The organism is Bradyrhizobium sp. IAR9 (assembly GCF_013408065.1).
Classification (GTDB): Bacteria; Pseudomonadota; Alphaproteobacteria; order Rhizobiales; family Xanthobacteraceae; genus Bradyrhizobium.
On the sequence record NZ_JACBZW010000003.1, the window covers coordinates 337,130 to 393,885 of the forward strand.

Annotated in this window: 50 protein-coding genes and 1 tRNA gene (2 of these 51 running past the window's edge); 21 read left to right on the plus strand and 30 right to left on the minus strand. The window is 65.0% G+C overall.

Annotated elements, in window-relative coordinates:
• Positions 1-247, minus strand: partial view of an organic hydroperoxide resistance protein gene (locus tag GGD67_RS10630; RefSeq protein ID WP_018323436.1) — the 5' portion only. The gene continues 179 nt to the left of window position 1, outside the view; the window shows 247 of its 426 coding nt (coding positions 1-247); the start codon lies at positions 245-247; its stop codon lies beyond the left edge, outside the window.
• A gap of 155 nt (positions 248-402) precedes the next feature.
• Between GGD67_RS10630 and GGD67_RS10635 the strand changes: the two genes are divergently transcribed.
• Complete coding sequence (locus GGD67_RS10635; protein ID WP_179732572.1) at positions 403-861, plus strand: MarR family winged helix-turn-helix transcriptional regulator; 459 nt, start codon at positions 403-405, stop codon at positions 859-861.
• Between the two features lie 12 nt (positions 862-873).
• On the opposite strand, the gene GGD67_RS10640 is transcribed toward GGD67_RS10635, so the two are convergent.
• The 3 genes from GGD67_RS10640 to GGD67_RS10650 form a co-directional block, all read right to left on the minus strand.
• Positions 874-1,110, minus strand: a complete 237-nt coding sequence (locus GGD67_RS10640; RefSeq protein WP_018323434.1) for a GIY-YIG nuclease family protein — start codon at positions 1,108-1,110, stop codon at positions 874-876.
• Positions 1,111-1,297: 187 nt separating this feature from the next.
• Positions 1,298-1,373, minus strand: a tRNA-Ala gene (locus GGD67_RS10645).
• A gap of 91 nt (positions 1,374-1,464) precedes the next feature.
• Positions 1,465-1,872 (minus strand): TIGR02300 family protein, encoded by a 408-nt coding sequence (locus tag GGD67_RS10650; RefSeq protein ID WP_018323433.1) that lies wholly within the window; start codon positions 1,870-1,872, stop codon positions 1,465-1,467.
• Between the two features lie 160 nt (positions 1,873-2,032).
• Here GGD67_RS10650 and aroA point away from each other — a divergent pair, with 160 nt between their 5' ends.
• From aroA to GGD67_RS10710, 12 genes are all read left to right on the plus strand, one after another.
• Positions 2,033-3,370, plus strand: a complete 1,338-nt coding sequence (gene aroA, locus GGD67_RS10655) for a 3-phosphoshikimate 1-carboxyvinyltransferase (RefSeq protein ID WP_179732574.1) — start codon at positions 2,033-2,035, stop codon at positions 3,368-3,370.
• Positions 3,367-4,005: a (d)CMP kinase gene (gene cmk, locus GGD67_RS10660; protein WP_018323431.1), complete on the plus strand. Its 639-nt coding sequence runs from the start codon at positions 3,367-3,369 to the stop codon at positions 4,003-4,005. Before aroA ends, cmk begins: the two co-directional genes overlap by 4 nt.
• 267 nt (positions 4,006-4,272) lie before the next feature.
• On the plus strand, positions 4,273-5,979 hold the full coding sequence (gene rpsA / locus GGD67_RS10665; RefSeq protein ID WP_028139473.1) for a 30S ribosomal protein S1: 1,707 nt from the start codon (positions 4,273-4,275) through the stop codon (positions 5,977-5,979).
• Between the two features lie 341 nt (positions 5,980-6,320).
• The gene (gene sppA, locus GGD67_RS10670) at positions 6,321-7,301 is read left to right on the plus strand and encodes a signal peptide peptidase SppA (RefSeq protein ID WP_179732576.1); all 981 of its coding nucleotides are present in this window, start codon (positions 6,321-6,323) and stop codon (positions 7,299-7,301) included.
• A gap of 171 nt (positions 7,302-7,472) precedes the next feature.
• On the plus strand, positions 7,473-7,778 hold the full coding sequence (locus GGD67_RS10675; RefSeq protein ID WP_007598410.1) for an integration host factor subunit beta: 306 nt from the start codon (positions 7,473-7,475) through the stop codon (positions 7,776-7,778).
• 74 nt (positions 7,779-7,852) lie between these two features.
• Entirely contained in the window at positions 7,853-8,245 is a 393-nt protein-coding gene (locus GGD67_RS10680; RefSeq protein WP_179732578.1) for a DUF1049 domain-containing protein, read from the plus strand.
• A gap of 65 nt (positions 8,246-8,310) precedes the next feature.
• Complete coding sequence (locus tag GGD67_RS10685) at positions 8,311-8,994, plus strand: phosphoribosylanthranilate isomerase (RefSeq protein WP_179732579.1); 684 nt, start codon at positions 8,311-8,313, stop codon at positions 8,992-8,994.
• Positions 8,991-10,205, plus strand: coding sequence for a tryptophan synthase subunit beta (trpB, locus tag GGD67_RS10690; RefSeq protein WP_179732581.1), 1,215 nt, complete (start codon positions 8,991-8,993; stop codon positions 10,203-10,205). Before GGD67_RS10685 ends, trpB begins: the two co-directional genes overlap by 4 nt.
• The gene (gene trpA / locus GGD67_RS10695) at positions 10,202-11,038 is read left to right on the plus strand and encodes a tryptophan synthase subunit alpha (RefSeq protein ID WP_179732583.1); all 837 of its coding nucleotides are present in this window, start codon (positions 10,202-10,204) and stop codon (positions 11,036-11,038) included. The genes trpB and trpA overlap by 4 nt, the downstream gene beginning before the upstream one ends.
• Before the next feature lie 174 nt (positions 11,039-11,212).
• Positions 11,213-12,154 (plus strand): acetyl-CoA carboxylase, carboxyltransferase subunit beta, encoded by a 942-nt coding sequence (accD, locus tag GGD67_RS10700; RefSeq protein ID WP_018323424.1) that lies wholly within the window; start codon positions 11,213-11,215, stop codon positions 12,152-12,154.
• Complete coding sequence (locus GGD67_RS10705) at positions 12,151-13,494, plus strand: folylpolyglutamate synthase/dihydrofolate synthase family protein (protein WP_179732585.1); 1,344 nt, start codon at positions 12,151-12,153, stop codon at positions 13,492-13,494. The genes accD and GGD67_RS10705 overlap by 4 nt, the downstream gene beginning before the upstream one ends.
• A gap of 7 nt (positions 13,495-13,501) precedes the next feature.
• Complete coding sequence (locus tag GGD67_RS10710) at positions 13,502-14,242, plus strand: metallophosphoesterase (RefSeq protein ID WP_179732587.1); 741 nt, start codon at positions 13,502-13,504, stop codon at positions 14,240-14,242.
• A 17-nt stretch (positions 14,243-14,259) separates the two neighbouring features.
• Here the strand turns inward: GGD67_RS10710 and GGD67_RS10715 are convergent, their stop codons facing one another.
• The 12 genes from GGD67_RS10715 to ubiE form a co-directional block, all read right to left on the minus strand.
• Positions 14,260-15,267: an ATP-dependent DNA ligase gene (locus GGD67_RS10715; protein ID WP_179733044.1), complete on the minus strand. Its 1,008-nt coding sequence runs from the start codon at positions 15,265-15,267 to the stop codon at positions 14,260-14,262.
• 145 nt (positions 15,268-15,412) lie between these two features.
• Positions 15,413-15,733 carry a thioredoxin gene (gene trxA / locus GGD67_RS10720; protein ID WP_008540017.1) on the minus strand — a complete coding sequence of 107 codons (321 nt, stop codon included), beginning with the start codon at positions 15,731-15,733 and terminating at the stop codon, positions 15,413-15,415.
• A gap of 67 nt (positions 15,734-15,800) precedes the next feature.
• A complete protein-coding gene (addA, locus tag GGD67_RS10725) occupies positions 15,801-19,310 on the minus strand; it encodes a double-strand break repair helicase AddA (protein ID WP_179732589.1) in 3,510 nt (1,169 codons plus the stop codon).
• A complete protein-coding gene (addB, locus tag GGD67_RS10730; protein ID WP_179732591.1) occupies positions 19,304-22,450 on the minus strand; it encodes a double-strand break repair protein AddB in 3,147 nt (1,048 codons plus the stop codon). Before addB ends, addA begins: the two co-directional genes overlap by 7 nt.
• A gap of 257 nt (positions 22,451-22,707) precedes the next feature.
• On the minus strand, positions 22,708-23,430 hold the full coding sequence (locus GGD67_RS10735; RefSeq protein WP_092251437.1) for a nucleotidyltransferase family protein: 723 nt from the start codon (positions 23,428-23,430) through the stop codon (positions 22,708-22,710).
• Positions 23,431-23,548: 118 nt separating this feature from the next.
• Complete coding sequence (locus GGD67_RS10740) at positions 23,549-23,866, minus strand: PilZ domain-containing protein (protein ID WP_018323417.1); 318 nt, start codon at positions 23,864-23,866, stop codon at positions 23,549-23,551.
• An 85-nt stretch (positions 23,867-23,951) separates the two neighbouring features.
• A complete protein-coding gene (tsaE, locus tag GGD67_RS10745; protein ID WP_179732600.1) occupies positions 23,952-25,484 on the minus strand; it encodes a tRNA (adenosine(37)-N6)-threonylcarbamoyltransferase complex ATPase subunit type 1 TsaE in 1,533 nt (510 codons plus the stop codon).
• Positions 25,481-27,985: a PAS domain-containing sensor histidine kinase gene (locus GGD67_RS10750; protein WP_018323415.1), complete on the minus strand. Its 2,505-nt coding sequence runs from the start codon at positions 27,983-27,985 to the stop codon at positions 25,481-25,483. The genes tsaE and GGD67_RS10750 overlap by 4 nt, the downstream gene beginning before the upstream one ends.
• Positions 27,986-28,347: 362 nt before the next feature.
• Positions 28,348-28,806, minus strand: coding sequence for a dUTP diphosphatase (dut, locus tag GGD67_RS10755; RefSeq protein WP_179732601.1), 459 nt, complete (start codon positions 28,804-28,806; stop codon positions 28,348-28,350).
• Positions 28,803-30,254, minus strand: coding sequence for a bifunctional phosphopantothenoylcysteine decarboxylase/phosphopantothenate--cysteine ligase CoaBC (coaBC, locus tag GGD67_RS10760; RefSeq protein ID WP_179732603.1), 1,452 nt, complete (start codon positions 30,252-30,254; stop codon positions 28,803-28,805). Before coaBC ends, dut begins: the two co-directional genes overlap by 4 nt.
• Positions 30,255-30,326: 72 nt before the next feature.
• On the minus strand, positions 30,327-31,901 hold the full coding sequence (ubiB, locus tag GGD67_RS10765; RefSeq protein ID WP_018323412.1) for a 2-polyprenylphenol 6-hydroxylase: 1,575 nt from the start codon (positions 31,899-31,901) through the stop codon (positions 30,327-30,329).
• The gene (gene ubiE / locus GGD67_RS10770; RefSeq protein ID WP_179732606.1) at positions 31,898-32,659 is read right to left on the minus strand and encodes a bifunctional demethylmenaquinone methyltransferase/2-methoxy-6-polyprenyl-1,4-benzoquinol methylase UbiE; all 762 of its coding nucleotides are present in this window, start codon (positions 32,657-32,659) and stop codon (positions 31,898-31,900) included. The genes ubiB and ubiE overlap by 4 nt, the downstream gene beginning before the upstream one ends.
• An 81-nt stretch (positions 32,660-32,740) precedes the next feature.
• On the opposite strand from ubiE, the gene mutM reads away from it, so the two are divergent.
• Entirely contained in the window at positions 32,741-33,640 is a 900-nt protein-coding gene (gene mutM, locus GGD67_RS10775; protein ID WP_179732607.1) for a bifunctional DNA-formamidopyrimidine glycosylase/DNA-(apurinic or apyrimidinic site) lyase, read from the plus strand.
• A 227-nt stretch (positions 33,641-33,867) separates the two neighbouring features.
• Here mutM and GGD67_RS10780 read toward each other — a convergent pair whose 3' ends face one another.
• Together GGD67_RS10780 and GGD67_RS10785 are read right to left on the minus strand one after the other, a co-directional pair.
• On the minus strand, positions 33,868-34,611 hold the full coding sequence (locus GGD67_RS10780; RefSeq protein ID WP_179732609.1) for a ParA family protein: 744 nt from the start codon (positions 34,609-34,611) through the stop codon (positions 33,868-33,870).
• 280 nt (positions 34,612-34,891) lie between these two features.
• Positions 34,892-36,250, minus strand: a complete 1,359-nt coding sequence (locus GGD67_RS10785) for a peptidoglycan-binding protein (protein ID WP_179732611.1) — start codon at positions 36,248-36,250, stop codon at positions 34,892-34,894.
• Positions 36,251-36,498: 248 nt separating this feature from the next.
• Here GGD67_RS10785 and GGD67_RS10790 point away from each other — a divergent pair, with 248 nt between their 5' ends.
• Positions 36,499-37,302 carry a molybdopterin-synthase adenylyltransferase MoeB gene (locus GGD67_RS10790; protein ID WP_179732613.1) on the plus strand — a complete coding sequence of 268 codons (804 nt, stop codon included), beginning with the start codon at positions 36,499-36,501 and terminating at the stop codon, positions 37,300-37,302.
• Between the two features lie 9 nt (positions 37,303-37,311).
• Here the strand turns inward: GGD67_RS10790 and GGD67_RS10795 are convergent, their stop codons facing one another.
• Complete coding sequence (locus GGD67_RS10795) at positions 37,312-38,319, minus strand: aldo/keto reductase (protein WP_179732615.1); 1,008 nt, start codon at positions 38,317-38,319, stop codon at positions 37,312-37,314.
• A gap of 117 nt (positions 38,320-38,436) precedes the next feature.
• Between GGD67_RS10795 and GGD67_RS10800 the strand changes: the two genes are divergently transcribed.
• Positions 38,437-39,348: a LysR family transcriptional regulator gene (locus tag GGD67_RS10800; RefSeq protein ID WP_179732617.1), complete on the plus strand. Its 912-nt coding sequence runs from the start codon at positions 38,437-38,439 to the stop codon at positions 39,346-39,348.
• A 3-nt stretch (positions 39,349-39,351) separates the two neighbouring features.
• Here GGD67_RS10800 and GGD67_RS10805 read toward each other — a convergent pair whose 3' ends face one another.
• Positions 39,352-40,353, minus strand: a complete 1,002-nt coding sequence (locus tag GGD67_RS10805) for a D-glycerate dehydrogenase (RefSeq protein ID WP_018323404.1) — start codon at positions 40,351-40,353, stop codon at positions 39,352-39,354.
• 341 nt (positions 40,354-40,694) lie between these two features.
• Between GGD67_RS10805 and GGD67_RS10810 the strand changes: the two genes are divergently transcribed.
• On the plus strand, positions 40,695-41,225 hold the full coding sequence (locus tag GGD67_RS10810; protein ID WP_018323403.1) for an SH3 domain-containing protein: 531 nt from the start codon (positions 40,695-40,697) through the stop codon (positions 41,223-41,225).
• Positions 41,226-41,365: 140 nt separating this feature from the next.
• On the opposite strand, the gene irrA is transcribed toward GGD67_RS10810, so the two are convergent.
• Positions 41,366-41,857, minus strand: a complete 492-nt coding sequence (irrA, locus tag GGD67_RS10815) for an iron response transcriptional regulator IrrA (RefSeq protein WP_014490952.1) — start codon at positions 41,855-41,857, stop codon at positions 41,366-41,368.
• 347 nt (positions 41,858-42,204) lie between these two features.
• On the opposite strand from irrA, the gene fabA reads away from it, so the two are divergent.
• From fabA to fabI, 3 genes are all read left to right on the plus strand, one after another.
• The gene (gene fabA / locus GGD67_RS10820) at positions 42,205-42,726 is read left to right on the plus strand and encodes a bifunctional 3-hydroxydecanoyl-ACP dehydratase/trans-2-decenoyl-ACP isomerase (RefSeq protein ID WP_018323402.1); all 522 of its coding nucleotides are present in this window, start codon (positions 42,205-42,207) and stop codon (positions 42,724-42,726) included.
• 39 nt (positions 42,727-42,765) lie between these two features.
• The gene (gene fabB, locus GGD67_RS10825) at positions 42,766-43,989 is read left to right on the plus strand and encodes a beta-ketoacyl-ACP synthase I (RefSeq protein ID WP_018323401.1); all 1,224 of its coding nucleotides are present in this window, start codon (positions 42,766-42,768) and stop codon (positions 43,987-43,989) included.
• A 150-nt stretch (positions 43,990-44,139) separates the two neighbouring features.
• Positions 44,140-44,937: an enoyl-ACP reductase FabI gene (fabI, locus tag GGD67_RS10830; protein ID WP_018323400.1), complete on the plus strand. Its 798-nt coding sequence runs from the start codon at positions 44,140-44,142 to the stop codon at positions 44,935-44,937.
• Positions 44,938-45,054: 117 nt separating this feature from the next.
• On the opposite strand, the gene GGD67_RS10835 is transcribed toward fabI, so the two are convergent.
• The 4 genes from GGD67_RS10835 to GGD67_RS10850 form a co-directional block, all read right to left on the minus strand.
• On the minus strand, positions 45,055-45,651 hold the full coding sequence (locus GGD67_RS10835) for a glutathione S-transferase family protein (RefSeq protein ID WP_179732618.1): 597 nt from the start codon (positions 45,649-45,651) through the stop codon (positions 45,055-45,057).
• A gap of 134 nt (positions 45,652-45,785) precedes the next feature.
• Positions 45,786-46,625: a hypothetical protein gene (locus GGD67_RS10840; protein ID WP_026202925.1), complete on the minus strand. Its 840-nt coding sequence runs from the start codon at positions 46,623-46,625 to the stop codon at positions 45,786-45,788.
• A gap of 71 nt (positions 46,626-46,696) precedes the next feature.
• Positions 46,697-47,152, minus strand: coding sequence for a GNAT family N-acetyltransferase (locus GGD67_RS10845; protein WP_179732620.1), 456 nt, complete (start codon positions 47,150-47,152; stop codon positions 46,697-46,699).
• Positions 47,153-47,159: 7 nt separating this feature from the next.
• On the minus strand, positions 47,160-48,086 hold the full coding sequence (locus GGD67_RS10850) for a hydrogen peroxide-inducible genes activator (RefSeq protein ID WP_179732622.1): 927 nt from the start codon (positions 48,084-48,086) through the stop codon (positions 47,160-47,162).
• A 114-nt stretch (positions 48,087-48,200) separates the two neighbouring features.
• On the opposite strand from GGD67_RS10850, the gene katG reads away from it, so the two are divergent.
• Entirely contained in the window at positions 48,201-50,366 is a 2,166-nt protein-coding gene (gene katG, locus GGD67_RS10855; RefSeq protein WP_179732625.1) for a catalase/peroxidase HPI, read from the plus strand.
• A 227-nt stretch (positions 50,367-50,593) separates the two neighbouring features.
• Here the strand turns inward: katG and pnp are convergent, their stop codons facing one another.
• The 5 genes from pnp to infB form a co-directional block, all read right to left on the minus strand.
• Complete coding sequence (gene pnp, locus GGD67_RS10860; RefSeq protein ID WP_018319413.1) at positions 50,594-52,756, minus strand: polyribonucleotide nucleotidyltransferase; 2,163 nt, start codon at positions 52,754-52,756, stop codon at positions 50,594-50,596.
• Positions 52,757-53,131: 375 nt separating this feature from the next.
• Entirely contained in the window at positions 53,132-53,401 is a 270-nt protein-coding gene (gene rpsO, locus GGD67_RS10865) for a 30S ribosomal protein S15 (RefSeq protein ID WP_008131787.1), read from the minus strand.
• Between the two features lie 2 nt (positions 53,402-53,403).
• Positions 53,404-54,540 carry a tRNA pseudouridine(55) synthase TruB gene (gene truB, locus GGD67_RS10870; RefSeq protein WP_179732627.1) on the minus strand — a complete coding sequence of 379 codons (1,137 nt, stop codon included), beginning with the start codon at positions 54,538-54,540 and terminating at the stop codon, positions 53,404-53,406.
• The gene (gene rbfA, locus GGD67_RS10875; protein WP_018319415.1) at positions 54,537-54,983 is read right to left on the minus strand and encodes a 30S ribosome-binding factor RbfA; all 447 of its coding nucleotides are present in this window, start codon (positions 54,981-54,983) and stop codon (positions 54,537-54,539) included. The genes truB and rbfA overlap by 4 nt, the downstream gene beginning before the upstream one ends.
• Positions 54,984-55,138: 155 nt before the next feature.
• Positions 55,139-56,756, minus strand: partial view of a translation initiation factor IF-2 gene (gene infB / locus GGD67_RS10880; RefSeq protein WP_018319416.1) — the 3' portion only. Its footprint extends 1,091 nt past the window's final position; the window shows 1,618 of its 2,709 coding nt (coding positions 1,092-2,709); its start codon lies beyond the right edge, outside the window — the gene reads right to left on this strand; its stop codon occupies positions 55,139-55,141.

Consider the following 56,756-nt stretch of genomic DNA (forward strand, 5'->3'; position numbering starts at 1 on the left):
AGGTGACGGAGGCATCGGCCGGAACCTTCGGCCCGCCCTGCGACGACACGAACTTCATCGCGCCGATGAAGCAGGCGGCATAGCCGGCCGCAAACAGCTGCTCGGGATTGTTGCCGGCGCCGCCGCCGCCGCCGAGCTCCTTCGGCGTGGTGAGCTTGACGTCGAGCGCGCCGTCGAGGGTAGCAGCATGGCCATCACGACCGCCGGTGGCCTTGGCGCTGGTCTTGTAAAGGACGTTCACGGACATTGTCGTCTCCTCGGGTCTTCCGTTGGGGTGCGCTCTGTATCGCAAACAATTTGATTGTGCGCAATTGAAATTAGCATGGCTCACATTTAATTGTTCGCAATTGAATGTGTCGCCCGCCGGCCCCAGAATGGAAGGAAATCCCGTGAGATTTCTCCATGCCCCGGAAGCTATCGACCCTCGATCCGCAACGCCTCGACAACCAGATCTGCTTTGCGGTCTATTCGGCCGCGCACGCCTTCAACCGCGTCTACAAGCCGCTGCTGGATCGGCTCGGCCTGACCTATCCGCAATATCTGGTGATGCTGGTGCTGTGGGAGCGCGACGACGTGCCGGTCAAGGACATCGGCGAGCGGCTGTTCCTGGATTCGGGCACGCTGACGCCGCTGCTCAAGCGGCTCGAGGCCGCCCATCTCGTCAAGCGCACCCGCTCGAGCGAAGACGAGCGTCAGGTCCTGATCGCGCTGACGGCGCAGGGCCATGCGCTGAAGGAAAAAGCCCGCAGCGTGCCGCAGTCGATCCTGGCGGCGTCGGACTGCTCGGTGTCGGAACTGGTGTCGATGAAGGACGAGATCGTCGCGCTACGGGACCGGCTGAATGCGGTGATCGGGGAGTAGGGGGTTCGGCGATCAGAAATGCTTCTTTGCGAAAGCGCGTCCTGAGCCAGATTTCAGATATCGCTCGAACGCAACAGCGCGTGCAGCGTCGTCGAAGGCGAAATAGGTCCTAATTCGCCAAGGCCCAAATTTGGAGGTGTGCGGTACTTCGCCTGCGTTGTGCTTCGCCAAGCGTGCCCGCAAATCATCCGTGATGCCGACATAGAAGTGCTCGGAATCGAGACTTTCGAGGATATAGACGTATTTCATTCTGCTTCCTCCCCGAAGGGTAGGATAGCAGCTTCAAGGCACGTTTAGCGTGTTGCTTCGATGCAGCGTGGATATCAGCTTGAGCCCGCCGACGCCCTTCGGGCTATGGCGGGGCAGCCTTCGCTCACTTCGCTACGAGAGACTTCCCCAGGCTTGCCTAGCCGAAGCTCGCGAAGCGAGCGAAGGCTGGTGGAGCCAGGCGGGATCGAACCGCCGACCTCTTGCATGCCATGCAAGCGCTCTCCCAGCTGAGCTATGGCCCCTTAGTCCTTGCGGGGATCCTGGTGGATCACCCGCACCGGCGAGTCCTGGTGACTCGCGCGGTGCACCCTTTTTCACAGATCAGGGCTGATCTCAAGTCTCTTCATCACCTCCGACATCACCAATGATGTCGGTCACGTCCTCATCGCCCTCTTCTTCGTCGGCAATGAAGGTCGAATCATCGTCATCGTCGTCATCGAGGGTCTCATCGACCTCGATATCGTCCTCGGATTCGGGCACGGCGGCCTTGACCTTGCCGGTGTTCTCCTCGGCGTCGGCCTCCTCGAGCGAGACCTCCTCGACTTCTGCCGGCTCCGGCGTGGCGTCCGCCGTCGCTGCGTGCCGGGCTTCGGCGCCGCGGGGCATGCGCGCGGGCGCGACCGGGGCGATCGGCACGACTTCGCCGGTATAGGGCGAGATCACCGGATTCTTGTTGAGGTCATAGAACTTCTTGCCCGTGGTCGGGCAAATACGTTTGGTTCCGAGTTCGGACTTGGCCACGGCAGGAATCCTGGGAATGTCTGAAAAGCGGTGTTTCACTTGGCTAGTTGGCGGCCCGCTGTCAATAGCGCATTACGGGAGAACGACATGCCCGTGACGGGGCGCTGACCATGTGGTACCTGCGCCCAGCCCCCTTGAGGGCGCATCCAAGGACACAATCGTGACCCATTCCGACCAAACGAGGCCGCTCCAGGCACGCGCCAGCGGGCCCCTGACCGGGAAAGTACGGGTGCCCGGGGACAAATCGATCTCCCACCGTGCCCTCATCCTCGGCGCGCTCGCGGTCGGCGAGACCAGGATTTCGGGCCTGCTGGAGGGCGAGGACGTCCTCAACACCGCCAAATCGATGCAGGCGCTGGGCGCCACCGTGGAGCGGACCGGCGATTTTGCCTGGAAAGTGCAGGGCGTCGGCGTCGCGGGCTTCGCCCAGCCCAAGGAAGCGCTGGATTTCGGGAACTCAGGCACCGGCTGCCGGCTGGTGATGGGCGCCGTCGCCGGCTGCCCGATCTCGGCGGTTTTCGACGGCGACGCCTCGCTGCGCAGCCGCCCGATGCGCCGGATCCTCGATCCCCTGGAAAAGATGGGCGCCAAGGTCATCTCCGGCAGTGAAGGCGGCCGTCTGCCCCTGACCCTCCAGGGCGCGCGCGATCCACTGCCGATCACCTACAAGACCCCCGTCGCCTCGGCCCAGATCAAATCGGCGGTGCTGCTGGCGGGCCTCGCCGCCCCTGGCATCACGACGGTTATCGAGACCGAGGCCAGCCGCGACCACACCGAATTGATGCTGAAGCATTTTGGTGCCGACATCACCTCGGCACAGGAGGGCGTGCACGGCCGCCATATCACGCTCAAAGGCCAGCCCGAGCTGCACGGCGCCAATGTGGTGGTGCCGGCCGATCCCTCCTCGGCGGCCTTCCCGGTGGTCGCAGCGCTGATCGTCGAGGGCTCCGATGTCACCCTGTCGGATGTCATGACCAATCCGCTGCGCACCGGCCTGTTCACCACACTGCGCGAAATGGGCGCCTCGATCGAGGAGAGCGAAGTTCGCGGGGACGCCGGCGAGCCAATGGCGAAGCTGCGCGTGCGCGCCTCGAAGCTGCGCGGCGTCGTGGTGCCGCCGGAGCGCGCGCCCTCGATGATCGATGAATATCTCGTGCTGGCGGTGGCAGCCGCCTTCGCCGAGGGCACGACGATCATGCGCGGCCTGCAGGAGCTGCGCGTCAAGGAATCGGATCGCCTTGAGGCCACGGCCGCCATGCTCCGCGTCAACGGCGTGAAGGTCGAGGTCTCCGGCGACGATCTGATCGTCGAAGGCCGCGGTCACGTTCCCGGTGGCGGCACTGTCGCGACCCACATGGACCATCGCATCGCGATGTCCGCATTGGTGATGGGCTGCGCCTCCGATCAGCCGGTGACTGTCGACGACACCGCCTTCATCGCTACCAGTTTCCCGGACTTCATTCCGATGATGCGTTCGCTAGGGGCCGAGTTTTCATGATCATCGCCATCGACGGACCCGCGGCCTCGGGCAAGGGGACGCTCGGCAAGCGTCTCGCCCACCATTACGGCTACCGTCATCTCGATACCGGCGTGATCTATCGCGCGGTGGCCTATGCCCTGATGCAGTCCGGTCACGATCTCCGGGACGAGGCGGCTGCGGTCGCCGCGGCGCTGGAACTCGATCCCGAGAAGTTCGGCAATCCGGCCCTGAAGACCCAGAAGGCTGGCGAGGGCGCCTCCATCGTCTCGGCGATCCCGAGGGTTCGCGAGGTCCTGGTCAATTTTCAGCGGCAATTCGCCGCCGATCCACCTGGAGCGGTGCTGGACGGCCGGGACATTGGAACCGTGATCTGCCCGCATGCCGACGTGAAGATTTTCGTCGTCGCCGACCCAAAAGTCCGCGCGCGCCGGCGGACCATGGAGGCCAAGGCGAGGGGCGAGGAGGCCGACGAGGCCGCCGTGCTGGCCGACATCATCCAGCGCGACGAACGCGACAAGAACCGGCCGATTGCCCCCCTGAAACCGGCCGCCGATGCTTACTTGCTAGATAACTCCCAACTGGATATAGAAGGCGGCGTCCGGGCCGCCATCGACATTATCGAGGCCGTCCGAGCGGGCCGGTCGCGGGGTTAAGCCGCCGCCGTCATTGGAGGAAGTGCCCGCTCCCGCTCTTTGAGGTCGATACCTCGGTCCCCTGTTTGGGGCCGACGCGATCCAGGCTCCGGACACAAGATTTCCACGTATCGAACGCGCGGGCCTCAGCCGGCCCGCTCCCGCTGTTCCGCCTCTCAGGCCGGAGCAGCGAGCGGTCGCTCGAAGGTCTTGCGGACCTTCCGACACTGCGCGTGCGATGCGCCCATGAACCCAACGGCCGGCACGACATCCGCAACTGGAGAACAAATGGCTTCGACTTCTGCTGATACCTATAGCCCGTCGCGCGACGATTTCGCCGCGATGCTCGACGAGTCCTTCGCAGGTGGCAACCTGCAGGAGAGCTCCGTCGTCAAGGGCAAGGTTGTTGCAATTGAAAAGGACATGGCCGTCATCGACGTCGGCCTGAAGACCGAGGGCCGCGTCGCCCTGCGCGAATTTTCCGGCCCCGGCCGTGACAGCGAACTGAAGGTCGGCGACGAGGTTGAAGTGTTCCTCGATCGCATCGAGAACGCGCTCGGCGAAGCCGTGCTGTCGCGCGACAAGGCCCGCCGCGAAGAGAGCTGGGGCAAGCTCGAGAAGGCGTTCCAGAACAACGAGAAGGTCAACGGCGTCATCTTCAACCAGGTCAAGGGTGGCTTCACCGTCGATCTCGACGGTGCCGTGGCCTTCCTGCCGCGCTCGCAGGTCGACATCCGTCCGATCCGCGACGTTGCGCCGCTGATGAACAACTCGCAGCCGTTCCAGATCCTCAAGATGGATCGCCGCCGCGGCAACATCGTCGTGTCTCGCCGCACGGTTCTCGAAGAGACCCGCGCCGAGCAGCGTCAGGAGCTGGTGCAGAACCTCGAAGAGGGTCAGGTCATCGACGGCGTGGTCAAGAACATCACCGATTACGGTGCGTTCGTTGATCTCGGCGGCATCGACGGCCTGCTGCACGTCACCGACATCGCGTGGCGCCGCGTCAACCACCCGACCGAGGTGCTCTCGATCGGCCAGACCGTGAAGGTCAAGATCATCAAGATCAACCACGAGACGCACCGCATCTCGCTGGGCATGAAGCAGCTGCTGGATGATCCGTGGCAGGGCATCGAAGCCAAGTACCCGCTGGGTGCCCGCTTCACCGGCCGCGTCACCAACATCACCGACTACGGTGCGTTTGTCGAGCTCGAGCCGGGCATCGAAGGCCTGATCCACGTCTCCGAGATGTCGTGGACCAAGAAGAACATGCACCCCGGCAAGATCGTTTCGACCTCGCAGGAAGTCGAAGTGCAGGTGCTGGAAGTCGATTCCGTCAAGCGCCGCATCTCGCTCGGCCTCAAGCAGACCATGCGCAACCCCTGGGAGGTCTTCGTCGAAGGTCACCCGACCGGTTCGACCGTCGAGGGCGAGGTCAAGAACAAGACCGAGTTCGGTCTGTTCCTGGGTCTCGAGGGCGACGTCGACGGCATGGTCCATCTCTCCGACCTCGACTGGAAGCTTCCGGGCGAGCAGGTGATCGACAACTACAAGAAGGGCGACATGGTGAAGGCCGTGGTGCTCGATGTGGACGTCGAGAAGGAGCGCATCTCGCTCGGCATCAAGCAGCTCGAAGGCGACCCCTTCGCCGAGCCGGGTGATGTCAAGAAGGGCGCGGTCGTGACCTGCGAAGTGCTCGAAGTGAAGGAAAGCGGCATCGAGGTGAAGATCACCGGTACCGACTTCTCGACCTTCATCAAGCGCTCCGAGCTCGCCCGTGACCGCAACGACCAGCGCGCCGAACGCTTTGCCGTCGGTGAGAAGGTCGATGCCCGCGTGATCCAGTTCGACAAGAAGGCCCGCAAGGTCCAGGTGTCGATCAAGGCGCTCGAAGTCGCCGAAGAAAAGGAAGCCATCGCGCAGTACGGCTCCTCCGATTCGGGAGCAACGCTCGGCGACATCCTCGGCACCGCGCTCAAGAACCGCGACAGCAAGTAAGCGAGACGTTCGTTTCGCTGCATCAAAGCCCCGGCGTGAGCCGGGGCTTTTTTGTTTGCTGTCTCCACAAGCTCCGCTGTCGTCCCGGACAAGTCTCAGCGCAGACCACCGGATTGAGTTTGGCGAAGACCCGGAGTGCGAGCTTAGCACGACAACTTCTCCCTGTGGTTATGGGTCCCTGCGTTCGCAGGGACGACAGCGAGGGTGTGGCGGGGTACCGGGCCCCACCGCGCTCACAGCCTTGTTTTCTTCAAATTGCGCCGCAATTGATGTATCCAGATAGGGCGTTGGTCACGCTGTGAGGGCACAACGCGTTCGGCCTTTCATTTGGAGATATCTAGATGTCGCTCGATTCGGACATCATCGTCGATCGCCGCAGGATCCGCCGCAAGCTAACGTTCTGGCGCGTGGTGGCTGCGCTGATCGCGATTGCGGCGATTGCGGGCTTTGCGCTGGTCGTGACACCGGGTACGCGGGGCACGTTCGCATCCGCCGGCTCGATCGCGCGGGTCCAGATCGAGGGCCTGATCCGTAGCGATTCCGATCGTACGCAGGCGCTGGAGCGGCTGGAGAATTCGCAGGCCGCCGCCGTCATCATTCACATCAACTCGCCGGGTGGCACCACGGCCGGGTCCGAGCAGCTTTACGATTCGCTTGTCCGGCTGAAGGCGAAAAAGCCGCTCGTCGTGGTGGTCGAGGGCCTGGCTGCCTCCGGGGGCTACATCACGGCGATTGCGAGCGACCACATCATCGCGCAGCAGAGCTCGCTGGTCGGGTCGATCGGTGTGCTGTTCCAATATCCCAACGTCAGCGAGCTCCTGAAGACCATCGGCGTCAAGGTCGAGGAGGTGAAGTCGTCGCCGCTGAAGGCCGCGCCCAACGGTTTTGAGCCGACCAGCCCGGAAGCACGGGCCGCCCTCGATGCGCTGGTGAGGGATTCCTATGCCTGGTTCAGGGGATTGGTGAAGGAACGGCGTGGCATGGATGACACGCAGCTCGAGAAAGTGGCTGATGGCCGCGTCTTCACCGGGCGCCAGGCGATCGATCTCAAGCTGATCGATCAGATCGGCGACGAGAAGACGGCGGTGACCTGGCTGGTCGAGCAGAAGGGCGTCAAGAAGGGGCTCTCCGTGCGCGACTACAAGCTCCAGCCGCGCTTCGGCGATCTGCCATTCCTCAAGACGGCGGCCGCCGTTACGCTGGAAGCGCTCGGTTTGGGCTCGATTGCGCATCAAATCGGGCAAACCGGCGTCGCGCAGGCGGTCGATCGGTTCGGAATGGATGGAATGCTGGCCCTGTGGCAACCGGCCGCCTCAAATTGAGGGGGGCGGGCGAGCGCCTGAGGGTTTTCCCGTCTGACGGGCGTCGGGCCAGCCCGCTTTTTCGGCATTTGTCACGCATTTTCACGACGCTCAACCTTGATTTAGCGTCTTGACAGATCAAGGTATTTTCACGGAAATGGTCATCCGCACGCTTCCGGGTCCTATCTCTCGATGATCAAATCCGAACTTGTTCAGCGTATCGCCGAGCACAACCCGCATCTGTACCAGCGGGATGTCGAGAACATTGTGAATGCGATTCTCGAAGAGATCGTAGCGGCCCTCGCGCGCGGTGACCGCGTCGAGTTGCGCGGCTTCGGTGCCTTCTCGGTCAAGCACCGCCCCGCACGCGCCGGGCGCAATCCACGCACCGGCGCGCATGTGCCCGTCGATCAGAAGAGCGTTCCGTTCTTCAAGACCGGCAAGGAAATGCGCGAGCGGCTGAACCGCGACCATCCGGATCCCGGCGCGCCCGACTGAGGCTGTCGTCGTCGGGGTTTAACCTGATAGCCGCATGATGCGGCCGCAAGCTTGATTCAAGACGAGCGATCGCGATGCGAAAGTTCCTGACCGCGCTGATCGTGATCCCACTGGGCCTGATCCTGGTGGCCTTCGCCGTTGCCAACCGGCACTTCGTCACGGTCTCGTTCGATCCGTTCATTGCGAACGACCCGTCATTGTCGGTCACGCTGCCGCTGTTCCTGCTCCTGATCCTGGTCGCCGCCCTCGGCGTCTTCGCCGGCGGCTCCGCCGTCTGGCTCGGCCAGCGGCACTGGCGCCGCGCGGCGCGCCGGCACGAGGCGGATACACGGGTCGCCAGGGCCGAACTGGCCGATTTGCGGGCCCAGGCGGCCGCGGCAAAGCCCGGGTCGCAGCGCCTGCCCGTTCCCTCCGGGGTCGGGCTTTACGGGCCCATCGGGCGAGACAAGCAGCGCGCGACGTTGTAGAAGCGGCCCCGACCGAAAACCCCGTTTTCCGGCCGCACCTTGCGGCCTCCATTTGCTTTGAGACCATGTCCCTGCTCGTCAAGATCTGCGGCCTGTCCACGCGCGAGACGCTTCAAACGGCGCTCGAGGCGGGTGCGGATATGGTGGGGTTTGTGTTCTTCCCGCCTTCGCCGCGGCACCTGTCCCTGGAGCTCGGCCGCGACCTCGGCCGCCAGGTGAGGGGGCGCGCGCTCAAGGTCGCCCTCACCGTCGATGCCGACGATGCGACGCTCGACAACATCATGGACGCGCTGTCGCCGGACCTTTTCCAGCTGCACGGCAAGGAGAGCGTGGCGCGGCTGCGCGACATCAAGCAGCGGTACGGCCGCCCGGTGATGAAGGCGGTCCCGGTCGCGACCGCGGCCGATCTCGCCGTGTTGCCCGGCTATGCCGCGATCGCCGATCGCATCCTGTTCGATGCCCGCGCGCCGAAGGATGCGACCCGGCCCGGCGGCCTGGGGGAGCCCTTCGACTGGCACCTGCTCGAAAACCTCGACCTGAAGCTGCCCTACATGGTCTCGGGCGGTCTTCATGCCGATAACCTCGCGGAAGCTCTCCGCGTCACCCGCGCCGGCGGCGTCGACGTCTCCTCTGGCGTCGAGAGCGCTCCCGGGGTCAAGGATCCCGAGATGATCAAGGCCTTCATTCGCGCCGCGCGCGCCAGCCAAGAGCCCCGTCAAGAGTCCAGCCAAGAGTTGAGTGTTCGATGAACGTCGCCAAACCCAATTCCTATCGCAGCGGTCCCGACGATCGCGGCCATTTCGGCATCTTCGGCGGCCGCTTCGTCGCCGAAACCCTGATGCCGCTGATCCTCGATCTGGAGAAGGCCTACACCGAGGCCAAGGCCGATCCGGCCTTCCAAGCCGAGATGAACGGCTACCTCACGCATTATGTCGGCCGGCCCTCGCCGCTCTATTTCGCCGAGCGCCTGACCGAGCATCTCGGCGGCGCCAAGATTTACCTGAAGCGCGAAGAGCTCAACCACACCGGCTCGCACAAGGTGAACAACGTGCTCGGCCAGATCATGCTGGCGCGGCGCATGGGCAAGAAGCGCATCATCGCCGAGACCGGCGCGGGCCAGCACGGCGTCGCCACCGCGACGCTGTGCGCGCGCTTCGGGCTCGAATGCGTGGTCTATATGGGCGCCGTCGACGTCGAGCGGCAGCAGCCCAACGTGATCCGCATGGAGATGCTGGGTGCGACGGTGGTCCCGGTGCAGTCGGGCACGCGCACGCTGAAGGACGCGATGAACGAGGCCCTGCGCGACTGGGTCACCAACGTGCACAACACGTTCTATTGCATCGGCACGGTGGCCGGCCCGCATCCCTATCCGACGCTGGTGCGCGACTTCCAGTCGATCATCGGCAACGAGACCAAGGCGCAGATGCAGGAGATCGAAGGCCGGCTGCCGGATTCGCTGGTCGCCTGCATCGGCGGCGGCTCCAACGCGATGGGCCTGTTTCACCCGTTCCTCGATGATCCCTCCGTCGAGATCTTCGGCGTCGAAGCCGCGGGCCATGGCCTGACGCAATTGCATGCGGCGTCGATCGCGGGCGGCCGCCCCGGCGTGCTTCATGGCAACCGCACTTATCTCTTGATGGATGCCGACGGCCAGATCCAGGACGCGCATTCGATCTCGGCGGGCCTCGACTATCCCGGCATCGGCCCCGAGCATTCCTGGCTGCACGAGATCGGCCGTGTGAACTATCTCTCCGCGACCGATGACGAGGCGCTAGCCGCGTTCCAGCTGCTGTCGCGCCTCGAAGGCATCATCCCCGCGCTCGAGCCCGCGCACGCCATCGCCAAGGTGATGGAGCTCGCGCCGAAGCGGCCGAGAGATCACCTGATGGTCGTCAACCTCTCCGGCCGCGGCGACAAGGACGTCCCGCAGGTCGGCGATATCCTGAGGGGCAAGAAGTGACCACGCGTATCGACACCCGTTTCGCCGAATTGAAGAAAGAGGGCCGCGCGGCCTTTGTCACCTATGTGATGGCCGGCGATCCCGATCTCACGACGTCACTCAATATCGTCAAGGCGCTGCCCAAGGCAGGCGCCGACGTCATCGAGCTCGGCATTCCCTTCACCGATCCGATGGCCGATGGTCCTTCGATCCAGGCTGCAGGTCTGCGTGCGCTCAAGGCAGGCATGACCTTGAAGAAGACGCTCAATCTGGTGCGCGACTTCCGCAAGGACGACAACATCACGCCGCTGGTGCTGATGGGCTATTACAATCCGATCTACATTTACGGCGTCGACAAGTTTTTGGCTGACGCCAAGACGGCCGGCGTCGACGGTCTCATCATCGTCGATTTGCCGCCGGAGGAAGACGACGAGCTCTGCATTCCCGCGCTGAAGGCGGGCCTGAACTTCATTCGCCTGGCGACCCCGACCACCGACGACAAGCGCCTCCCGGCGGTGCTCGCGAATACATCCGGCTTTGTCTATTACGTCTCGATTGCCGGCATCACCGGTGCAGCGGCGGCGGACGCGAATGCCGTCGGTGAAGCCGTCGCGCGCATCAAGCGGCATACCAAGCTGCCGATATGCGTTGGTTTTGGCATCCGCACGCCGGAGGCGGCGCGCGCCATTGCCGAGAAGGCCAATGGTTCGGTGGTCGGCACCGCGCTGGTCGATGCGCTCAAGAACAGCCTCGACGCCGAGGGACGGGCGACCGGCCAAACCGTTAACGCCGTGGCCGAGCTGACGGCCGCCCTGGCCCAGGGCGTCAAGGGCGCGCAGCAGGCGGCGGAATAGGCCATAATTCCGCTTTAGCTCTTGAGTTTGAGCATGATCTTGTCGGAAAACCGCTTCACACTTTTCCGGATCATGCTCTAAGGCGGACGACACGGTGGCTTGCCGGGCGACGGCCCGGTCGCCATATATCCCTTCAGGCGATCCGCCGGGCGGCATCGCACATCGGAGCAAACCATGAACTGGCTTACCAACGTGGTCCGGCCGAAGATCCGCAACATGCTGCGGCGGGAGACGCCGGAGAATCTGTGGATCAAGTGCCCGGATTCCGGGCAGCTCGTGTTCTACAAGGACGTCGAGGCCAACCAGTTCGTCATCCCCGGCTCGAACTACCACATGCGCATGGGTGCGGTGGCGCGCTTGAAGTCGATCTTCGACAACGAGACCTGGTTCGACGTCGCGCTGCCCGACGTCACGCCCGATCCGCTCAAGTTCCGCGACGAGAAGAAATACGTCGACCGCATCAAGGACGCGCGCGCCCGAACCAATCTGAATGATGCGATCAAGGTCGGTTACGGCAAGCTCGAAGGCTCCGCCGTCGTCGTCGCCGTGCAGGATTTCGATTTCATGGGCGGCTCGCTCGGCATGGCCGCGGGCGAAGCCATCGTCCGCGGGCTCGAGCTCGCAGTCGAGAAGAAGTCGCCGTTCATCGTGTTCGCCGCATCCGGCGGCGCACGCATGCAGGAAGGCATCTTGTCGCTGATGCAGATGCCGCGCACGACGGTCGCGGTGCAGATGCTGCGCGAGGCCAAGCAGCCCTATATCGTCGTGCTGACCAACCCGACCACGGGCGGCGTCACCGCATCCTATGCGATGCTCGGCGACGTGCAGATCGCCGAGCCCGGCGCGCTGATCGGTTTTGCCGGCGCCCGCGTGATCGAGCAGACCATCCGCGAGAAGCTGCCTGAAGGGTTTCAGCGCGCCGAATATCTGAAAGAGCACGGCATGGTCGACATGGTCGTGCATCGCCACGAGCTGCGTCCGACCCTGGCGCGGCTCTGCCGCCTGCTGACCAAGGCGCCGGCGCTGGAGACCGCGTCGAAGCCGATGCAGCCGGTACTCAGCCCGGCACAGATCGTATCGGCCGCCGAGACGGCGCCGGCTGCGCCGCACGCGTGAACGCGTCCTCTGACAGCGCGAAGACGCCGCTCGGTGAATTGATCGGGCGGCTGTCGGTCCTGCATCAGAAGCGCATCGATCTCGGGCTCGAGCGGATGCACCGCCTGCTCGAACGGCTCGGCCACCCCGAACGCAAGCTGCCGCCGGTGATCCACATCGCCGGCACCAACGGCAAGGGCTCGACACTCGCCTACCTGCGCGCGACGCTGGAGGCCGCGGGCTTGCGCGTCCACGCCTATACCTCGCCCTATCTCGTCAGGATCAACGAGTGCTTCCGGCTCGGCCGCGTTGGCGGCGGCGTGCTGGTCGGTGACGACGAGTTGCGCGCGGCCCTGGAAGAGGTCGAGCGCGTCAATGCCGGCGAAGCCGCGACATTGTTCGAGCTGAAAACGGCGGCTGCCTTCCATCTGTTCGCACAGAACCCGGCCGACGTGGTGCTGCTCGAAGTCGGCCTCGGCGGCCGGCTCGATTCGACCAACGTGATCGATACGCCGGCGGCCTGCGTGATGACGCCCGTCAGCATGGACCACATGGATTTCCTCGGGGACACCCTGACATCGATCGCCGGCGAGAAGGCAGCGATCATCAAGCGCGGCGTGCCCGTGATCTCCGCGGAGCAGGCGGGCGAAGCCATGGCGGTGATCGAGGCGCAGGCCAGGCGCATGCGCGCGCCGCTGTTTGCGGCGAACGAGAGCTGGCACGTCAATGTCGAGCACGGCCGCCTGGTCTATTCCGACGATCGCGGCCTGATGGATCTCACCGCGCCGCGGTTGTTCGGCCGCCACCAGTTCGACAATGCCGGCCTCGCGATCGCGACGCTGCGGGCGATTCCGAACTTTGGGATCAATCAGGCGGCGTTTGAGGCCGGCATCGTCGGTGCCGAATGGCCGGCGCGGATGCAGCGTATCACCTCCGGCGAGCTGCTCGCTCTCGGTCCGCAGGGCTCGGAGATCTGGCTCGATGGCGGGCACAATGCCGAAGGCGGCCGCGTCGCGGCCGCCGCGCTCGGCGATCTCGAGGAGCGGGTGTCGCGACCGCTGGTCGTCATCGCGGGCATGATGGCCAACAAGGACGCGCAGGGCTTCCTCGCCAATTTCGCCGGTCTCACCCGTCACATCATTGCGGTGCCGATCCCCGACACCGAGAACGCGATGCCGGTCGATCGCCTCGCCGACGCCGCGCGCAGCCTCGGCATGCGCGTCGAGACCGTCTCGGGCGTCGAAGCCGCACTGCGTGGCCTGTCGAAGCTCGCCTACGAGGTGCCGCCGCGCATCCTGATATCAGGCTCGCTGTATCTGGCCGGCCACGTGCTGGCGATCAACGGCACGCCTCCTGCATGAGGCTTCAATGCGCTTTGCCGCCATCGCCGACGTCCACGGAAACTATCTCGCGCTGGAGGCGGTGCTCGCCGACATCCGGGCCCACGGCATCACTGACATCGTCAATCTCGGCGACATGCTGAGCGGGCCGCTCGATGCGCGCCGCACCATCGAGATCCTGATGCAGCTCGACGCCGTGCACGTGCTCGGCAACCATGACCGCTACCTGCTGGATCGTCCGCCGGAGAAAATGGGCTCGTGGGATCGTCCCGCCCACGCAGCGCTCAACGCCGCGCAACAGGACTGGCTCCGCGCGCAGCCGATGACGCGGGTGTTTCGCGAGCAGGTGTTCCTCTGCCACGCGACGCCCGAGAACGACGAAGTCTATTGGCTCGACACCGTGCATCCCGACGGCACGGTGGCGCTGTCGCCGCTCGACCGGATCGAGCAATTCGCACAGGGCGTCAGCCAGTCCCTGATCCTCTGCGCCCACACGCATCTCGCCCGCGCGGTACGACTTCGCGATGGCCGGCTGATCGTCAATCCCGGCAGCGTCGGTAGTCCCGGGTATCGCGACAAGCATCCGTATCCGCATGTCGTCGAAGCCGGCTCGCCGCACGCGCGTTATGCCATTCTCGAGCTTGCGAATGGCGCCTGGCAGGTGACGTTCCGCAATGTCGCTTATGATCACGAGGCGATGGCGGAGCTGGCGCGGCGCAACGGTCAGCCGGAGCTGGCGAACGCGCTGGCGACGGGATGGATCAATTAAGACGGCACGAGCGCGGCTCACTTCAACAGCTTCATCGGATCCGCGGCCCTCTGCTTCAACTGCTCGAAGCTGCATTGCCGCGGTGCCTTGTCGGGGCGCCAGCGCAGAATCGAGGTGCCGTGGCGGAAGCGTTCGCCGCTGAAATGGTCGTAGCAGACCTCGATCACCAGCTTCGGTTTGAGCGGACACCATATTGCCGAGCGCTCGGTGGACCAGCGGCTCGGCCCGCCCGGCGCGTTGCCGGTGAAGCCGGGCTCTGCGATCAGCGCCTCCACCCGGTCGGTCAGCGCGGGCTTCTGGTCTGCCCTGATCGCGGATGTAAAGCCGACATGGTGCAGCAAGCCACCATCGTCGTAGAGCCCGAGCAGCAGCGAGCCGACCACCTTTCGCCCGGCGATCTTGTTGGTGGCGTAGCGGAAGCCGCCGACGACGCAATCGGCGCTGCGGAATTTCTTGATCTTCTGCATGCCGTCGCGATTGCCGGCCTGATAGGGCAGGTCGACGCGCTTGGCGATGACGCCGTCCGAGCCGCCGCCGGATTGCGCCAGCCATTTTTTCGCGGTGGCGTAGCTCGTCGTCGCCGGTGACAGGCGGAAGAGGCTCCCCTTCAGATTAGCCTTCGCAAAAGCCTCCAGTACTGGTCGGCGTTCGCTGAGCGGTTTGCTGGCAAGCTGCTTCTCCCGGGCAGTCGCGAGAAGATCGAAGGTGAGATAGAGCGCCGGTGTCTCCTGCGAGAGCTTCGTCACGCGGCTTGCAGCCGGGTGAATGCGTTGCAGCAGCGCGTCGAATGAGAAGCTCTTGCCGTGCGGTACGACGATCTCGCCGTCGAGCGTGAAGCGGTCGGCCTTCAGCTTCAGCGCGGCAGCGACCACTTCCGGGAAATAGCGGGCGAGATCCTCGCCGGATTTGGAGCGCAGATCGACATGGCCGCCGTCGCGCGACAGCAGGCAGCGAAAGCCATCCCACTTGGGTTCGTATTGCCATTCCTTGCCGCGTGGAATTTCGTCGACCGACCGCGCCTCCATGGCAACGAGAGAGGTCGATCTTCGCGCGCGCTTTGCGGGAGGGGCAGGCAAGGGCCGGTTCTCGTCATACGCTGAACACGTCCCGTCAACGCAAACGGCCGGCATTTCGCCGGCCGTTGTCGAAAATAAACTTGTGCGAGTCGGATCAGACCGCGGAGGTGATCCACTGCTGTAGCTTCGCCTTCGGCGCTGCGCCGACCTGGCGGGAGGCCATCTCGCCACCCTTGAAGATCATCAGGGTCGGGATCGACATCACGCCGTACTTCGACGCCGTCTTCGGGCTCTCGTCGACGTTCAGCTTGACGATCTTGACCTTGTCGCCCATCGCGCCGGCGATCTCGTCGAGAGCGGGCGCGATCATGCGGCAGGGGCCGCACCACTCGGCCCAGAAATCGACGACCACGGGGCCGTTCGCCTTGAGCACTTCGGCTTCGAAATCGGCGTCGGAAACCTTGCTAACGGCCATTGGAGTACCTCACTCGGTTGAAAGAATCGGCGCGCATGGGAATCGCGCCCGGGATCATGGGGTCAACCTATGAACGGCTCCTTGCCGGGTCAAGGACGCTCACACCGAGATGAAGGGATGCCAGCGCCGCGTCCAGCGCGGGGGCTGAAATCTCCATATATTCAAGGGCCTCCGTCCAGAGCAGGACGGCGCGGATGGGCTTTTGGGGATAAAGCTGTGCCAGCACCGCCCGGTACAGCGCAAGCTGCCGGACATAGGCGGCGGGCGCTGCGGCCGCGTTCCTGGGCGCCGCCTGGTTGGTCTTGAAATCGACGATCAAAACCTCCTCCGGACGAACGACCAGCCGGTCGATCTGCCCCGACACCAATGCTGGAGTACGGCCCGGCCGCTCCAGCCGGCCGGCGATGGCGACCTCCGCCCGGCTGCCGGCGGCAAACACCGGCGCAAAGCGCGGTTCAGTGATCAGGGCGAGCACCTTGTCCGCCAAAGCCGTGCGGTCGGCCTCGGTCCAGTCGGAGGCATTGCGCGCCATGAAGCCGAGCGCGGCCTCGCGCCGGCGCTCCGCGGCAATGTCAGGTAGGGATTGCAGCAGCCGGTGCACCAGCGTGCCGCGCTGCAGTGCCAGCGCGCGCGATTGCACCGATTCGCCTGTCCGCACGCTGCGGCCTTCCTCAGCTGACTGGCCGGACGGACGCACCAGATCGTCGTCAACGGTCTCGCGCGGCGCCGGGGTTCGCAGCCAGGCGGGCAGCGCGACCGTCTGGTCCACGGTCGCCGCTGGGATACCCAGCGCCGCGACATCCTCCGGCCGGGCGAATCGGGTCACCTTGCCGAGCGGCGTCTCGATCGTCTGCTTGTCCAGGCCCGAGCCGGCGAGACCAGTGTCGACCAGGTCGTACCAGCTCAGCTTGCGGACCGTCTTCATGTTGCCGGGCATGCAGCCGCCGACGATTAGCCGGTCGGCCGCACGTGTCATCGCGACATAAAGCAGGCGGCGATATTCGTCCTCGGTTTCCTCGAGCATGGCCTTGCGCGCGTCGGCGACAGGCTTGGGGTCGTCGGCCTTGCGGCCGGCCCAGACCACGACCTCGCCGCCATCGCCGCGCGGCACGTGGATCAGCCGGACCCGCTGCGAGTCCGCGGGCGACGACGTGGTGTCGACCATGAACACGACCGAAGCCTCCAGGCCCTTGGCGCCGTGCACGGTCATCACCCGCACCTCGTCGCGCGAGATTTCCATGTCGCGCTTCACCTCGGTGTCGGCCGAGCGCAGCCAGGCCATGAAGCCTTGCAACGATGCCGGCGCCTTGCGCTCACAGCTCAGCGCCAGTTCCAGGAATTCGTCGAGCGCGTCGTTGGCTTCAAAGCCGAGCCGGCGCAGGATGCGCGCACGTCCGCCGTCGCCCCCTAACAGCCAGGCGTAGAAGGCAAACGGCGTTTCCTCGCGCGCGCGAATCTCGCAGGCTTCCAGACGCCGCAGCACGGCCGCAAACTTCTCGCTTCCCTTCGCATGCTCGCCGAGCGCGCGGCGCAGCGATCCCTTGCGGTCATGGGCAAGCTGGAACAGGTCGTCGTCATCGAGGCTGAACAGCGGGCTCTTCATCGCCACCGCCAGCGCGAGATCGTCCTGCGGCAGCAGTAGGGCATCAGCGAGGTTCATCAGGTCGATGATCGCGATGTGCTCGGTCAGCTTGAGCCTGTCGGCGCCGGCCACCGGAACGCCAGCGTGCTTCAGCGCCTGGATCACGGCATCGAAGGCATTGCCGCGGCGGCGCACCAGGATCAGCATGTCGCCATAGCGCAGCGGTCGGCGCTCGCCTTCGTGCCCGGTCAGCGTGCCACTCTCGACCAGCCGCTTGATCTCGGCCTGGATGCGGCGCGCCAGCTTGACTTCTGGGCTGGTGACAGCGACGCCGTCGAACGGCGCGCGCCAGCCTTCGATCTCCTGGCGGTCGTCGGCGACAGCCAGATCCCACAGCTCGATCACGCTCGGACCGGCATCGGCGAGCGCGTTGTGCAGGGGATGGCCGATCTCGACCGAATGGATGCTCTTGTAGATCTCCTGCTCGCGGAAGACGTGGTCGACCGAGTGCAGGATCGCGGCGCCCGAGCGGAACGAATAGGTGAAGGCCACGGGGTCGAACTTCAGCCCGGCGGCGGTGAACTTGCGGTGCAGCTCACGCCGGCGCGCATCGAATTCGTGCGGGGCTGCGCCCTGGAACGAGAAGATCGACTGCTTCTCGTCGCCGACCGCGAACACCGTGCGGTTCAGCCCCTCGCGCGCGCCTTCCCCGGCGGTGAATTCGGAGATGATGTGCGCGACGATGTCCCATTGCCGCGGGCTGGTGTCCTGGGCTTCGTCGATCAGGACGTGATCGACGCCGCGGTCGAGCTTGTAATGCACCCAGCCCGACGAGACGCGATTCAGCATCGCCAGCGTCTTGTCGATGAGATCGTCGTAGTCGAGCAGCCCGCGCTCCTGCTTCTCGCGGCGGTAGTTGGCGGCAGCCGCGGTCGCGATGTGCAACAGGGCCGCGGTGCGGTCGCGCATGGTCACCGCGCGGCGCTTCTCGACCAAGCCGCTGATGCGCTGCGCCTCGTTCTCGAACAGGCGGGCGACGGACGGATTGTGGTCGCCAAATTTTTTCGTCAGCACGGCCTTGCGCGGCAGCTTTTCGTCGGTGAGGAAGACGCAGAGATAGGCATCGACCTGCGCGCTGCCGGAGAACGCCTTGGCCTCGCGGAGCCGGCTGGCCTGATCGTTGTCGGACTTGCTGCCGTCCTCCAGCGCAAAGGCGATGTCGTCCCAGCGCGATCGCGGCAGATAGGGTCCATCGAGAATCTCGGTCTCGACGTCCTCGATGCGGTCGCTCGCATCAACGCCCAGCGCCGACGCCATCTGCACCGCCGCGGCTTCGGCGTTGCCGGCCTCATCCGTCCAGGCCATGAAGTGATCGCGGCTCAGGCACGCCTCGCGCACGACCTCCTTGAAGGTGACGTCGGCGGCGCTGGCCATTGCGGTCAGCAATGCGCGGCCGGTGACGCTCTCGGGATCGCGCGCGGCCTCCAGCAGCACCTTGAGATTGGCGCGTTCCATCATGTCGGTCTGGTCGCGCTCGTCGATCACGGCAAAGCGCGCGGGAACGTTGGCCTCGAACGGAAACTGCTGGAGCAGGCGCGTGCACAGCGCGTGAATGGTCTGCACCTTCAGCCCGCCCGGCGTCTCCAGCGCGCAGGCGAACAGTTTTCGCGCGTCGCGCCGAATTTTCGCGCTGGGATGCGGGATGCCGACAGCGCGGATCGCTGCGTCGAGCCCGGTATCATCCAGCGTCACCCAGTGACCGAGCGTGATGAACACGCGCTCGGCCATGTTGGCGGCGGCGGCTTTGGTAAAGGTGATGCAGAGGATCTTCTCCGGGGGCACGCCCGACAGCAGCAGGCGGATCACCCGCTGCACCAGCACATGGGTCTTGCCCGAGCCGGCATTGGCCGACACGAACGCCGACGCGGTCGGATCGGACGCGCGTGCCTGCCGCGCGCGTACTTCATCCGGGATGGGGCGCGGCAGCTTCACCATTCCTCGATCCCCAAACCGCCCGCCGCGGACCATTCCTTGATCCGGGCGAGGTCGTCATAGGCGCCGTAGCGGTTCGTCCACATCGGCAGGTTCAGCGAGGTGTAGGGCTGGTTCTCGTCCTCGAAGGCGCGGATCAGGGCTTCAAGCTTGGCCCGCGCTTCGGCGGCTGCGGTGTCCGGCGGGATTGGCTCGTCACTCTTGTTCACTTTGAGCTGGATGATGCGCTCCTCGCCCGCCGGATTGTTGCCGCTGAGCCGGACATAAACGAGCTGGCTCACCGAAGCGCCCGCGTCGATGTCGGAAAAGCCGCCCTCGCGCAGGATCGCGGCCTCCAATGTGAGCTGCGGTGACAGGCCCAAGCGCACCTGCTTGTCGCTAGGCGGCTGCCCGGTCTTGTAGTCGAGGATGGCGTAGCCGCCGCCCTGGCGACGCTCGATGCGGTCGGCGCGGGCGGAGAGACGGAAGCTGCGCTCATTGTCGAGCCTGATCGAGATCTCGCCGCGCGTCTCCGCGACGATGGCCTCGATCGCGTCGCGCCGCGCCGTCTCCCATTCGCCGAACCAGCGGGCGATGCGCTGGAAGCGCGGCCACCACAGCGCCCGCGCCTCGGGTCGCTCCATCAGGGGCGCGAAATATTTCTCACCAATCGTGCGCAGCACGCGCGCGGGGTCTTCAGGCAGACGCGTCGCATAACTCTCGGTGAACTCGCCGATCGCATCATGAATCGCCGAGCCGCGGTCGGCGGCCGACAGCGGCATGTCGACGGGATCGAGCGCATCGAGCCGCAAAATGTGTTTTGCGTAGATCGTGTAGGGATCGCGCAGCCAGTCTTCGATCGCGGTCACCGACATCCTGAGCGGCCGCGTCGCCCGCGGCGGCCGCGGCTCGGGCTGCTTGATCGGCGTGACTTCAGCGGGCTGGTCGAGCGCGCCCGCGAACTGCACATATTTCTCGCCGGCGCGAACGGCCGCCTTCCAATGATCATCGCCCGCAACCGCCTCCAGCCGATGAAGGAAGCGCGAAGCCACCGCAGGTGCGCCGCCGGCCTTGGCGGAATGGGTGAGGATCACCTCGTCGCCGCCGAGCAGCTGAGCAAAATCGTGGGCGGAGAGGCCGATGCGGCGCTCCGGCAGATCGAGACCGAGCTCGTGCCGCATCGGCCGGCTGAGCCAGGGGTCGATGCGCGGAGCCGGTGGCCAGACGCCTTCGATCAGGCCGCCGACGATGATGCGGTCAGCCTGCATCAGGCGCGATTCCAGCGGGCCGTAGATCTGCAGCCGCGCGCCCGGCTTGTCTCGCCGCCTCACGGCGCGATCGCTGAAAGCGGTCTGGAAGACGTCGGCATAATCAGGCAGCGTCACCATCAGTCCGCTGATCGTGCCGCCGCGCAGGAGATCGTCGAAGGCGCCGGCGAGCGCGAGGCCTTCGCGCTCCTCGAAGGCCAGCGGGATGCCCTGCTCGTCGCGCGACAGCTCGATCATGATCTCGCGATGCCGGTGCGCGAGTTCGGCAAAGTCATATGGCTTGGCCGACACCAGATTCTCGATCGGCGCCAGCGCCTTCTGCAAGGTGTCGATCAGCGTCTGGATGCGGTCGATATTTTCGGCCTTGAGACGCGCACGGGGCTCGGCCTTGTGAAGCGCGGAGACCTCGCTGCGCCACAGCTTTGTCAGCTCGTCGCGAAAGCGGTTGAATTCGCGCAGCAGGCCGCCGGTGCCCGCAGGCGGGCGCGTGCCGCGCAGGACTGCAAGCTCGAGATCTTCGATCGCCGCCTTCCATGCGCCAGGCAGCCGGCCGAGCCGGCACAGCGGATGCTTCAGCATCGCCAGCAGCGTCGGTGGCTCCAGTCCCTTGGTCGCCGCTTCCGCCGTGAGACGCGCAAAGACGCCGGCGGATGTTTCCATCAGCACGTCGCCGCCGGAATCATCGAAGGCGAGATCCCATCGGGTCAGCGCGGCCATCACCCGCCGCGCCAGCGCGCGGTCCGGCGTGACCAGCGCTGCCGATTTGTCGAGATGCCGCGCCTCGCGCATGGCGATGGCAATGGCGAGCGCTTCCATTTCAGGATTGGGTGCTTCGACGACCGCGAGGTTTCTCATGCCGCCGGCGATCTTCGCCGCGACGTCCGGCTGCTTCAGCCGGTCGTGCCAGACTTCCGTCTTGGCCGACGGTCGCATCGATTCCGATGCGAGCAGATCGCGGCCGCCGTCCGTTGGCGGCTGGAGAATCTCGACGTCGCTGCGCTTGATGCCAAAGCGATCCAGCAGTGCGTTCATCGCGTATTGCGGATGGTTCGACGCCGGATGCTCCGCGAACTTGCCGAGCGAGTCGCGCACGCCGCCGATGCTGCGCCAGGCGTCGTCGTCGAGATCGGTGTCGAGGCCCGGCAGCACCACTGCGCCATGCGGCAACGAGGCGACTGCGTGCAGGAATTTCGCGGTGGCCGGCATCGAGCCGGTCGAGCCCGCTGCGATCACGGGCCCATGGGGATGTGCGGTCAGGCGCTTGGCTTCCGCCGCGATCAGGAGATCGCGCCGGGCTGCGGGTTCAATCCGGTTGATCTCGGTGAGATGACCGGGCCAGGCGATGCGTGCGATCCGCAAAAATTCGAGCGAGTGCTGCCAGTAGCGGTCGAGGTTGTCAGGTACGAGACCGTCGAGCGCGCTCCAGTCGACGCCGCGCGTCACCATGTCGTCGATCAGGCGTGCGAGGTCGCCGGCGAGCGCCAGCGTCGAAGCAGGCCCGCCGACCACCAGCGGCGATAGCACCGGGCCCTTGGCCCAGGCTGCGACCAGTTGCGCCAGCGTCAGCCGTCGTTCGAGCTCGCCGAGCCGCGGCGGAATGTCGAGCGGCGTCGCGCCGGAGAACTGCTCGCCCTCGTCGGCGAAGGCGAGCTCATCCTCGTCGATGTCGCCGAGCGCGACGATGCGCGGCAGCACCACGGCGTCCGCTTTCATCTCGTCGAGGAAGATCTCGCGCACCATGCGCATCGCGCGCCGTGTCGGGAGGTATAGCGTGGCGTCCGCCAACCGAGCCGGTTCCTTGCGCGCCTCGAATCCCTCGACCAGTCGTCCCTCGAGCAGGCTCGCGACGATCGTGCGCAGGAATGGAACTGAGAGGGGGACGCTGAAGACGCGCATGAGCTGCCTGATTCGAAGGATCAGGCAATATAGGGAGGCGGGGTCAAATGGTCATGGGGCGGCGCGAAATCGTCCCCGCTGTTCGTCGGGACTAGAACAGGTGCCGTAGGGTGGGCAAAGGCGCGACAGCGCCGTGCCCACGCGTCTCTCACCGACTTTCACCGCTTGAATCCGTGGGCACGCTTCCGCCTTCGCTCTTCGAGCTACGGCGGACAAGTCGCTTTGCCCACCCTACGGCACCGCGTTCGGGACCGGCCCTACGCCACGCTCTCCAGAAACGCCTCTTCCGCGGCGTGCACGGCGTCGGGCGTGCCGACATGCATCCAGACGCCGTCGAGGCGGAGGCCGAACAGCCGCTCCTGCTCGTTGGCGCGGTCGAACATTTTAGTCAGCGAGAACTCGCCCTGCGGCGCGCCTTCGAAGATCGACGGCGACAGGATCGCAGCGCCGGCATAGACGAACGGAACGACTTCCTTTTCCTTGCGCTTGCGCAGGGCGCCGTCGGGCAGCATGCCGTAATCGCCGCGACCGCCATAGCCGATGCTGGTTGCGGTCGGCGCCATCAGCAGCAGGATGTCCATGCGCGCGGGGTCGAAATTTTCGGCAAGCCGCGTCAAATTGGAGCGCACGCCGTCGATCCAGAGGGTGTCGGAATTGACGTGGAAGAACGGTGCGTCGCCGAGCAACGGCAGCGCCTTGACCACGCCGCCGCCGGTGCCGAGCACCTGGTCGCGCTCGTCAGAAATTGTCACGCGCGGAAGCTGGCGCGATGCGACGTGATCGATGATCTGGTCCGGCAGGTAATGCACGTTGACCACGGCTTCGGTCACGCCGGCCTGGCCGAGCTTATCGAGCACGTGGTCGAGCAGCGGCTGGCCGGCCACCGGCACCATCGGCTTCGGCATCCTGTCCGTCAGGGGACGCATGCGCAGGCCAAACCCTGCAGCGAGCACCATGGCTTTGGTCGGTTTGACGGACATCCTTCGCTTTCTCAGACCTTTCGCGTTCACAGCAATCCTAACACGAGGTTCGATCAGCCGCACCGCATCTCAACCGCCTTAGCCACCCGCCGTGACGGTTGTACGACGGGTGTTGCCATCATGCCCCGACGGCTGTGGAACGCGCCTTTTTCTTCTTGTCGCCGAGCTTGAGGAAATTGACCCCGATCTGGTCGCCATTCACCCAGGCCAGCTCGCAACGCCGGTACGCAAGTCCGGTGGACGACAGCAGCAGAAAGAACTCCTTCAGATGGAGGCCCTCGACCGAGCCGTCGATGGTCAGCTTGGCGCCGGTCTCGGAGACGTCCTCCATGGTGCAGTCGCGCCGCCAGGTGCCGTCGATCCCCATCATCTGGGCCGAGATCCCGCGCTCGAAAACAACCCGGCTGTTGCCGCGCTGGTCCGTCTTTACCGCCATCTGCCCGCTCCAGCCCGTAATGATCCGGCTGCCTGGCCGCCAGAATACCGGCGTCTTGGCTAACAGCTGGTAAATCGGGTCCGAATCAGGCTTCAGGCGCCCCTTGCGGCGGCGGGACGTTGGCGAGATACCAGTCGCGCAGATGGGCGAGCGCGGGATGCGCCAGCGAGCGCTGCAGATAGGTCCAGATTCGCGGCTGGTGGCGCAGATAATGCGGCTTGCCGTCGCGGCGGTTGAGGCGGGCGAAGGTGCCGAGCAGGCGCGTGTTCCGCTGCGCCGACATGATCGCGTAGCTCTCGGCGAAACCGGCGGCGTCGAAGCTCGCATCGCTTGCGCGGCGCGTCTTGATGTAGCTCGACAGCAGCGCCAGCTCGAGGGTTTCAGGGACGTCGATGCGCGCATCCTGAAGCAGCGACACCACGTCATAAGAGTGGGGCCCGAGCACGGCGTCCTGGAAGTCGATCACGCCGACGCGTTTGATGGTGTCGCGGTCAGCGAGCCAGATCAAGTTCGGCGAGTGATAATCGCGGATGACCCACGTCTTGGGCCCGGCCAACGGCTTTTTCAGCAACTCGCGCCACATCGCGAAGAACTCCGCGCGCTTCTCATCGCTCAGCGGTGCGTTGCGATCGGGCAGATACCATTCAGGCATCAAGCCGATTTCGATCAACAGCGCCTCGATGTCGAAGATAGGAATGGTGTAGGTCTGGTCCGCCAGCTCCAGCGTCTCAGGCAATGTCCTCCAGTGCAGCACGGCGAGCACGTCGGTCGCAGCTTCGTAACGTTCGGCAATCGGGCGCGGTGGATCACCTTCGATCACGCCGTCACTGCCGAAATCCTCGGAGATCAGGAAGCCGTGGTCGAGATCGTAATGGTGGATCGCGGGCGCCGAGATTCCGACCACGCGCAAGCCGACATCCATGGCAACGAAAGGCCTGATGTTCTCCGCAAGATGCACCGCGGCGCTGTAGGACTTCCCGTTGTACATCGCCGCGCCATCTGGCCGCTGCGGAGAGTTCATGAGGATGACGCTCTCGCCGTCGCGCAGCAGCCGCGCATAGGAGCGCGTCGAGGCATCGCCCGCCATGCGCTTGCGCGTCGCATCCAAGTAGCCCGCTGCGTCCAGAAATTCACGCAATGCCTGCAGCCGCGCGACCGTGGCCGCGCTCTTGCCGTGACCGGTGATGTCGGCGGCGCGCGCGTTCGAGCCCAATGCGGCGCGATGCGTCAGCGCGATGTCGATGCGATCCTGTGGCATCGCCGACGGCGCGCGCTCCGGCCATTCGATCAGGACGAGTGTGGCATCGGGCAGCGGCGACAGCCCGATCTCCTCGAGCTCGCTCTCGTCCTCTACGCGGTAGAGATCGGCGTGCATTACCGGGAACGGCGGCAGCTCATAGCCCTGCACCAGCGTGAAGGTCGGGCTCGGCACCTCCAGCTCCTCGTCGCCGGCGAGGTAGCGGATCAGCGCGCGGGCGGCAGCTGTCTTGCCGGCGCCGAGATCGCCGGTCAGCGTAATGACATCGCCGGGGCCGACCAGCAGCGCGAGATCGGCCATCAATTGCGCGGTGGCCGTCTCGTTGTGAAGCGCGACGGAGAATGCGGTTGGTTCTGTCATTCGGCGGCGTCGCGATGCGCCGCCTGGTCGGTCGGGAAGTCGCAGATCACGACCGTGCCCCGGCCGACGATCGAATCCACCCGCACCTTGCCGCCATGCAGCTCGACGAAGGAGCGCACCAGCGACAGGCCGAGCCCGGCGCCGCGGTGACGCGAGCCCTGCGAGCGGCTTTCAAACCAGTTGAACACCTTGTCCTTCATGTCGGCAGGTATTCCAGGCCCGGAATCTGTCACAGTGAAGACCACGCTGCGTTCGGTGCGGCGCGCGCTGATGCCGACGGTGGAATCCTGTGGAGAAAACCCGACGGCGTTGGCAAGGAGGTTATAGAGCACCTGCACCACGCGCTTCTCGTCGCCGACGAAGCTTCCGACATCGGGCGCGATCTCGACCTTGAGGCGGATGCGGTCGGTGGCGAGCCGGTCCTGGATGCCTTCGGCCGCGAGCTCGATGGTCTTGCTGACGTCGACCGGGCCGAGTTCCAGCTTCATCGCGCCGGCGTCGATGGTGGCGAGATCGAGGATGTTGTTGGTCAGCGCCAGCAGCGCGTTGGTCGATTTGGTGACGTAGTCGAGATATTCGGCCTGTTTCGGCGTCAGCGGCCCGGTCGAGGGATCGCTGAGGAAATGCGCGAAGCCGATGATGGTGGTGAGCGGCGAGCGCAGCTCGTAGGAAACGTGGTGGACGAAATCCACCTTCATCTGGTCGGCAGCCTCCAGCGCCTCGTTGCGCTCGCGCAGTGCGCGCTCTACGTTCTCGGTGTCGGTGATGTCCTGGAACGTCAGCATGGTCGCGCCGTCATGCAGCGGGCGGATCATGCCGTCGAGCACGCTGCCGTCCTTGCGCTCCAGCTTCAGCGGCACGTCGGCGCGGCTCTCGATCGAGGTGACGGCCTCGCGGATCTGACGCCAGACCGTGGGGTCGTCGAACAGCTGATGGCACCAGCCTTCCACCGTCTGGATGTGCGGCTCGTCGCGCATGGCATCGCTCGACAGCTTCCACATCCGGACGAAGGCCGGGTTGAACAGTTGCGCCTTGCCGTTGCTGCCGAACACCGCGACGCCCTCGGCGAGACTGTCCAGCGTCTCGCGCTGGACCCGGATCATGCCGTCGAAGCGGCGGGCGAGCTCGAGGCTCTCGGTGACATCGTCGAACAGATAGGTGACGCCGCCTTCCGGGTTCGGCGTGGTCACGACCGAGAGCGCGCGGCCGTCGGGCAGGTACCAGGTGTCCTTGGTGGTCTCGACCGCGCGATAGGCCTCGTGCAGCTTGGATTTCCAGGCACGGAAGTCCGGCTGCTCCGGCAGCTTGCGCGCGGCGCGGAGCTGGTCGAGCACGCTGGAATCATCGGGATTGGCGTCGAGGAAGGTGCGGTCGAGGTCCCACAGCCGGCGGTAGGAATCGTTGTAGAAGGCCAGCCGACGCTGGCCGTCGAACACGGCAACGCCGGAGGAGAGCTGGTCGAGCGTGCGGCGATGCGCCTCCGCCATCCGCACCAGCGCCGAGCTGAGCGCATCCGCCTCGCTGGCATCGATGGCGACGCCGACGCTGCCGCTGCCGACATTGACCGCGCGCACGTCGTAGATGCGGCGCTCGCCGCTGATCACGATCGGCAGCCGCGCGTTGAAATTGGCGGTGTCCTTCAGTCCCCGTTCCATCGCGGTGCGATCGGCGCTGTCGAGCAGCTCGAGCTTGCGCTCCTGCGCGTCGGTGACGTTGTTCGCCTCGGTCGCGCGGACATAGGCGGGGTTGGCGTAGGTCAGCGCGCCGTTCTCGCCCTTGGCCCAGATCGGCCAGGGGGCGTTGGCGGCAAAGCCGCGCAGCATCTCGGTCTCGTCGGAGAGCGCGTTGTAGCGCAGATTGGTCTCGGCCAGATCGCGGCGGAGCCCCGAGAGTTCGCGAATCCGGACAATGGCCTGGCCGCCGATGGCGCGGCCGATGGCCTCGAGCGTGTGGCCATGCGCGGTGGTCAGTGTCAGCTGGAACCCGTCGCCGCGGTCACGCAGCGCATCGACGGCATGATCCATCTGGAGCGCGGGTTCCGGCGGCAGCCAGGTTCCGAAGGCGAGCACGCGTTGCGGCGAGGAGTCGCGCGGCAACACCATGGAGATGTCGCCGGAGATCTGCGCGCGATTATCGCCGGCCGGCCAGGAGATCAGGATCTGCGGCTCGGCGAACAGCAGCGCGCCGAAGCGGTCGGCCTGGAGCTGGAGTTCCCCGATTCGGGCACGCAGCCGCGCCTCGTTCTTCGCCGTACGCACGCGCGTGCGCATCAAGAGAATCGCAGCCACCACCGAGAAGCCGAGCAGGGCCAGCGCGGTGGCGAGCACCGCGAGTTCCTGCCGGTTGAAATCCAGCATGATGGAGAGGGTGTCGATGAGGTCGGCCGCCTCGGCCGGCGCAGCCGGCAGCAGCGCTGCAAGAGCGCCTCCCAACAAGCCGTTGCGCACGAGCGATGTGCACGACAGCAGCGTCCGACGCATCGACACGATCACGCCTGACATAGTTGCCCCAAGATCGCACAGATTTGCGCGCGGCGACCCCCGTCGCGCGCGAATCAAACGACAATACCCTCACCGCGACTCCGGCGGTAAGAGTCCAGATCGTGAACGCAAAGGCGGCCCCAAAAAAATGCAGAGTGAAGGGTTCCATCTCACGTAATTCTTCGGATGATTCGGCTGGAACTGCCGTGCGTTAGCGGATGAGATGCGGGGGCCGTTTCCACGAAGCAGGTGCGCTCCCTCCCCCGCTTGCGGGGGAGGGTTGGGGAGAGGGTATCTCCGCAACGGGACGCTCCCCAGAGGAGAGAGCCCTCACCCGCCGCGCTCTGCGCGTCGACCTCTCCCGCAAGCGGGAGAGGTAAGAACTAGCGGCCCGTCGAGCCGAAGCCGCCGGCGCCGCGATCGGTGGCCGACAATGTGGCCACCGGAACCAGCGCGGCCTGCACCACGGGCGCGATCACCATCTGGGCGATGCGCTCGCCGCGCTTGATCACGAACGGCGCTGTGCCGTGATTGATCAGGATCACCTTGATCTCGCCGCGATAGTCCGCGTCGATCGTGCCCGGCGAGTTCAGCACGGTGACGCCGTGCTTGGCGGCAAGCCCCGAGCGCGGTCGCACCTGCGCCTCGTGCCCGGCCGGCAATGCGATCGCAAGGCCCGTCGGCACCAGCGCATATTGGCCGGGGGCGAGCGTCATCGGCTCGCTGTCCGGCACCGCCGCCATCAGATCGAGGCCGGCAGCCTCGGTGGTCTGATAGGCCGGCATTGGCAGGCCTTCCGCATGGGCCAGGCGTTGCAGTTCGACAGTGACCTTCGTGCTCAAGATGCCGGCTCCAGGGATTTGTCGGTCACGCTTCGTGCGACATGCGCGACCAGTTCGATGGCGACCTGTTCCTTGGTCATCACCGGCCAGGAATCAACTGCAATCTCGCCGTCCTTCTCACCATTCTTGCGGCTAATCAGATGCACGGTGTTGCGGTCGCCGCCCATCACGCCGGTGGCGGGCGAGACGTCGTTGGCGACGATCCAGTCGCAGCCCTTGCGGGCCAGTTTTGACTTGGCGTTGTCGATCAGGTGCTCGGTCTCGGCGGCAAAGCCGATCACCAGCGGCGGGCGCTTGTCGGTCAGCTTCGAGATCGTGGCGAGGATATCGGGGTTCTCGATCAGCTGAAGCGGCGGCATGCCGGCCGAAGTCTTCTTCAGCTTCTGCTCGCCTTCATTGGCAACGCGCCAGTCGGCGACCGCGGCGGCAAAGATCGCGATGTCGGCGGGAAGCGAGGCCTGCACCTGCTCCAGCATCTGCCGCGCCGATTCGACGTGCTTGACGGTGACGCCCTGGGGATCGCTGAGGTCGACCGGACCGCTGACCAAAATCACCTCGGCGCCGGCGGCGTGCGCGGCTGCGGCAATGGCAAAGCCCTGCTTACCCGAGGAGCGGTTGGCGATGTAGCGCACCGGATCGATCGGCTCGTGGGTAGGACCTGCGGTGATCAGTACGCGCTTGCCGGCAAGTGGCTTTGGCGCCGGCGGCCGCAGCAGGCGCTCGGCAGCCGCGGCGATCTCGATCGCTTCCGACATGCGGCCGACACCGGCTTCGCCTGCTTCGGCCATCTCGCCGGAATTGGGTCCGATCAGCACCACGCCGTCGCGCTGCAGCTGCGTGAGGTTGCGGCGCGTGGCCGCATTGGTCCACATCAGCGGGTTCATTGCCGGTGCCAGCAGCACCTTGCGGTTGGTCGCGAGCAGGATGGCGCTGGCGAGATCGTCGGCGTGGCCGTTGGCCATCTTGGCCATCAGGTCGGCGGTCGCGGGCGCGACGACTATCAGGTCGCAGTCGCGCGCGAGCCTGATATGGCCGGCGTCGAACTCGCTCTGCGGGTCGAACAGGTCGGTATAGACGCGCTCATGGGAGAGGGCGCTGACCGCCAGCGGCGTGACGAATTGCTGGGCCGCCTTGGTCAGGACGCAGCGGACCTCGACGCGGCGCTCCTTCAGCCTTCGGATCAGGTCGAGCGATTTATAGGCCGCGATGCCGCCGCCGATGATCAGGGTGACGCTGGCCTCGGGGACGGCGCCGGTGCGCTGGAGTGCGGGGGTGGAGGATACCGCAGGCGGTACCGCAAACGGCGTCAGCGGCTCCTCGCGGCCCTCGATCAGCTCCCGCAGGATGACCCGGACCTCTTCCTCGACCGACCTGCGGTTCTTCGCCGAGCGCAGCCGCAAATAGGTTTTGACGGCGTCGTCGAGCTTGCGGATGGTCAGGCTTGCCATGACGCCCCTCCAGCACGAAATGATAGCGATGCTATCACTCGTGTGATTGCAATGCAATCAGGTTTTTGGCAATCACAGATTCCGGACGGCGATCAGGATCCCGATGAAGGTCGCGGCGATGATCCAGAGCGCGACGGTGCGCCAGCGATTCTTGCGGCCCTCGCTGCGGCCCATCGCGGCGATGCTCTCGGGCGACAGCCTGATGCCCTCCCGCGTCATGGTCTCGAGCTGCTCGAGCACCTTCACGGACCGCTCGGCGATCTCCGGCATGCGCATCAGCACGCGCGCGATGTCTCCGGTCCCGGCGAGCGCGCCTTGCACCCGGCCGATCGGACCGAGATTGCGCTCGATCCATTCGCGTACCACGGGGTCGGCGACCTTCCAGATGTCGAGCCTGGGATCGAAGCCGCGCGCCACGCCTTCGACCACGACCATGGTCTTCTGGAGCAGGATCAGCTCGGGGCGCGTGGTCATGTCGAACAGGCCGGTGACCTCGAGCAGCAGCGTCAAGAGCCGCGCCATCGAGATCTCTTCCGCCGTGCGGTTGTGGATCGGCTCGCCGATGGCGCGAATCGCTTGCGCGAAGTTCTCGACCGAGTGATGTGCGGGCACGTAGCCCGCCTCGAAATGCACCTCGGCGACGCGGCGATAATCGCGGGTGATGAAGCCGAGCAGGATTTCGGCGAGGAAGCGCCGCTCCTTCATGCCGAGCCGGCCCATGATGCCGAAATCGACCGCGACGAGTCGCCCCGCGTCATCCAGGAACAGATTGCCCGGATGCATGTCGGCGTGGAAGAAGCCGTCGCGCAGCGCGTGGCGCAGGAAGCTCTGGATCACCTTGCGGCCGAGATCGGGCAGGTCGACCTGCGATTCGGCCAGACGCTTGTGATCGTTCAGCGCGATGCCGTCGATCCACTCCATCGTCAGCACGTTGTGCGTGGTGCGGTCCCAGTCCACGGCCGGCACGCGGAAATCAGGATCGCCCTGCGTGTTCTCTGCCATCTCCGACAGCGCCGCAGCTTCCAGCCGCAGATCCATCTCCATCGCGACCGAGCGCGACATGGTGTTGATGACCTCGATGAGGCGCAGGCGCCGCGCTTCGGCCGAATAAGCCTCGGCCTTGTGCGCGACGAAGAAGAAATCGGAGAGGTCGCGGCGGAAGCGCGTGGCGACGTTGGGCCGAAGCACCTTGACCGCGACCGACTTGCGGATGCCGGCGTGCAAAACCTCGCCGCGATGCACCTGCGCGATCGAGGCCGCCGCGACGGGAGGGCCGAAGCTCACAAACACGTCCTTCAGCGGCCGCTCCAGCGAGGTCGCGATCGCGGCTTCGGCTTCGTCCTGCGGAAACGGCGGCAGGCGGTCCTGGAGACTTTCGAGGTCGCGCGCCATGATGACGCCGACGACGTCGGGGCGTGTGGCCAGGAATTGTCCGAGCTTGAGATAGGCGGGGCCCATCCGCGTCAGCGCGCGCGATATCCGCGGGCCGTGCTTGACACCACGTCGTTCGACGAGGCGCGCCAGCTTCAGAGCGAGCTGTCCCGGCGGCGGCACCAGGCTCGGATCGACCGAGCCGAACACGCCCTCGCGCGCAAACACGAACGCGGCGCGGATCAGGCGCGCAATGTGGGTGAAGGCAGAGATCACAAACGCCAGCCCGAATGCAGTGCGACGATGCCCCCGGACAGGGTCTGCCAGCTGACGCGGGCGAAGCCGGCGTCGCGGATCATGTCGGCGAAGGCGTTGGGTTTCGGAAACTTGCGGATGGACTCGACGAGATATTGGTAGGACTCGGCGTCGCCCGTGATCATCCGGCCGAGCGGCGGGATCACCTTGAACGAGAACAGGTCGTAGATCCGGTCGAGCCCGGGCATTTCGACGGTGGAGAATTCCAGGCACAGGAAGCGGCTGCCGGGCCTCAGCACGCGATGGGCCTCGCGCAGCGCCAGATCGATCCGGGGCACGTTGCGAATACCGAAGGCGATCGTATATGCGTCGAAGCTGCGGTCGGCGAAGGCGAGCGCTTCGGCATTGCCTTCGACGAAATCGACCCGGGTGTCGAGATGGCGCTTCGCGGCGCGCTCGCGGCCCACCGCCAGCATGTCGGTGTTGATGTCGCAGACGGTGGCATGGAAGCCGGTGCCCGCCGCTTTGGCGGCGCGGAACGAGATGTCGCCGGTGCCGCCGGCGACGTCGAGCAGCGCGAACGGCCGGTCGCTCCTCGGCGGGTCGAGCGCGGTGATCATGATGTCCTTCCAGACCCGGTGCAGGCCACCGGACATCAAATCGTTCATCAAATCATAGCGCGACGCCACGCTGTGAAACACATCGTTCACCAGCGTCTGCTTGTCCCCGAGGGGGACGTCCCTGAAGCCAAAATGCGTGGTTTCGCCCGGCCGATCCATTACTCTACTCCACTGGGCGAACCATAGCGCGCCCGCCGCAATGGCGCTATCACACCGCCCTCATAAGGTGAATGCCTGACCATGCCTGAATTGCCCGAAGTCGAGACCGTCCGCCGCGGCCTTCAGCCTGTGATGGAGGGTGCGAAAATCCTGGTGGCGGAAGCCCGCCGGCCGGACCTGCGCTTTCCGTTCCAGCCGGATTTCGTGGCCCGGCTCCAGGGGCAGGTCGTCACGGGGCTCGGCCGCCGTGCAAAATATCTCATGGCCGATCTCGCCTCCGGCGACGTGCTCTTGATGCATCTGGGCATGTCGGGCTCGTTCCGCGTCATCAAGCCGGACAACGAGGCAGCTCCCGGCGAGTTTCACTATCCGAGGGGTAAGGACTCCACGCACGACCATGTACTGTTTCGGATGTCTTCCGGCGCCGACATCGTCTTCAACGACCCGCGCCGCTTCGGTTACATGAAAGTGATCGCACGTAACGCACTCGAGGATGAGCCGCTGCTGCGCGACCTCGGCCCCGAGCCGCTCGGCAACGAATTCGACGCCGCGATGCTGGCGCGGTCCTGCGAAGGCAAGACCACCAGCCTGAAGGCCGCGCTGCTCGACCAGCGCGTGGTGGCGGGACTCGGCAACATCTATGTCTGCGAAGCCCTGCATCGCTCGCATCTGTCGCCGCGCCGGATCGCGGCGACGCTCGCGACCAAGGGCCGCAAGGGCGTTGGCGGCGGCGAGCCGACCGATCATGCAAAGCGATTGGTAAGTGCGCTCCACACGGTGCTGAACGACGCCATCAAGGCCGGCGGCTCGTCCTTGCGCGACCATCGCCAGACCTCGGGCGAGCTCGGCTATTTCCAGCATTCGTTCAAGGTCTACGACCGCGAAGGCGAGACCTGCAAGACCTCGCGCTGCGGTGGCACGGTCAAGCGGTTCACGCAGAATGGCCGGTCCACCTTCTGGTGTCAGAAGTGTCAGAAGTGACGTAGCCCGTAGCCCGGATGGAGCGCAGCGAAATCCCGGGTCCAGCGTGACCGCGGAGAGACTTCCCGGATTTGCGCTGCGCTCCATCCGGGCTACGACGCGAAAATCGAGCGTCTACAAAAACCGCGAAGCGAAGCAATCCGGCCGGGCTGGTGGCCGGATCGCTTCGTCGCTGGGGCCCCTGCCGGATGGTGAAGGGCCGACTGCCGTCAGAGCGATTGCCCCGCTCAGGACGCCAGTGTCGTGGTCTCCTCTGCCGAAAGATCGGCAGCGACATGCAGCATGCCGTCGGTAGCCGACATCACCTGGTCGATCAGGACATTGGTCGTGGCGCTGAGCTCGAGCCGGGTCTCGATCCAGCGCCACAGGCCGCGGATCTCGTTCGCCGACTTCCCGTTCGGCGCGAATTCGCTCACGGCAAGGCCGCTCGCGAGCGAATCCTGGTGGTCGTTACGCATCACGATCAGCGGGCGCGCGAGCACGTCCGAAAGATCGAGCGCCGCTTCCTCGGCGAGGATGTTGGCGGCGTTGTCGATGCGCTGGCCGCGGATCGGCGTCTGGTTGAGCACGAAGCTGTAGGGCCGCTTCCAGGCGCGTGCGACGCTGAGCGTCGAGACGGTCGCCTCGATGTCGGCGACGCTCGGGCGGGCCGGGATCAGGCAGAGATCGGAATGGCGGATCGCAGCGGTGGTCGCGGCGCTGAGGCCGGCGGCGGTGTCGACGATCGCCAGCTGCAGGCCGCTGTCAGCCAGCATCTTCAGGCGCGGCTCGATGTCGGCGGCATGATAGATCGGCTCGACGACGAGATCATCGGCGGTGCGGCGGCGCTGCCAGTTCGACAGAGTGCCCTGCGGGTCGGTCTCGATCAGGCGGACGGTGAAGCCGGCCTGCTTGGCCGCGAGCGCGAGGCCGATGGCGAGCGTGCTCTTGCCGCTGCCACCCTTTTGGGTGGCCAGTACGATCGTGTGCATTTGAAGATCAATCCTTTGGAATGCTTGGGTCAGGAATACGCCACGCGAACGTGCATCGATCTCGATGCTGAGCCTTCTCGCTCAGGACGTGCCGGCCCGATCCAAAGGGGGATCGCGGAGGTCCGAATCAACAGTAACGATGATGGCGGAATGGGGATGGCCAGCTAATCCGTACCATTACTGGACCAGTAGTCGTACGTGTGATGATGCTCGCGGCTCAGTTGAACTCGTGTCTACTACGCGCCGCACCGCGTCCGGGACACGAGAGTTGGCGTTAAACCTACTTCCGCACGCAGATCACGCGCACGACGGCGGCCTTTGCGTCCGTCGACGTACCGTTCACCGTGACCTGTTTCGCCTTCAGGAAATCGCGCACGGCGTCCGCGGACACCATCACGGCCTGCGAGGCCGGCACCGATGTCGCGGGTCCTGCCACCATGGTCGGCTTCAACAACGCAATGCCGGCGAACTTGCCGTCGCCATCGATCGCCGGACCACCGGAAAATCCCACCGCCGGGGGAGGCGACAGTGCGGACTCGCTGCTCGTGACCGGTGCGAGTGCGCCCTTGACGGTCGAGACACTCGCCGCGCCGCCCTGGCTCTGCGGATCGGCGATGCCGACGACATCCACGTTCGTCTTGGCCGCGCCGCCAGCGAGGCTGAATGGCTTCAGGCCGCGCGCGCCGTAGATATGCAGGAGTGCAAGACCGCGCTCCTTGTCCTCGGCGAGGCGATCGGCGCTGCCATAGCCGGCGATCGTGATGGCGAGGCAGCCGTCGGTGACGAGCCGGTCGGTGACGATCGCGCCGTCATCGCTGACGACGAGGCCGGTGCCGTATTCGACGGTCTTGCGCGGCGGCGGCCCGGCTTGCGGTCCGGACGGAAACGCGTTGAACGCGCTCGACATCGCGATCACGACCGGCTCGACCGTGTTCTCGGTCGCCTGGTCGTAGAGGATCGTCATGGTGCGGACCTCGTCACCTCTAAAGGTGCCGCGGACGTAAAACTTCTTCAGGCCCTGCAATCCCGAGAGCACGAAGAAATCGGGCTTCACCACGGTGTAATCGACCTTGCGCCCGGACGGCTCCTTCTCCAGCTCCGCGAGTTTTGCCGCGGTCGGGTTCGCCTCCTTGCGGCGGCTGAGCAGCACCTGCACGGTTCCGGTCGGCGAGGTCCATTTCGAGCCGTTGGCGTCGCTCGCCTGCTGCGGCACCAGTTTCGAGGGGATGCCGAGCCGGGCGCCGCTGGTCGGCTCCGTCACGATCTTCCAGCCGACGCCGTCCTGCTTCTTTCGCGCCGTCTCGGCCAGCGCGGCGCGCTCCTGCGGATTGAGCACCCCGGTCGGCTTGCCGCCCTTGGCCTTCTGGTATTCCTTGACGGCGTTGACCATGCGCTCACTGACGTCGCCGGTGATGGCGCCGTTGTACTGGCCGACCCAGGCGAGGTCGGATTGCAGCGCCAGCCGCTCGGCTTTTGCCATCACATCCGCCGTCGCCGATGGCGTCTGCGTTGCCGGAGGCCGGATCGGCACGGTCTGGACCAGCTTCGGCTTGGTACCGGGGATCTGCGGCGTCGTCATCTGGGCGTGCGCGCCTGTGGCAGCCGCAAACATCAAGGTTGCCGCAAGCATCGATCTCATGACAAATCCAACCAGCCCATTGAACGCAATGCCATTGAAGCACATCTCGTTGGTCGCGAACAATGTTGCGGTGGTTCAGGTCTAAGCTCGAGCCGCGTACACAGGTCCTCATCCTGAGGAGCGGCCTCAAGGCCGCGTCTCGAAGGATGGCCGCGGCGAGATCGGGGCCTGCATGGTTCGAGACGGCGCTTTGCGCTTCCTCCCCATGAGGAGTGAGAGCGACGGCTTGGTAGGAGAGGCGTACGACGATGCTGAGCCCGGACGAACTGGAACGCTATGCCCGCCATATCGTGCTGCGCGACGTCGGCGGACCGGGCCAGGCGGCGCTGAAGCGCGCCTCTGCGCTGGTGATCGGCGCCGGCGGGCTCGGCGCGCCGGCGCTGATGTATCTGGCCGCCGCCGGCATCGGCACGCTCGGCGTGGTCGATGACGACGTGGTGTCGCTGTCCAACCTGCAGCGCCAGGTGATCCACACCACGCCCGATATCGGCCGGCACAAGGTCGAGAGCGCCGCCGAGCGGATTGCAGCGCTCAACCCGCATGTTCGCTTCGTCGGCCACGCCACCTGGCTGAATGCGGACAATGCGCTCAGCCTGATCGGCGACTACGACCTCGTGCTCGACGGCTCCGATAATTTCTCGACACGCTATCTGGTCTCGGACGCCTGCTTCTTCGCGAAGCGGCCGTTGATCACGGCCGCGCTCGGCACCTTCGACGGCTCGCTCACCACCATCCGCGCGCACGAGACCAACGAGCAGGGCGAATTCAATCCGACCTATCGCTGCCTGTTCCCGGAGGCGCCGCCGCCGGGTACCGTTCCTGCCTGCGCGGAAGCCGGCGTCATGGGTGCGCTGGCGGGCGTGCTGGGATCGATGATGGCGATGGAGGCGATCCGCGAGATCGTCGGTTTCGGCGACGGCCTCGTTGGCCGCCTCCTGATGATCGATGCGCGCGCGATGCGCTTCGAGACGCTGCGCTATTCGCGCGATCCGGCCAATCCGCTCAACGGCGACGGGCCTGTGATCACCGACCTCAGCGCCCATCGCACGTGATGGGCTGCGTTACGCCGTGGCCGGCTTCTCGCTATCGAGATGGGCCATCTGCTCGGCGGTGTAACGCGTGCCCGAGGCGACATCCGGCGGAAACGCCTTGGCCAGCGCCGCAAGATGCGCCGGTGTCAGCGTGACCCTGGTCGCGCCAAGCGCTTCGACGAGACGGGTGCGGGTCTTGGCGCCGACCAGCGGCACGATCTCTTTTCCCTGCGCCGCGACCCAGGCGATTGCGACCTGCGCCGGCGTTGCGCCGATTTCGCCGGCGATGGCACGCAGGGACTCCACCAGCACGAGATTGGCGTCGAGATTTGCGCCCTGGAAGCGCGGCGTCATCAGCCGGTAGTCCTTGCCGGCCGTGCCCGAATCCTTCGACCAATGGCCGCTGATCAGGCCGCGCGCCAGCACGCCATAGGCGGTGATGCCAATGCCGAGCTCGCGGCAGGTCTTGAGAATGTCGCGCTCGATGCCGCGCTCGATCAGCGAATATTCGATCTGGAGATCGACGATCGGATGCACGGCATGCGCGCGGCGGATGGTGTCGGAGCCGACCTCGGACAGGCCGATATGCCTGATGTAGCCAGCCTTCACGAGATCGGCGAGGCCGCCGATGGTCTCTTCAATGGGGACGTTGGGGTCGAGCCGTGCCGGGCGGTAGATATCGATATAGTCGGTGCCGAGCCGCTGCAGCGAATAGGCGAGGAAATTCCGGATCGCGGCCGGGCGGCAATCCATGCCGGTGAATTCACCGGCGGGGCCGCGCAGCGCGCCGAACTTGACGCTGATCTGCACCTTGTCGCGCGCCACATCCTTCAGCGCATCGCGGATCAGCATTTCATTGTGGCCCATGGCATAGAAATCGCCGGTGTCGAGCAGCGTGATGCCGGCGTCGAGCGCCGCCTGGACCGTGGCGATGCTCTCGCCGCGATCGGCCGGGCCATAGGCGTCCGACATGGCCATGCAGCCGAGACCAAGGGCAGAGACGCGGGGGCCGGTTGAACCGAGTTTGTGCTGTTCCATGATGGCTCTCCTCGAAAGCGGCAGGCTGATTGCGCCGCGTGACGGGCTGGATATGCACCTGGTCCATTGCGCCGATAAGCTGGACAATGCCGAATGGCTTGTTCATTGTAACGAACAATGACTGAGCCTGATCTGCGCGATCTCGACGTCTTCGTGGCGGTCGCCCGCACCCGCAATTTCCGGCGGGCGGCGATCGAGATTCGCGTGTCGGTGTCGAGCCTTAGCCAGCGCCTACGCGACCTCGAGGAGCGCCTTGGCGTCCGCCTGATGAACCGCACCACCCGCAGTGTCGCGCTGACCGAGGCGGGCGAGCTGCTGCTGTCGCGGGTGGCACCTGCGCTACGCGACGTCGGCGATGCCCTGGCGGAGGTGCGGGGCCTGCGCGAGGTGGCTTCCGGCCGCCTGCGCATCAACGCGCCGCCCCCGGCGGTCGATCTCGTGCTGGCGCCGATGGTCGGCCCGTTCCTCGCAGCGCATCCGCAGGTCGATCTCGACGTCGTGTCCGAAAGCGGTTTCGTCGATATCGTGAGCGGGGGCTACGATGCCGGCGTGCGTTATGGTGAGCATCTCGCGCAGGACATGGTGGCGATCCCGCTGAGCGGTCCGCAGCACTATGTCGTCGTCGCCTCGCCCGATTATGTCGCGCGCCGCGGCGAGCCGAAGCATCCGAAGGATTTGCTCGAGCATGATTGCATCCGCGCCCGGTATTCGAGCGGCGTCATGCACGATTGGGAGTTCGAGAAGGCCGGCCAGATCGTGAAGGTCGATCCGCCGGCAAAGCTGATCTCCACGAACATGACCCTTGCCCTGCGAGCCGCGCTCGATGGTGTGGGCGTCTGGGCAACGATCGACGGTTATGTCGGCGATGCCGTAGAGTCCGGCGCGCTGGTCAGCCTGATGGAAGATTGGTGCGAGCCGTTTCCCGGCCCGTTCCTGTATTACCCGAGCCGGCGCCAGACGCCGCCCGCGCTGCGCGCCTTCATCGATTTCGTCGCCGACTGGCGCAAGCGCGAGACGCGCGGGAAATAAACCTCAGAGCATGCTCGGCAGCACGCGATCCGGCGGCTTGTGGGCGTCGAGGAAGGTGCGGATGTTGATGATCACCTTCTCGCCCATCTCGACGCGGCCTTCGATCGTGGCCGAGCCCATATGCGGCAGCAACGTCACCTTGCCGGCCTTGGCAAGCCGCACCAGCTTGGGGTTGACTGCAGGCTCGTGCTCGTAGACGTCGAGCCCGGCGCCGCCGATCTCGCCGCCTTCGATCAGCTTGATCAGCGTGTCCTCGTCGGTCACCTCGCCGCGCGCGGTGTTGACGATATAGGCGTCCTTGCGGATCAGCTTCAGCCGCCGCGCCGAGAGCAAATGATAGGTCGCCGGCGTGTGCGGACAGTTCACCGAGATGATGTCCATCCGCGCCAGCATCTGGTCGAGGCTTTCCCAATAGGTCGCGCCAAGCTCCTCGGCGATCTTCGGCGCGACGGGACGGCGGTTGTGATAGTGGATCTGCAGCCCGAAGGCGCGGGCGCGGCGCGCCACCGCCTGGCCGATGCGACCCATGCCGATGATGCCGAGCCGCTTGCCGCCGATACGGTGGCCGAGCATCCAGGTCGGCGACCAGCCCGGCCAGGGCTTTCCTTCGGTCAGGATCGAGGCGCCTTCGATCATCCGCCTGGGCACGGCGAGGATCAGCGCCATGGTCATGTCGGCGGTGTCCTCGGTCAGGACCTTGGGCGTGTTGGTGACGGTGATGCCACGGGCATGCGCGGCCTCGACGTCGATATTATCGACGCCGTTGCCGAAATTGGCGATCAGCCGCAGCTTGCAGTCGGGCTGGTTGATGATGTCGGCGCTGATATGGTCGGTGACGGTCGGAACCAGCACGTCGGCGGTGCGTGCGGCTTCCGCGATCTGGTCGGCGGACATCGGCGTGTCCTCGAGATTGATCCGCGCGTCGAACAATTCGCGCATCCGCGTCTCGATCGAATCCGGCAGCTTGCGCGTCACCACGACGAGGGGCTTTTTCTTCACCGACATGTCCTGCTCTCATGAGGCGTCGCAAGCCGCCTCTGTCGCCAAAGGCCGGTCGTTGAGGTCTCATTAACCCGGTTGTTCGACACTGCCCTTGCCGTGTCCGTCCCCGGCGTTTCCTTCAAGCTCTCCCGATATTTCCGGCCGGAAAATCGGGGCAAACTGGTTGTTCAAGTGCCCGTCCTCTCTAGCAGAAGGCCGGGCCAAGACAAGAACCACGGGTCAAGGCTTCAAGGAGCCCGGTTTGGGGAACACCCGCGGGGGGCGGGTCAGGGGATTGCGCGGCAGGTTTTGGAATTTGGGGTGAGGACCGGGCTCGGGCCGGGTCTTCGACAGGAGACGGGTTGATGGCGTTGGGGCGTTTTTGTTCGGTAATGGCGCTCGTTTGCACCTGGTTGAGCGCTTCGGTCGGCCCCTCGCATTCGGCCAAGGACACCACGCCCCAGACCGCCAGCGGCCTGCCGGTGCCGCGCTATGTCAGCCTCAAATCGGATCACGTGAACGTCCGGGCCGGCCCGACCAAGGACAATGACGTGGCCTGGGTCTACACCCGTTCGGGCCTGCCGGTGGAAATCACCGCCGAATTCGAGAATTGGCGCCGGGTGCGCGATTCCGAAGGCGCCGAGGGCTGGGTCTATCACTCGCTGCTGTCGGGCCGCCGCACCGCGGTCGTCACCATGAAGCACAAGGACGACCTCGCCCCGATCTACGATCGCGCCGATCTCGACAGCGCGGTTGCAGCAAGACTCCAGGCCGGCGTCGTCACGCAGGTAAAGAAGTGCGCTGCAAACTGGTGCCGCGTCACCGGCAACGGTTTTGACGGCTGGATCCAGCAGGAGCGCCTCTGGGGCGTGTATTCGGACGAGCAGGTGAACTGACGCTGCTGTGGTCCCGGCGAACGCCGGGACCATAACCACAGGGTTCAATCGTTTTGGGAGGCGTCAACCGGCGTGCCTCATTGAGGAATCACGCAGTATGTGTCCCGGCGTTCGCCGGGACGACAATAGAGTTGTGAGGTTCAGCGCTTCTTGCGCAGGCGCACGACCATGTCGATGCGCGCGATCTCGTAACCCTCCGGCACTTCCGGCATCTTGGACAGCGCCAGATGCGGATCCTCGATGTCGACCAGCTCATGGCTGTTCTCGAGGTAGTAGTGATGGTGGGTGGTGACGTTGGTGTCGAAATAGGTCTTGGTGCCGTCGACGCTGACCTGGCGGAGCAGGCCCGCATCGGTGAGCTGGTTCAGCGTGTTGTAGACCGTCGCCAGCGACACCGGAACCTTGGCGAGCGTCGCTTCCTCGTAGAGCATTTCAGCCGTGAGGTGGCGAGCACCTTTGCCGAACAACAGCCAGCCCAGTGCCATGCGCTGACGCGTCGGACGGAGCCCGGCGGACTGGAGCATTTCGTTGACGTCGTGCCAGGGGCAGCCGGTGAGAGCCGGCTGGCGGCCGGACAGCAGGGCCGCGGAGTGGACGTCGTCGTCGTGATGGGGCGCAGTATTCTCGCTCATTTCCAGATTTCGGGCACGCGTGAACAATATCTTTCAGCAATATAAGAACAGAAAGATGCAGATGCAAGTTTCTCGCAACTAGAGAGGTTCTAATAAGGCTTGGAACCGGCCCGGTATCGCGTCATTTTACCTTCATGGATGCACTTTGCTACCCGAAATGGCCTGTGTTAGAGAGCGCGCGGTTCCGCTTAGCCGATTTTGGCGCAGCCGGGCACGAGGCCCGGTCCGCAGTCCATCCGGGGCATGCGGACGCAGCGCCTGACAGTGGCAATTGGCGTTGCTCTCCGACCGAAACGGGGCCCATTTTCGCCAAAAAGCGCCGCTCGGAATTCAAACAGAGGCTCTGCATGCTGAACAGGCGCAACGGTTACGAATACGAAGATCTGCTGGCCTGTGGCCGCGGCGAGATGTTCGGCCCGGGCAATGCCCAGCTGCCGTTGCCGCCGATGCTGATGTTCGACCGCATTACTGACATCAACGACAATGGCGGCGAGTTCGGCAAGGGGCTGGTGCGCGCCGAGCTCGACGTGAAGCCCGACCTCTGGTTCTTCGGCTGCCACTTCAAGAACGATCCGGTGATGCCCGGCTGCCTCGGCCTCGACGCGCTTTGGCAAATGGTCGGCTTTTACCTGGGCTGGACCGGAGGCGAAGGTCGTGGTCGCGCGCTTGGCCTGAACGAGCTGAAGTTCAGCGGCCAGGTGCTGCCCGAGGCCCGTAAGGTTGTGTACAACGTCGATATCAAACGCGTGATGCGTTCAAAGCTGGTGCTCGGTATCGCCGACGGGTGGCTTTCGGTCGATGACCAGATTATTTATCGCGCCAAGGACTTGAAGGTCGGCCTGTTCAAGCAGGGCACGAGCCTGGGCTGAGCGCATCACCAAGACAACAACGATTGAGGCGAGGCTGTCATGAGGCGGGTTGTGGTCACCGGGATGGGCATCGTCTCGTCGATCGGAAACAACACCCAGGAAGTGCTTGCGAGCCTTCACGAGGCGAAGTCGGGCATTTCGCGGGCTGAGAAATATGCCGAGCTCGGCTTCCGTTCGCAGGTAGCGGGCGCGCCGTCGCTCGATCCCGCGACGGTGGTCGACCGCCGCGCGATGCGTTTCCTCGGTCAGGGCGCGGCATGGAATCACGTCGCAATGGAACAGGCGATCCAGGACTCCGGTCTTTCGCCTGACGAAGTCTCCAACATCCGCACCGGCATCATCATGGGCTCCGGCGGCCCCTCCGCCCGCACCATCGTCGAATCCGCCGACATCACCCGCACCAAGGGACCGAAGCGCGTCGGACCTTTCGCAGTGCCGAAGGCGATGTCGTCCACGGCCTCCGCGACGCTTGCGACCTGGTTCAAGATCAAGGGCGTGAACTATTCGATCTCGTCGGCCTGCGCGACGTCGAACCATTGCGTCGGCAATGCCTATGAGACGATCCAGATCGGCAAGCAGGACGTCATCTTCGCCGGCGGCTGCGAGGAGCTGGACTGGTCGCTCTCCGTGCTGTTCGACGCCATGGGCGCGATGTCCTCGAAATACAACGACACGCCCGCCACCGCCTCGCGGCCCTACGACGTCAACCGCGACGGCTTCGTCATCGCCGGCGGTGCCGGCGTGCTGGTGCTGGAAGAGCTCGAACATGCCAAGGCGCGCGGCGCCCGCATCTACGGCGAGATCGTCGGCTACGGCGCGACCTCGGACGGCTACGACATGGTCGCGCCCTCGGGCGAAGGCGCCGAGCGCTGCATGCGCATGGCGATGTCGACGGTGAAGACCAAGGTCGACTACATCAATCCGCACGCGACCTCGACCCCGGCCGGCGATCCGCCGGAGATCGATGCGCTCCGCCGCGTGTTCGGAAGTGGCGAGAAGTGCCCGCCGATCTCGGCGACCAAGGCGCTGACCGGCCACTCGCTGGGCGCCACCGGCGTGCAGGAGGCGATCTACTCGCTGCTGATGATGAATAACGGCTTCATCTGCGAGAGCGCACATATCCAGGAGCTCGATCCCGTGTTCGCCGACATGCCGATCGTGCGCAAGCGCATCGACAACGCCAAGATCGGCACCGTGCTGTCGAACTCCTTCGGCTTCGGCGGCACCAACGCCACGCTGGTGTTCAGCCGGCTGGATGTGTGATCACCGACCCTGTCATGCCCCGCGAAAGCGGGGCATCCAGTACGCCGCGGCTTCTCGATCGATCATGACCGTCACTGGAATACTGGATCGCCCGCCCCAGTGCGCAGCGCGCACAAGGCGGGCGATGACCTCAGGATAATGGGAACGACAATGGAAGGTCTGATGAAAGGCAAGCGCGGTCTGATCATGGGCATCGCCAATGATCATTCGATCGCCTGGGGCATGGCGAAGACGCTGCACGCCCACGGCGCCGAGCTTGCCTTCACCTTTCAGGGCGAGGCCCTCGGCAAGCGCGTCAAGCCGCTGGCGGAGCAGCTCGGTGTCGACCTCGTGCTGCCGTGCGACGTCGAGGACATCGCCAGCGTCGATGCGACCTTCGATGCGCTCCGTGAAAAATGGGGCAAGCTCGATTTCGTCATCCACGCGATCGGCTTTGCCGACAAGAACGAGCTGAAGGGCCGCTACGCCGACACCAGCCGCGAGAACTTTTCACGCACCATGGTGATCTCCTGCTTCTCGTTCACGGAGGTCGCAAAGCGCGCCGCCGAGCTGATGACCGAAGGTGGCAGCATGATCACGCTGACCTTCGGCGCCTCCGAGCGCGCGATGCCGAACTACAATGTGATGGGCGTGGCCAAGGCGGCGCTGGAAGCCTCCGTGCGCTATCTCGCCTCCGATTTCGGACCGCGCGGCATCCGCGTCAACGCGATCTCCGCGGGCCCCATCCGCACACTCGCGGGCTCCGGCATCGGCGAGGCGCGCGCGATGTTCGCCTTCATGCAGAAGCATTCGCCGCTCCGCCGCGGCGTCACGCTCGACGAGCTCGGCGGCTCGGCGCTGTACCTGCTGTCGGATCTCTCCGGCGGCGTGACCGGCGAGATCCACTATGTCGATTCCGGCTACAACATCGTCCTGATGCCGCGGCCTGACGATTTGAAGGCGGAATAGACGACGCTGCCGTAGGGTGGGCAAAGGCGCGCAAGCGACGTGCCCACGATCTCTCAGCGGTTGTCATAGATAGAAGACGTGGGCACGCTACGCTTTGCCCACCCTACGAGAGTTCGGCTAACCCTCCGCGATCTTCTCTGCCCGCTGGAACGCGGGACGTGCCATGCAGCGCGCGATATAGGCATCGAAGGCGGGCCGCGACGGCACCATCTTGAACAGGCGCACCGCGTAATTCAGGCCCGAGCCGATCGTGATGTCGGCGGCCGAAAACTCCTCGCCGAGAATCCACGGCCCCTTGGCAAGCGCAGCCTCCAGCACGTCGAACACCTGCGTCGCGCTGCCCCAGGCTGCGGTCGAGGTCGGGATCTCGATCTTGGTGAAGATCTGGATGATGGCGGGCTCGATGCAGCTCGGTGAGAAGAACAGCCATTGCAGATAGCGCGCGCGGCGCGGATCGGTTACGGCAGGCGCCAGCTTGGTCTCGGGATAGCGGTCGGCAATGTAGGCGCAGATCGCGGCGGCCTCGCCGAGTGCGGCGTCGCCGTCGCTGAGCGCGGGCACCTTGCCCATCGGATTGATCTTCAGATAGTCCGGCGCCTTCTGCGCGCCGGTCGAGATGTCGGTCAGCACGCGTTCATAGGCGAGGCCGCTCTCTTCCATCAGCCAGAGCGTCGTGAACGAGCGCGAGCGGGGCGACCAATAGAGCTTGATCATGGCGCGGAACCTTCCATCGGCGTGAGGCGGGCGAGGCTATTCATCGCGTGTCTGCTTCGAAATCGCAACGCACTACGGTTGGTCCGATGCAGCGTTCGGTCGTCAACATCTTGGTCGACGCGAATGAGTGCGTGTCAGTCTTGCTTCAGATAGCCGGGAAGCCCCCGATCGAGCCTGTCGGTGATGAGCGCCCGCGTTCTCTCGCGCAGGATCGCGCTGCTCGAAGCGGTCGCGGGCGGGTTGGGGAACTGGTCATTGTCGAGCTTGTTAAGCGGGTCTTCGGTCAGTCGCATACTTGCGGCGAAGTTCGCGCCGAAATTTACAAAGGGGCGCTTGATCTCCTCGTAGCTCCGGCCGTCGATCAGGTTGATCGAGATGTTCGCGAACAAATGCGAATGCCGGATCAGATTTCCGAGCCCTTGGTTGAATGTGCCGATTCCGTTCAACATCATGCGGCTGCCCGGCAATTCGCCCTTGTATGTCGTCGCAACCAGATAGCGATCGCAGCTCACGTTCGGCGTGATGCCACGCACGATCGCTGGCAGGCGTTCGTTGGGATCGGGAATGAATCGCGATTTCGGATGATAGAACGGTTCGAAGGCACCCTTGGGGTAGGCGATCCTGCGAACACCGGGATCGCCGCCTGTTGCCGCTTTCACGCGCGCAAATACGAGATCGTCGAGACCCCAGTCGATAGGAACTTCGGCCTCCTCGTTCTCGAAGATGGTCAGCCCGAACTTCTGGACGGAGTAGCGCTCCCCGATCACAGAGATTACGCCGAGCTTGCAGGGGCCGACGTCCACCGCTTGCGGCTTGTTCGCTGCCGGCTGCTTGGCCTTCGGCGCAGCCTTTTTCGCAACAGGCTTGGCTGTTGCTGGGGGTGTGGCAGTTGGTGGAGTGGAGGGAGACTGGGCCCATCCGGTCGATGCACAAAGCGACGCGAACAGGGCGGCGACGGCGAGATTGCGTAACATGACTCGGGAGCTGAAGTTGCTGAGATGTAATCCGAAAACTAGAGCGTGCGGGGCGCCTCCGCAAGCAGAACCTATGACGTCTTCTGCCACCGGTAATATTTCATCATGAACCCGTTCGACGGCTCGATCTCCTCTTTCTCGAACACAAAGCCTTCGCGCTCGTACCAGCGCCAGGCTTTTTCGTTCTCGCGCACGCAGCGCAGATACATCTCATCCGGCATTTGCGTGCGGGCGAAGGCGAGCAGCTTTCGCCCGAGCGATTGCCCCTGATAGGCGGGTCCAACGAAAAGCATATCCAGATAGAGTTTTGGCACATGCAGCGCCAGCATGGCGGCGATCGTGCCGCGATCATCGGCGACGAACAGGCTCCAGCCGTTCTCGATCTCGCGTCGGATGCGGGCGCGGAGATTGGCGAGCAGAAAGTCGCTGGCCTCGCCGAACCCGGTCGAGACCCAGCTCTCCATCCAGACGCGGCCGACCTCGTCATATTCGTCGGCGCGGGCGAGGCGGATGATCGGTTGCGACATTGGAGCCTCAGGCCCGCTGGCTGCGTACAGGTGGGCGTGCGCGCACCTTGCCGGCCGACAGGCACACCACTTCGGAGATTTGCAGCAGCTGCCGCGCCAGCGGGCTGGTCTTGCGCCAGACCATGCCGATGGTGCGCGATGGCTGCGGGTCGCGGAAGCGCGCGAGCGAGACCGAGGCCGATCGCGTTTCCACCGGCACCGCCATCTCCGGGATCAACGTGACCCCGATGCCGGCGCTGACCATCTGGACCAGCGTCGACAGCGAATTGGCATCCAGCATCTCGCGCGGCGGCGCCGACTGCATGTTGCAAAACGACAGCGCCTGATCGCGGAAGCAGTGTCCCTCTTCGAGCAGCAACAGCCGCATCTCGCGCATCATCTCGCGCGACGGCGCCGGGGTCCCTTCATCCGCGCTCGGCCGGACCAGCAGGAATTTCTCCTCGAACAGGGCGACCTCGGTGAGCGAAGGCTCGGACACCGGCAGCGCCACGATGGCGGTGTCGAGCCGGCCTTCCACCAACTCCTGGATCAATCGCGGCGTCATGGTCTCGCGCACACGGATGTCGAGCTCCGGATGCATGCGCGTGAGATTCTTGGTGATGGTGGGCAGCAGATACGGCGCGATCGTCGGGATCATGCCGATGCGCAGGCGGCCGGCGAAGCGGTCCTGCGAGGCGCGGGCGAAATCGCCGAGCTCATCGACCGAGCGCAAAATGTCGCGGACGCGTTGCGCGAGCTCCTCGCCGAACCGCGTCAGCGCCACCTGCCGGGCGCTGCGCTCGAGCAGCAGGCCGCCGAGCGTCTCCTCCAACTCCTTGATCTGCATCGACAAGGCCGGTTGCGAGATGGAGCAGGACTCGGCCGCGCGGCCGAAATGCCCGTGACGCGCCAGGGCGTCGAAATACCGGAGCTGGCGCAGCGTCAGGTTTATCATCAGAAAATCCTATCGCAGCGATCATTAAAGTCAACTTTACCTGATAGGACGCGACGCTTAGAGTGGTTCTACCTGGTCAAAGGCGCGAGTTCGACGCCACCAGAGGAGGTATTCATGGACGACACTTCGAAGTGCCCGTTTTCGGGTGGAAAACGCGTGCCAGCGAACCGCGATTGGTGGCCAACTCAGCTCAGCATCGAGATGCTGCACAAGAATTCCGGCCTATCCGATCCGATGGGCGACGAATTCGACTATGCCAAGGAATTCAAGACGCTCGACCTTAAGGCGGTGGTCAAGGACCTGACCGCGCTGATGACGGACTCGCAGGAGTGGTGGCCAGCCGATTTCGGTCACTATGGCGGTCTCATGATCCGCATGGCCTGGCACAGCGCAGGCACCTACCGCATCACCGACGGCCGTGGCGGCGCCGGTGCCGGCCAGCAGCGTTTCGCGCCGCTCAACAGCTGGCCCGACAACGCCAACCTCGACAAGGCGCGCCGGCTGCTGTGGCCGATCAAGCAGAAATACGGCCGCAAGCTCTCCTGGGCCGACCTGATGGTTCTCGCCGGCAACGTCGCGCTGGAATCGATGGGCTTCAAGACCTTCGGCTTCGCCGGCGGCCGCGCCGACGTCTGGGAGCCGGAAGAGCTCTATTGGGGTCCCGAAGGCACGTGGCTTGGTGATGAGCGCTACAGCGGCGAACGCCAGCTCGCCGAGCCGCTCGGCGCGGTGCAGATGGGCCTCATCTACGTCAATCCGGAAGGCCCGAACGGCAAGCCGGATCCGGTCGCTGCGGCCAAGGACATCCGCGAGACCTTCGCCCGCATGGCGATGAACGACGAAGAGACCGTCGCGCTGATCGCCGGCGGCCACTCCTTCGGCAAGACACACGGCGCCGGCGATCCGTCGCTGGTCGGTCCGGAGCCGGAAGCGGGCGCGCTCGAGGATCAAGGCCTCGGCTGGAAGAGCAAGCACGCTTCGGGCCTCGCCGGTGATTCCATCACCAGCGGTCTCGAAGTGACCTGGACGGCGACGCCGACCAAGTGGAGCAACAACTTCTTCGAGAATCTCTTCAATTTCGAATGGGAGCTGACGAAGAGCCCGGGCGGTGCGAACCAGTGGACGGCCAAGGGCGCCGACGCGATCATTCCCGACGCCTTCGACAAGTCGAAGAAGCATCGGCCGACGATGCTGACCACCGACCTCTCGCTGCGCTTCGATCCGGCCTACGAGAAGATCTCGCGTCGCTTCCTGGAGAACCCGGATCAGTTCGCGGACGCCTTTGCCCGCGCCTGGTTCAAGCTCACCCATCGCGACATGGGGCCGATCCAGCGCTATCTCGGCCCGCTGGTGCCGAAGGAGACGCTGATCTGGCAGGATCCGATTCCGGCCGTGAATCACGAGCTGGTCAGCGAGCAGGACATCGCTGCGCTGAAGAACAAGATCCTGGCGTCGGGTCTGTCGGTCTCCGAGCTGGTCTCGACCGCGTGGGCGTCGGCCTCGACGTTCCGCGGCTCGGACAAGCGCGGCGGTGCCAACGGCGCACGCATCCGCCTTGCCCCGCAGAAGGATTGGGAGGTGAACCAGCCGGCTCAGCTCTCCAAGGTTCTCGGCAAGCTCGAAGCGATCCAGAAGGACTTCAACGCGTCTTCAGGCGCGAAGAAGGTCTCGCTCGCGGACCTCATCGTGCTCGGCGGTACCGCCGCGGTCGAGAAGGCCGCCAAGGATGCCGGCGTCGACGTGAAGGTCGGCTTCACGCCGGGCCGCATGGATGCTTCGCAGGAGCAGACCGATGCTGAGTCCTTCGCGCCGCTCGAGCCGCGGGCCGATGGCTTCCGCAACTATGTCGGCAAGAAGCATCAGTTCCTGCAGCAGGAAGAAGCCCTCGTCGATCGCGCCCAGCTGCTCAGGCTCACCGGTCCGGAAATGACGGTCCTGCTCGGTGGTCTGCGCGTGCTCGGCGCCAATGCGAACGGTTCGAAGCATGGCGTTCTCACTTCGAAGGTGGGCACGCTCAGCAACGACTTCTTCGTCAATCTGCTCGACATGAGTGCGCAGTGGACGCCGGTGGCCGACGGCAGCTACGAGGCCCGCGACCGCAAGACCAACGCGGTGAAGTGGACTGGCACGCGCGTCGATCTGATCTTCGGTGCGCACTCCCAGCTCCGCGCCTTCGCCGAGGTCTATGCCACCTCGGACTCCAAGGAGAAGTTCGTAAAGGACTTCGCCAAGGCCTGGACCAAGGTGATGAACCTCGACCGCTACGACAGCGCGGGCTGAGGTCGACTGATCTCACCTCGGGCTCGGTGCAACCTCTCCCGCTTTGCGGGGGAGGTCGCGCCGAAGGCGCGGGTGGGGGCTCTCTCGTCGTTGGGAGTCTCTTTGCGGAAGCACTGCCACCCAACCCTCCCCCGCAAGCGGGAGAGGGGGCGCATCTCGCCCGGAGCGGCACAAACAAAAAGGGCGGCCTTTCGGCCGCCCTTTCGTTTTCTGCAGTGTAGCGAGGCTTACTCGCCGGCTGCTTCGCGCGGGGCCTTCTCGCCCTCGCCGCCCTTGTCCTTGCCTTCGAGGTCTTCGCCGGTGGTCTGATCGACCACCTTCATCGACAGGCGGGTCTTGCCGCGATCGTCGAAGCCGAGCAGCTTGACCTTGACCTTGTCGCCCTCCTTGACGACGTCGGAGGTCTTCTGCACACGCGCCGACGCCAGCTGGCTGATGTGGACGAGACCATCCTTGGAGCCGAAGAAGTTCACGAAGGCGCCGAACTCCATCACCTTGACGACGGTGCCGTCATAGATCTGGCCGACTTCCGGATCGGAGGCGATCGACTTGATCCACTTGATCGCGGCCTTCATCGCCTCGCCATCGCTGGAGGCGACCTTCACGGTGCCGTCGTCCTCGATGTTGACCTTGGCGCCGGTCTTCTCGACGATCTCGCGGATCACCTTGCCGCCGGTGCCGATCACTTCGCGGATCTTGTCGGTGGCGATCTTGAAGGTCTCGATGCGCGGCGCGTATTCGCCGAGCTCGGCACGGGCGTTGGTGAGCGCCTTGGCCATCTCGCCGAGGATGTGGATACGTCCATCCTTGGCCTGGGCGAGCGCGACCTTCATGATCTCTTCGGTGATGCCCTCGATCTTGATGTCCATCTGGAGCGAGGTGATGCCTTGCTCGGTACCGGCGACCTTGAAGTCCATGTCGCCGAGATGGTCCTCGTCACCGAGGATGTCCGAGAGAACCGCGAAGCGCTTGTCTTCGAGGATCAGGCCCATCGCGATGCCCGCGGTCGGCCGCTTCAACGGCACGCCGGCATCCATCAGCGCGAGCGAGGCGCCGCAGACCGAAGCCATCGAGGACGAGCCGTTCGACTCGGTGATCTCCGACACCACGCGCGTGGTGTAGGGGAATTCGTGGTGCGGCGGCAGCACCGGGTGGATTGCGCGCCAGGCCAGCTTGCCGTGGCCGATCTCGCGACGCTTGGTGCCGCCGAGGCGACCGGTCTCACCGACCGAGTAGGGAGGGAAGTTGTAGTGCAGCAGGAACGTCTCTTTGTACGTTCCCGACAGCGCGTCGATGTACTGCTCGTCCTCGCCGGTGCCCAGCGTGGTCACGACCATCGCCTGGGTCTCGCCGCGGGTGAACAGCGCCGAACCGTGGGCGCGGGGCAGCACGCCGACTTCGGCGACGATATTGCGCACGGTCTTGCTGTCGCGACCGTCGATGCGCTTGCCGGTGTCGAGGATGTTCCAGCGAACGATCTTGGCTTCGAGCTCCTTGAACACGCCGGCGATGCGCAGCTTGTCGTATTTCGGCTCCTGCCCTTCCGGGAAGTAGTGGGCGATCACCTTTTCCTTGACCTTGCCGACCGCAGCGTAGCGATCCTGCTTGACCGGAATGGCGTAGGCGGCGCGCAGCTCCTGCTCGACCAGGCCGAGCATTTCCTTCTCGAGCGCCGAATTGTCGATGACGGTGACTTCGCGCGGCTCCTTGGCCGCCTTCTCGGCGAGCTCGATGATCGCGTTGATCACCGGCTGGAAGTGGCGGTGACCGAACATCACGGCGCCGAGCATGATGTCTTCGTTCAGTTCCTTGGCTTCCGATTCCACCATCAGCACGGCGTCGGCGGTGCCGGCGACGACGAGGTCGAGCTGGGTGTCGACCATCTCGTCGAGCGTCGGGTTGAGGATGAATTCGTCATTGGCGAAGCCGACGCGGGCGGCGCCGATCGGGCCCTTGAAGGGCGCGCCGGACAGCGTCAGCGCAGCGGACGAAGCCACCAGCGCGACGATATCGGGATCGTTTTCCATGTCGTGCGACAGAACGGTGGCGATCACCTGGGTCTCGTTGCGCCAGCCGTCGACGAACAGCGGACGGATCGGACGGTCGATCAGGCGGGAGACCAGCGTCTCCTTCTCGGTCGGACGTCCCTCGCGCTTGAAATAGCCGCCGGGAATGCGGCCCGCAGCGTAGGTCTTCTCCTGGTAGTCGACGGTCAGAGGCAGGAAGTCGACGCCTTCGCGCGGCGCCTTCGCCGCGACGACGGTGGCGAGCACCACGGTCTCGCCATAGGTGGCGACGACGGCGCCGTCGGCCTGACGGGCGATCTTGCCGGTTTCCAGCTTGAGAGTGCGTCCACCCCAGTCGATCTCGACCGAATGCTTATTGAACATAGATGTCTTCTTTCATGGGTTCTCGAAAGAAGGACGGCTCGAAAAACAAAAACCATGCGCAAGATTGCGGGGCGCTGATCGAAGCGGGTGATCAGCGTCCTGCGATCCTGCCATGGTTTTTGGATTTCGGATGGCGTCCATCCTTTCGGGTCATACGGGCGCCTTGCCCGTTGTGCCCAGCCGCCGGATTGCTGCTGGACTGTCAGTCGGCACGAATGCGAACACCGAACCGCGGTCTCGCTGATCGTGCCCCGGATGCGAATCATCAACGATCCGTCTCCGACGTGCGCGCAACCTCGATCAAAAAGCTTAAAATAAGCGCTTTCGTTCGAAACCACGTGCGAAAACGCGCGCCGTTGGCGCGCGCAAGAACTCTTAACGGCGAATGTTGTGCTTCTCGAGCAGCGCCTTGTAACGCGCCTCGTCTCGCTTCTTGAGGTAGTCGAGCAGCGAGCGGCGGGTCGAAACCAGCTTCAAGAGGCCGCGACGCGAATGGTTGTCCTTCACGTGGGTCTTGAAATGGTTGGTGAGGTTGTTGATGCGTTCCGACAGGATCGCGACCTGAACCTCGGGCGAGCCGGTGTCGCCGGCCTTGTTGGCATTCGTCTTGATGACTTCCGCTTTGCGTTCTGCGGCAATCGACATCGTCAATTTCTCTCGTTGCGACCGGGGCTGGCAGTCAGGCCGGTCAGGTTGAACACACGCTTGGGGATGATTTCGCCATTGCCGACTTCAGCAAGCGCGAGAAGACGGCCTGCCACCGTGACATAGACTGTGCCGCTACAAGTGGGCGCATCCCGTCCGCGCAACAAAACGGCCTGGCCCCGATGGAGCCTTGCCGCATCAGCCCGAGTGACGGCCAGTGCCGGGATGTCGTCCAGCGCGGTCTCAACGGGCATAAGCGCGTCCGCGAGGCTACCCTCGCCGGACGCGGCTCTATCGCACAAAGCCTCCAGCTGATCCAGCGGAATCATGTCGTTTTCGCCAAATGGGCCGACCAGGGTCCGCCTGAGCGCGCAGATATGGCCGAAAGTGCCGAGAATCCGGCCCATATCGCGGGCCAGTGCCCGGACATAGGTGCCCTTGCCGCATTCGGCCTCGAATACGGCCCGGTCGTTATCCGGTTGATCCACAAGGGTTAATTGGTGAATCTCGACCGGACGGGGGGCCAGCTCCACGACCTCGCCGTCGCGGGCGAGGTCGTAGGCGCGCTCGCCCTGGACCTTGATCGCGGAATAACGCGGCGGGATCTGCTCGATCACCCCGGTGAAGCGGGGCAACAGGGCCAGGATGGCCTCGCGGGTCGGACGCTGGTCCGAGGTCGCGGTCACCCGGCCCTCGATGTCGTCGGTGTCGCGCTCCTCGCCCCAGCACACCGTGAACTGGTAGCGCTTGCGGCCGTCCATGACGAAGGGAACGGTCTTGGTGGCTTCCCCGAGCGCGATCGGCAGCCCGCCCGAGGCGAGCGGATCGAGCGTGCCGGCGTGTCCGGCGCGCTTGGCGTTGAACAGGCGCTTGAGCACCGCGACCGCCTGCGTCGAGGTCATGCCGATCGGCTTGTCGAGCACGACCCAGCCATGGACGTCACGCCGGTCGCGGCGAACCTGGTTGCCCTTCTGCTTGGCATTGGCGCGCGGATCGTTGTTGACGCGGCGCGGCTCCTGATGCGGCCGGGAATTGCCGCCCAGGTCCGCAAAATTGTCGTCCGCAAAATTATTTTTCTGCACGTCGCGCTGATCGGCCTGTTCGCCGCTGATCGTGTCGTGAGCCGGGTCCATCGTCATCGTTCTTCTTCCCGATCCGTCTCCGGATCCTGTTCCAAATCCTGTTCGAGGTCCTTCTGAACCGCAGGTGTTCGCAAAAGCTTCTCGATCCGTTCCGCTTCGTCGAATCGTTCGTCGACGCGGAAACGAAGATCAGGTGCAAATTTCAGGTTAACGCGCCGCGCGACCTCGCCGCGCAGAAACTTCTTGTTGCGTTCGAGCGCAGCAATGACGACCGCGGTGTCGTGGCCACCGAGCGGCATCACATAGACTGTCGCGAGCTTCAGGTCGGGCGACATCCGCACCTCCGGCACGGTGATGATGTGGCCTTCGAGATCCGCATCATGCACATTGCCTTGCGCCAGAATATCGGCCATCGCGTGGCGAACCTGCTCGCCGACGCGCAACTGACGTTGCGAGCCTCCGCCGGGTGCGGAATTTTTTTTCTGATGATGGCGTGGCATTCTCGAAAATCACCTCGTCATGCCCGCGTTTGGGACACGAGCATTGTCATTTGTCCTGTTGAAACGAATGCGGTGCGATGGCCGGAATAAATCCGGCCATCGCACTCCCGCAATTTCAGCTCAAAAAGATCCAGTCGCTTCGGTAAGATTTGGACTTACAGGGAGCGCTGGATCGTCTCCACGCGATAACACTCGATGACATCGCCTGCGCGCATGTCGTGGTAGTTCTCGAAGGCCATGCCGCATTCCTGACCGGACTGGACTTCCTTCACTTCGTCCTTGAAGCGCTTCAGCGTCGACAGCTTGCCTTCGTGCACGACGACGTTGTCGCGGATCAGGCGCACATTGGCGCCGCGTTCCACGGTGCCATCGGTGACGCGGCAGCCGGCGACCTTGCCGACCTTGGAGATGTTGAAGATCTCCAGGATGGAGGCATTGCCGAGCATGGTTTCGCGCAAGGTCGGCGCGAGCAGGCCGCTCATCGCCTTCTTCACGTCGTCCACAAGGTCGTAGATGATGTTGTAGTAGCGGATCTCGATGCCGTTGCGCTTGGCCGCCGCAGCGGCCTCCTTGTTGGCACGAACCGAGAAGCCGATGATCGCGGCGTTGAAGCCTTCGGCCAGCGTCACGTCGGATTCCGAGATGCCGCCGACGCCGGCATGCAGGATGCGGGCTGCGACTTCGTCGGTGCCGAGCTTCTCCAGCGAGCCGAGGATCGCTTCCAGCGAGCCCTGCACGTCGGCCTTGATGATCAGCGGGAATTCCTTGCGGCCCGCGGTCTTCAATTGCGACATCATCTGCTCGAGCGAGCCGCGCATGCCGGAGATCGAGGCAGCCGCGTTCTCGCGCTTCTGGTGCGCACGGTAGCTGGTGACCTGGCGGGCGCGAGCTTCGTTCTCGACCACGGCGAGACGATCGCCGGCTTCCGGCGGACCGTTGAAGCCGAGCACTTCGACCGGCACCGAGGGACCTGCTTCCTGCACGGTCTCGCCCTGATCCGAGATCAGCGCGCGGACGCGGCCCATCTCGGCGCCTGCGACGATGATGTCGCCGACCCGGAGCGTGCCGCGCTGGACCAGCACGGTCGCGACCGGACCGCGGCCGCGGTCGAGCTTGGCCTCGATCACGGTGCCCTCGGCCGGCCGTTCCGAATTGGTCTTGAGGTCGAGGATATCGGCCTGGAGCGCGATCATCTCGAGCAGCTTGTCGAGATTGGTCTTGTTCTTGGCGGACACTTCGACGTCGACGACTTCGCCGCCGAAGGATTCCACCTGCACCTCGTGCTGGAGCAGCTCGGTGCGCACGCGCTCGGGCTTGGCATCGGGCTTGTCGATCTTGTTGATGGCAACGATGATCGGCACCCGCGCCGCCTTGGCGTGGTTGATGGCTTCGATCGTCTGCGGCATGACGCCGTCATCGGCCGCAACCACCAGCACGACGATGTCGGTCACCTTGGCGCCGCGGGCGCGCATCGCGGTGAATGCGGCGTGGCCGGGTGTGTCGATGAAGGTGATCTTCTTGCCGCTTTCGGGCGACAGCACCTGATAGGCGCCGATATGCTGGGTGATGCCGCCGGCTTCGCCGGAGACGACGTTGGCATGACGGAGCGCGTCGAGCAGCGAAGTCTTGCCGTGGTCGACGTGACCCATGACGGTCACCACGGGCGAACGCGTCTCGGTATCGGTCGAATCGTCGGTGGCGTCGAACAGACCCTCTTCAACGTCGGACGCAGCAACGCGCTTGACGGTGTGGCCGAGCTCTTCGGCAATGAGC

What these genes read in the sequence shown, in the direction of transcription:
- GGD67_RS10635 (WP_179732572.1), top strand. Translation starts at nt 403, where the DNA reads ATGCCCCGGAAGCTATCGACCCTCGATCCGCAACGCCTCGACAACCAG.
- GGD67_RS10640 (WP_018323434.1), bottom strand. Translation starts at nt 1,110, where the DNA reads ATGAAATACGTCTATATCCTCGAAAGTCTCGATTCCGAGCACTTCTAT.
- cmk (WP_018323431.1), top strand. Translation starts at nt 3,367, where the DNA reads ATGATCATCGCCATCGACGGACCCGCGGCCTCGGGCAAGGGGACGCTC.
- rpsA (WP_028139473.1), top strand. Translation starts at nt 4,273, where the DNA reads ATGGCTTCGACTTCTGCTGATACCTATAGCCCGTCGCGCGACGATTTC.
- sppA (WP_179732576.1), top strand. Translation starts at nt 6,321, where the DNA reads ATGTCGCTCGATTCGGACATCATCGTCGATCGCCGCAGGATCCGCCGC.
- GGD67_RS10675 (WP_007598410.1), top strand. Translation starts at nt 7,473, where the DNA reads ATGATCAAATCCGAACTTGTTCAGCGTATCGCCGAGCACAACCCGCAT.
- GGD67_RS10680 (WP_179732578.1), top strand. Translation starts at nt 7,853, where the DNA reads ATGCGAAAGTTCCTGACCGCGCTGATCGTGATCCCACTGGGCCTGATC.
- GGD67_RS10685 (WP_179732579.1), top strand. Translation starts at nt 8,311, where the DNA reads ATGTCCCTGCTCGTCAAGATCTGCGGCCTGTCCACGCGCGAGACGCTT.
- trpB (WP_179732581.1), top strand. Translation starts at nt 8,991, where the DNA reads ATGAACGTCGCCAAACCCAATTCCTATCGCAGCGGTCCCGACGATCGC.
- accD (WP_018323424.1), top strand. Translation starts at nt 11,213, where the DNA reads ATGAACTGGCTTACCAACGTGGTCCGGCCGAAGATCCGCAACATGCTG.
- GGD67_RS10710 (WP_179732587.1), top strand. Translation starts at nt 13,502, where the DNA reads ATGCGCTTTGCCGCCATCGCCGACGTCCACGGAAACTATCTCGCGCTG.
- GGD67_RS10715 (WP_179733044.1), bottom strand. Translation starts at nt 15,267, where the DNA reads ATGGAGGCGCGGTCGGTCGACGAAATTCCACGCGGCAAGGAATGGCAA.
- trxA (WP_008540017.1), bottom strand. Translation starts at nt 15,733, where the DNA reads ATGGCCGTTAGCAAGGTTTCCGACGCCGATTTCGAAGCCGAAGTGCTC.
- addA (WP_179732589.1), bottom strand. Translation starts at nt 19,310, where the DNA reads ATGGTGAAGCTGCCGCGCCCCATCCCGGATGAAGTACGCGCGCGGCAG.
- addB (WP_179732591.1), bottom strand. Translation starts at nt 22,450, where the DNA reads ATGCGCGTCTTCAGCGTCCCCCTCTCAGTTCCATTCCTGCGCACGATC.
- GGD67_RS10735 (WP_092251437.1), bottom strand. Translation starts at nt 23,430, where the DNA reads ATGTCCGTCAAACCGACCAAAGCCATGGTGCTCGCTGCAGGGTTTGGC.
- GGD67_RS10740 (WP_018323417.1), bottom strand. Translation starts at nt 23,866, where the DNA reads ATGGCGGTAAAGACGGACCAGCGCGGCAACAGCCGGGTTGTTTTCGAG.
- tsaE (WP_179732600.1), bottom strand. Translation starts at nt 25,484, where the DNA reads ATGACAGAACCAACCGCATTCTCCGTCGCGCTTCACAACGAGACGGCC.
- GGD67_RS10750 (WP_018323415.1), bottom strand. Translation starts at nt 27,985, where the DNA reads ATGTCAGGCGTGATCGTGTCGATGCGTCGGACGCTGCTGTCGTGCACA.
- coaBC (WP_179732603.1), bottom strand. Translation starts at nt 30,254, where the DNA reads ATGGCAAGCCTGACCATCCGCAAGCTCGACGACGCCGTCAAAACCTAT.
- ubiE (WP_179732606.1), bottom strand. Translation starts at nt 32,659, where the DNA reads ATGGATCGGCCGGGCGAAACCACGCATTTTGGCTTCAGGGACGTCCCC.
- mutM (WP_179732607.1), top strand. Translation starts at nt 32,741, where the DNA reads ATGCCTGAATTGCCCGAAGTCGAGACCGTCCGCCGCGGCCTTCAGCCT.
- GGD67_RS10780 (WP_179732609.1), bottom strand. Translation starts at nt 34,611, where the DNA reads ATGCACACGATCGTACTGGCCACCCAAAAGGGTGGCAGCGGCAAGAGC.
- GGD67_RS10785 (WP_179732611.1), bottom strand. Translation starts at nt 36,250, where the DNA reads ATGAGATCGATGCTTGCGGCAACCTTGATGTTTGCGGCTGCCACAGGC.
- GGD67_RS10790 (WP_179732613.1), top strand. Translation starts at nt 36,499, where the DNA reads ATGCTGAGCCCGGACGAACTGGAACGCTATGCCCGCCATATCGTGCTG.
- GGD67_RS10795 (WP_179732615.1), bottom strand. Translation starts at nt 38,319, where the DNA reads ATGGAACAGCACAAACTCGGTTCAACCGGCCCCCGCGTCTCTGCCCTT.
- GGD67_RS10800 (WP_179732617.1), top strand. Translation starts at nt 38,437, where the DNA reads ATGACTGAGCCTGATCTGCGCGATCTCGACGTCTTCGTGGCGGTCGCC.
- GGD67_RS10805 (WP_018323404.1), bottom strand. Translation starts at nt 40,353, where the DNA reads ATGTCGGTGAAGAAAAAGCCCCTCGTCGTGGTGACGCGCAAGCTGCCG.
- GGD67_RS10810 (WP_018323403.1), top strand. Translation starts at nt 40,695, where the DNA reads ATGGCGTTGGGGCGTTTTTGTTCGGTAATGGCGCTCGTTTGCACCTGG.
- irrA (WP_014490952.1), bottom strand. Translation starts at nt 41,857, where the DNA reads ATGAGCGAGAATACTGCGCCCCATCACGACGACGACGTCCACTCCGCG.
- fabA (WP_018323402.1), top strand. Translation starts at nt 42,205, where the DNA reads ATGCTGAACAGGCGCAACGGTTACGAATACGAAGATCTGCTGGCCTGT.
- fabB (WP_018323401.1), top strand. Translation starts at nt 42,766, where the DNA reads ATGAGGCGGGTTGTGGTCACCGGGATGGGCATCGTCTCGTCGATCGGA.
- fabI (WP_018323400.1), top strand. Translation starts at nt 44,140, where the DNA reads ATGGAAGGTCTGATGAAAGGCAAGCGCGGTCTGATCATGGGCATCGCC.
- GGD67_RS10835 (WP_179732618.1), bottom strand. Translation starts at nt 45,651, where the DNA reads ATGATCAAGCTCTATTGGTCGCCCCGCTCGCGCTCGTTCACGACGCTC.
- GGD67_RS10840 (WP_026202925.1), bottom strand. Translation starts at nt 46,625, where the DNA reads ATGTTACGCAATCTCGCCGTCGCCGCCCTGTTCGCGTCGCTTTGTGCA.
- GGD67_RS10845 (WP_179732620.1), bottom strand. Translation starts at nt 47,152, where the DNA reads ATGTCGCAACCGATCATCCGCCTCGCCCGCGCCGACGAATATGACGAG.
- GGD67_RS10850 (WP_179732622.1), bottom strand. Translation starts at nt 48,086, where the DNA reads ATGATAAACCTGACGCTGCGCCAGCTCCGGTATTTCGACGCCCTGGCG.
- katG (WP_179732625.1), top strand. Translation starts at nt 48,201, where the DNA reads ATGGACGACACTTCGAAGTGCCCGTTTTCGGGTGGAAAACGCGTGCCA.
- pnp (WP_018319413.1), bottom strand. Translation starts at nt 52,756, where the DNA reads ATGTTCAATAAGCATTCGGTCGAGATCGACTGGGGTGGACGCACTCTC.
- rpsO (WP_008131787.1), bottom strand. Translation starts at nt 53,401, where the DNA reads ATGTCGATTGCCGCAGAACGCAAAGCGGAAGTCATCAAGACGAATGCC.
- truB (WP_179732627.1), bottom strand. Translation starts at nt 54,540, where the DNA reads ATGACGATGGACCCGGCTCACGACACGATCAGCGGCGAACAGGCCGAT.
- rbfA (WP_018319415.1), bottom strand. Translation starts at nt 54,983, where the DNA reads ATGCCACGCCATCATCAGAAAAAAAATTCCGCACCCGGCGGAGGCTCG.